Raw genomic sequence first — 57,076 nt, 5'->3', positions numbered from 1 at the left:
GCACGCTTGCCCAGTTGCGGCTTGCCTTTGCCAACCCGGCATTTGCCGTCCATGACCCGGTACCCGCTCCGTTTGGTGACGAGGGCGCCGCCAACCATATGCGCATGGCGAACGGGCATGCGTCGCCGGGGATTGAGGTTTTCGTTTATGGCACGGCAGGCGGTGGGTTCCCTGCTCGCCAGCGCCGCGAAGCCAGCGAAGCCGTCGCCCGCGCTCACCGCCTTGACCCGGCCCGAACCTTGTTCGTCGAACAATCCGAAACCGCGATTGCGGCCGGGGCATTCCACAATGATGTCGTTGCCGTCGCCAATGGTCCGGTATTGTTCGCGCATGAACTGGCCTTTGCCGATCGCGAACGATTCTACGCCGATCTCACCGATCGATTGCCCGAGGCGCAGATTATCGAAGTGCCGGCCGCCGCCGTCAGCCTGGCCGATGCAATCTCATCCTATTTGTTCAACGCCCAATTGGTAACCTTGCCGGACGGCGACATGGCGCTGATCCTGCCCGAAGAAGCACGCAGCAACGCCCGCGTCTGGGGCTGGTTGCAGCTGATGATTGCGGGCAATGGCCCAATCCGTCAGCTCAAGGTTGTCGATGTCCGCGAATCAATGGCCAATGGCGGGGGCCCCGCCTGCCTAAGGCTGCGGGTCGTGGCCGATCCGGCGACGGTCGACCCACGCTTTTTGGTCAATGATCAACGGCTCGATCAGCTTGCGGCTGTCATCGAGCGTCATTGGCCGGAAACGATAGACCCCAACGAGATCGGCAACCCCGCGCTGATCGCTGATATCGAAAATGCCCGGATCGCCCTGCTCGATGCCGTCGGCATTGTCGGGTTAATTGACAGTTTACCATCTTCGTAAAGCTGGAATCGCGCATTTCCCGGAATGGCCCGCTATTTGCTTAATCTAAGCCATGCTGCACAAGATCGCCCGCCTGTTTGTGATCAAGACCAAGTTCGAGGCATTTCTCGTCATTTATGGGCTTGGCACAGGGGCAATCGAACGGGGGCTCCATTATGTGCAGCAATATCCCGGCTATGGCGGCTGGCTGTTATTTTCCGTCTGCCCGATCGCCGTGTTCATGGCGGGCGCCCGCATTCTTGATTCAATCGAGCGGCAACAGGCGGATTGAAGCAACTTTTGCGGTGCCAACGATAACTTCGTGGCAGTTGTCCGACAGCAGGCTATCTCAGCGCCCATGAACGCCCCGCTTACCCATTTGCAACGGCTTGAGGCCGAAAGCATTCACATCATGCGCGAAGTCGTCGCTGAGGCGGACAAGCCAGTGATGCTCTATTCGGTCGGCAAGGATTCAGCTGTGATGCTGCACCTTGCCCGCAAAGCGTTTTTCCCCGCCCCGCCGCCCTTCCCTTTGCTGCATGTCGACACGACCTGGAAATTCCGCGCCATGTATGACCTGCGCGAAAAGGCCGCTGCGGACGCAGGGATGCACCTGATCGTCCACCAGAACCCGGAAGCGCTCACCCAGGGCATCAACCCGTTCGATCATGGCAGCCGCCACACTGATATGTGGAAAACCGAAGGGTTAAAGCAGGCGCTGGCGCTCCACGGTTTCGACGCGGCCTTTGGTGGTGCGCGGCGCGATGAGGAAAAGAGCCGTGCCAAGGAACGCATCTTCAGCTTCCGCTCTGCGCATCAGCGCTGGGACCCCAAAAGCCAGCGGCCCGAACTCTGGCAGCTCTATAATGCGCGCAAGAACAAGGGGGAGAGCATGCGCGTCTTCCCGATCTCCAACTGGACCGAACTCGACATCTGGCAATATATCCAGCTGGAAAACATCGAAATCGTCCCGCTCTATTTCAGCGCCCCCCGGCCGACCTATATTCATGATGGCCAGTTGTTCATGGCCGACGATGTCGACCGGATGGAGCGCGTCCTTGGTCGCAAGATCGATATTGAGGAACGCTGGGTACGCTTCCGCACATTGGGGTGCTTCCCCTTGAGCGGAGCGGTTGAAAGCCGCGCGACGACGCTGTCCGATGTGATCCAGGAAATGCTGCTGACCACCACCTCCGAACGCCAGGGCCGCGTGATCGATCACGATCAAGCCGCGAGCATGGAGAAGAAGAAGCAGGAGGGGTATTTCTGATGGCCCCCGCTCCCGCTTATGCCACCGAATTGCTGATCGCTGAGGATATCGACGCCTATCTGCGGCTGCACCAGCATAAATCGCTGCTGCGCTTCATCACTTGCGGTTCGGTCGATGACGGAAAGTCCACGTTGATCGGGCGTTTGCTGTACGATTCTAAGATGATCTTTGAGGATCAGCTTGCTGCGCTGGAAGCCGATAGCAAGCGGGTTGGCACCCAGGGGCAGGAGATTGATTTCGCCCTGCTCGTCGATGGCCTCGCCGCCGAGCGTGAACAGGGCATCACCATCGACGTTGCTTATCGCTTTTTCACAACCGAAAAGCGCAAATTCATCGTCGCCGATACACCGGGCCATGAACAATATACCCGCAACATGGTCACGGGCGCATCGACCGCTGACCTGGCAGTCATCCTGATCGATGCGCGAAAAGGCGTGCTGACTCAGACTCGGCGGCACAGCTACCTCGCCAAGCTGATCGGCATCCGCCACATCGTGCTGGCGGTGAACAAGATGGATCTGGTCGGCTATGATCAGGGCGTGTTTGATACGATCGTCGCAGAATATCGGGCATTCGCTGCGTCGATCGGGATAGAGGCCTTTACCGCCCTTCCGATTTCAGGATTTCGCGGCGACAACGTAGCGACGCGTTCAGAAGCCATGGACTGGTTCACCGGCCCCACGCTGATCGAGCACCTCGAAAGCGTCGATGTCGCCAGTGATGCGGCCCAGGCCGGGCCGTTTCGCATGCCGGTGCAATGGGTTAACCGCCCCAATCTCGATTTTCGGGGTTTTGCCGGGCAGATCGCTGCGGGCATTGTCCATCCAGGCGATCCAGTTCGCGTTCTTCCATCGGGTCGGGTCACGCATATCGACCGAATCGTGACGATGGACGGCGATCTTCAACAGGCGGTGGCCGGCCAGTCGGTCACGCTGACATTGAGCGATGAGGTCGATTGTTCGCGCGGCGATGTGATCGCCATTGCCGATTCGCCCCCCGAAGCCGCCGACCAGTTTTCCGCCACGATCGTTTGGATGGATGAAGCGCCGTTGCTGCCGGGTCGCGGCTATATCCTGAAGCTTGGCACGCAAACGGCTGGGGTGACGGTTCAGGCGCCCGACCATGTCGTTGATATCAACACCCTGGCCAAATTGTCAGCGCGCAGCCTTGGCCTCAACGATATTGGTGTCGCCGACATCCATACCGACCGCCCGATCGTTTTCGGGCCCTATGCCTCAGGCGCCGCGCTTGGGGGGTTTATCATCATCGATCGCGCGACCAACGCCACCGTCGCGACGGGCATGATCCGCCACGCGTTGCGGCGTTCAAAAAATGTCCATTGGCAAACAATCGAGATCGGTCGCGAGGCGCATGCCGCGCAAATGGGGCAGCAGCCGCGCGTGCTGTGGTTCACGGGGCTGTCGGGATCGGGCAAATCGACGATTGCCAATCTGGTCGAACAAAGGCTCCATGCGCTCGGCAAGCACACTTTCCTGCTTGATGGCGACAATGTCCGGCATGGACTCAACAAGGATTTGGGCTTTAGCGATGCCGACCGGATTGAAAATATCCGGCGCGTTGGCGAAGTGGCAAAGCTGATGACCGATGCCGGGCTGATTGTGCTGACCGCGTTTATCTCGCCTTTCCGCGCCGAACGCGACATGGTGCGCGGCATGCTGTCCTCCGACCAATTCGTCGAGATTTTCGTCGACACCCCGATCGAGCTCGCCGAAGCACGCGACGTCAAAGGCCTCTACAAGCGCGCCCGTGCTGGCGAAATCCCAAGCTTTACCGGCATTTCCAGTCCCTATGAACCGCCCGAATCCCCGGACATCTGGATCGACACCACCAACGAAAGTCCCGAAGCAGCAGCGCAGCGTATCGTCGAGCATGTCGTGGGAATCTGGAGTTACGACCTGTGAGCGACGCGGCCCTCGCCCGGTCAATTGCCGATGAAGCGGGCGCCTTGCTGCGCGACATTCGCGCCACGGCGACCTGTTCCGATCGCGAATTGGGGCAGCGCGGTGATCGGGAGGCGAACCTGTTGATCATCGATCGGCTGCGCGCCGCCCGACCGGACGACTTTATCCTTTCCGAAGAATCGCTTGATGATCGTGCACGCTGCGCGGCGCGGCGGGTGTGGATCATCGATCCGCTTGACGGAACGCGCGAATATTCGGAACGGTTGAATGACTGGGCCGTGCATATCGGCCTGGCGATAGATGGCGTACCAGCAAGCGGTGCCGTCGCCCTGCCCGCCTGTGGCCGCACTTTTGCCACCGACGATACCGCCCCACTGCCGGCGCTGCCACCAGGGCGTCCACGCATGGTCGTCAGCCGGACTCGGGCCCCCGTAATCGCCACTTTAGTCGCCGAAGCGATCGGTGCCAATCTGGTGCCAATGGGATCAGCCGGGGCAAAGGCAATGGCGGTGGTGGCCGGTGACGCCGAAATCTATCTTCACGATGGCGGCCAATATGAATGGGACAATTGCGCACCGGCGGCGGTGGCGATGGCCGCCGGATTCCATGCCTCGCGAATTGATGGTAGCCCGCTGGTTTATAACTGCATTGATCCGTTGCTGCCCGATCTACTGATCTGCCGGCCGGAATGGGCGGCCCCTGTGCTCGCTGCCATTGCCCGGCTCCGTCCCGCTCAGGGACCAGAGCAACCGCAACAAAGCTGATTGTTTCATGGTATAGACCGCATTATCGCCTTTGGTTGGCGCAAGGCGACGCCAGGGGCTCAGGAGACTTATTGTGCGGCTATCTCGCGGGCTTTTTATGGTGCTCGCCGCTCAGGCTTTGTTGGTCACAGCGATCCCGTCGGTCGCGCTGATCGTCGGCCTGAATTTCGTATTTGATCGCTTTCAGACGCTGTCGAGCAGCCTGGGCGCAGCGGTTGCCCGCACGGTGTTCCTGCGCGAACAGCTGATCGTGATTGGCGCGGTGCTCGGCGTGATGCTGCTGCTGATGCTGATTTTCAGCAGCATGATCGCCAATCGTATCGGTCGGCCTCAAAAAAACCTGCTTGATGCCAGCAACGCGGTTGCCGAGGGTAATTTCGCGGCCGAATTCGAAGAAATCGGCCCGCAGGAAACCGTTGTGACGATGCGCAATCTGCGCCGGATCGCCCGCTCGTTCGATCGCCTCGAAACCGCGCGCCGCACCTGGCTGGTCGCGATTGCAGAAGAATTGCGCAAACCCGTCGCCACGCTCGGCGATCAACTGCGCGCCGCGCGGGAAAGCGACAATGTTATCCAGGCTGAATCGTTCGAGAATATCGATGATAATGTTCAGCGGCTGATCGAAATTACCGAGGATCTTCAAGCCGTTGCCCTCGCCGATCTGGGGCGTCTGCCCGTCAATTTCGCACAGGTCGATCCCTGCGCGCTGATCCATAATGCGATCTGGACCAACAAGCGCCGTGCCGAGCGGGCCAAGGTAACGCTTGAGCCCGGCAAACTCCCAGCCACCACCGTGCTGGTAAAATGGGATGGGACGCGGATCGAACAGCTGTTCACCGCGCTGATCGAAAACAGCCTGCGCTATACGCCGCCGGGCGGGCGTATCCAGCTGGGCCTGGAGCAAAGCCGTGGCGCATGGCGACTGATTATTGATGACAGCGCGCCCGGGATTGACGTCGATCTTGCCCAGCGGCTGTTCGAACCCTTTTACCGCGCCACCGTCCTCCCTGGCGAATCAGTCACCAGCTCCGGGCTTGGTCTGGCAACGGCGCAGGCGATCGTCGAAGCGCATCATGGCCGCATCGATGCTGGCGCATCGCCGCTCGGCGGGGTGCGGGTGATGGTGATCCTACCAGCCACCACGCCAACCGCCTGATCGTTTAACTGCGGCGATCGGCACCCCAGACTTCCAGATTCCCGAGTCGCTCAACCGGACGGTGCGTCTGAAGTGTTGCCACCGCTTCAAGCCCGATGTTCGCCAGGATGTCAGTCAATGGCTCGCCCGCAGCAGCGATTGCTGTCTGCACGCGTTCGAGAAGGTAGAAGCGGTACGGCATCACCATTGTTTCGATCCGCATCCCGCGCCAATCGAAGCTCGCTCTGCCAATCATCCGCGTACCGGGATCGGGCAACCCGTTGGTGCCGGTCTGAAGATCAGGATGGCGATCGATCCAGTCATTGGCGAAATCGACATGCGCGGCGAGTTCCGGCAGATAGTCCTCCGCAATGAAGCGCAGCAGCGCGATCAGCGTTTCGGGGACGCCGTCATCCGCGATCAATGCTTCGGTGGGACAAAGCCCATCGAGCAAGGCTTGTTGCGCATTCATCCGCTCGGTCCAGCGCCAGACATGGAAAAAGCGCGTCTTCATGATCTGCGCCGGATAGGGATCACGCGCGAGATGGGCGTAGAGCGGGCCAATCAGGCCATAATCGCCAATCGTCGGCCGCCCGCCGAGCAGATAAGAATGGCCCGACAGATGCGCATCGAACAGCGCGAGAAACGCTTCATAGCTGGTTTCGATAACGGGGATGGTCTCGTCGGAGACACCAAAGCCCTGTTTCGCCTTGCGCATCCGGCCACTAGCGGCACCGAAAACGGCCTCGGCGACATCACCTGTTGCCCCGGGCATCAGTGCAGCCACGAAATCTGTCTTTAGAAAATCACGATTCTCGGCATCAAAATCCCAGCGATAATGCATCGCCGGGCGCAACAGCCCTTCGCCACCAAATAATTCAAACAGCAGCGATATCGCACGATGGACGGGCGTTTCGGGATAAGCACTGCGCCGCGCCAGTCCGGCCGCCTCAACATGGTCGATGATTGCCGCGCCGTCCTGAATAATCTCGCCGGTCGGGGTTTCCAGCACCGGGATGATCCAGCGACCAATCGCCTTGGTAATATCCGGCCAGGCCGCAGCGGCGGGGATATCTTCTTCGAAATCGATCCGCTGCTTGATCAGATAGGACCGTGCCTTGGCCGTATAAAGCGAACCGGGCATGCCATAGAGGCGGTAATCGGTCATCCAAACACCCTCTCAGCCGGGCGCAAGCCGCCCATGCCGGGCAACGCTTGGCCCAAAGCGGGTGATGATTTCAAATGATTTGCAGCAAGTGCACCGAAAAGGTGCCGATCACGGCCTTAAGCAGCCGCCTTGCGCTGCTTGGCTAGTTTTTTGAGCACCATTTCGCGCTTCAACCGCGACAGATGATCGATGAAGATGATCCCTTCCAGATGGTCCATCTCATGCTGGATGCAGGTGGCAAGCAGCCCTTCGAGCTGCTGGTCATGCGCGTTGCCGTCACGGTCGAGCCAGCGCACGCGGCAGCTGGCCGGGCGTTCCACTTCGGCATATTGATCGGGAACCGACAGGCAGCCCTCATTGTAGATGTTGAATGCGTCACCAGCGGCGACAATCTCGGGATTGATGAAGACCTGCGGATCGCGCACCGCTTTGCCGTCTTCGCCTTCCTCCTGAAGATCGATAACCAGCACGCGCTTCGGCACGCCGATCTGAATGGCGGCCAGGCCGATCCCGCGTGAGGCGTACATTGTATCGAACATATCGTCGATCAGCGCCCGCACCTGATCATCCACGACCTCAACAGGCGTGGAAATGGTCCGCAGGCGCGGGTCTGGAATCTCGACGATTTTGTGGACGGTCATGATGGTCAGCTAAGAAACGAGCAGGCAATCGTCAAGATGGCGTTATTGCTGAGCCGAGCGGGCTTAACCGAGCGGGCTTAGCCGACCGGCCGCCGCGCCCGCAGTGCCTGGGCCAACGTACCCTCATCGAGATAATCGAGCTCGCCACCCACCGGCAGCCCATGCGCGAGTTGCGTCACCCGCACCGGAAACTGTTCAATCCGCTCGGCAATGTAGTGCGCGGTGGTCTGTCCCTCCAGCGTCGCGTTCATCGCCAACACCACCTCATCTATCCCGCCCGCCGCAATCCGCCGCACCAGCTGGTCGATCGACAGATCCTCTGGCCGCACGCCATCAAGCGCGGAGAGCTTGCCGCCAAGAATATGGAAACGCCCCGGAAACAGCCGTGACCGATCGAGCGCCCAGAGGTCAGCGACTTCCTCAACAACACAAAGTAGTCGCTGGTCCCGGCGCGGGTCGGCACAGATACCACACGGATTGGTGGTATCGACATTGCCACAGGTGTCGCATGCCGTCAGCCGATCCCCCACCGCATCCAGCGCGGCGCGCAGCGGATCAAGCGCGGTTTCGCGTTTTTTGAGCAAGTGGAGCACCGCTCGGCGCGCCGATCGCGGACCGAGACCGGGCAGTCGGGCAAGCGCCTGGGTGAGCGCATCGATTTCAGGAGAAGCCATCCGCGACAGATAAGGGGTTGCAACCCGCAATGCCAAGCGGCGAAGGAGGGGGCATGCAGCCAAATCGCCTCCGCATAATTTTTATGGGCACCCCCGCCTTCTCGGTCCCGGTGCTCCAGGCGCTGGTCGATGCCGGTCATGACGTCGTCGCCAGCTATAGCCAGCCGCCACGGCCTGCCGGGCGTGGCAAGGCATTGATGCCCTCACCGGTACAGGCCAGGGCTGAACAATTGGGGATTGCCGTCAGGACACAGCTGAGCCTGCGGGTCAGCGACGCCCAGGCCGAGTTCGCCGCGTTTGGGGCTGATATCGCGGTGGTTGCTGCTTATGGGCTGATTTTGCCGCCGTCGGTACTTGCTGCCCCCCGGCTTGGCTGCCTCAACGTTCATGCCTCATTGCTGCCGCGCTGGCGTGGGGCAGCGCCGATCCAGCGCGCGATCCTGGCTGGTGATGCCGAAACAGGGGTGTGCATCATGCAGATGGAGGCCGGGCTCGATACCGGGCCGGTCCTGCACCGCGCGGCAACACCGATCGACGGCAAAACGGCTGGTGCGCTGACCGATGAACTCAGTGCCATGGGCGCCAGGCTGATGACGACAGTGCTCGCCGACATTGCCGCTTTTCCGCCCGCTCCCCAGCCCGATGACGGCATGACCTATGCCCCCAAGATCGACAAGGCCGAGGCACGGATCGACTGGACCCGCAGCGCCGATGAAATTGAACGGCTGATCCGCGCGTTCAATCCCGTCCCCGGCGCATTCTTTGAACATGGCGGCGAACGCTTCCGTATCCATGCGGCCATGATTGGCGCGGGCAGCGGATTGACTGGTCAGGTGATAGGCGACGCGCTGGAAATTGCCTGTGGCTCGGGCGTGGTGATCCCAACCCAGATTCAGCGCGCTGGTCGTGGCGTCATGCCGACATCCGAATTGCTGCGCGGTTTCCCGATTCCGGCCGGTACCCAGCTTTGACGCGCTTTGCCCTGACGATTGAATTTGACGGTCGCCCCTTCATGGGATGGCAGCGCCAGCCGCACGGTCCCAGCGTGCAGCAAGCGATTGAGGAAGCGATTGCCCGAATCGTGCCGGAACAACCCGCTGTCTATGCCGCCGGCCGCACCGATGCCGGGGTGCATGCCTATGGGATGCGCGCGCATGTCGATATCGCCCGCGCGATAACGCCGTTTCGGCTGATGGAGGCGCTCAACGCATTGCTCCGCCCCGCCCCCGTTGCCATCCTGTCTTGCGAAATCGCCCCAGATGACTGGCATGCGCGCTTTTCCTGCGTGGCGCGGCATTATGAATATCGCATCATCAACCGCCGCGCCCCGCTGACGGTCGAACGCGGCCTGGCATGGCGTGTCCCCGCGCTGCTCGATTCGCAGGCCATGGCAGCGGGCGCCGCCCGGCTGATCGGACGCCATGATTTCACGACTTTTCGTTCGGCCCATTGCCAGGCAGACAGCCCGCTCCGCACGCTCGACCGGCTAGAGGTAACGCGCGAAGGCGATGTGATCCGGATTGCGGCCTCAGCGCGCTCATTCCTGCATCATCAGGTCCGCTCGATGGTCGGCTGCCTGGCGCTGGTCGGCGAAGGGAAATGGCAGCCTGACGACATGGCGGCGGCGCTCGACGCGCGCGACCGCGCCGCGCTTGGCCTGAATGCGCCGCCCGACGGCTTGTTTTTCGTGCGCGCCGATTACCGATAGAGCGTGATGACGTTAGGTCGCTTCAACCTCATAGCCGTTCGGGCTGAGCGAAGTCGAAGCCCACGCGCTTCGCTTGCCCTTCGACTTCGCTCAGGGCGAACGGGGTTTGGGTTGGTCCAATCCAGAGTGCTAGGCTTTTACCCCCGGTGGCTGAATTTCGCCGCGAGTTCGATATGGGTCGACCAGCGAAATTGCCCGACAGGTTGGATCCAATCGAGCTGATACCCGCCATCACAGATTGTCTTTGCATCGCGCGCAAAAGTACTGGGATTACACGAAACATAGGCAAGCACCGGTGATTTGCTCGCCGCCAACCCGTCGGCCTGTTCCTTTGCTCCGGCCCGCGGCGGATCGATCACGATGGCGTCAAAGCGGTCTAGTTCGGCGGGGGGCAGCGGTCGCCGATAAAGGTCGCGGTGATCGGCGAAGACCGGCAATTGGGCGCGGGCGCCGGCAGCCTTCAGCGCGAACAGCGCATCACGCCCAGCCTCTGCGGCATAGACTTTAGCGGCAGGCGCCAGCGCGAAGGTAAAGGTACCTAGGCCGGCAAACAAATCCGCCACTGTCTTTGCCGCCCCGACCGCTTCCCGGACGGCGGCGACCAACGCCGCCTCACCCTCTGGCGTTGCCTGCAGAAATGCCGCTGTCGGGAAGGGCACTGGCACACCGCCAAGCGTGATGGTCGCGCCAAGCGGTTCCCAACGCGTCTCAGGACCAAGGCCATTGTCGATCGCAATCCGGGCAATGCCATGCGCGCCGCCAAAAGCGGAAATCGCCTCGGCTGCATCTAGCCCTTCGGCAGCAACCCCGGTGATCAGCATATCGACGCCCTGATCGACGATGGTCAGCTGAATTTCCACCCGGCGCTTTGCCGTCATCAATCGGGCGAGCAGCACCCGCATGGGTTTCAGCAACTCGAACAGCACCGGATCCAGGATCCAGCATGATTTCAGATCGACCAGATCATGGCTGCCCGCCTGGCTGAAACCCAAAATCACCTGGTTGCCTTTGCGCTCGGCATGAAAGCTCGCGCGGCGGCGGCTGTGCGACGGGGACAGCAAGGGCGCGCGGATCTGGGTCGTCAGCCCCTGAGAGGCGAGCGCCCCTGCGATCCGATCGACGATGAACTGCGCATAGCTCTCGTCGTCGAGATGCTGGAGCTGGCACCCGCCACAGCGCGGAAAATGCTGGCAGGGCGGTGGCTGGTGATGTGGGCCGGGTAGCACTTGGCCATCGCTGGTCAGCGTATCGCCCGGCGCTGCGAGTGCCACATGGCGGCCATCTGCCGTCACCCCCTCGCCCCGCCCGGCGACGCGCACGATGATGTTTTGATCTGTCATACCCCTCCCCTGACGGCGCTGAGCGCAAAAGCAAGGTCATCGGCAATGAAAGCACCCGCGCAGCGGCGGGCGGCGGCGGCATGCAGCCAGACCCCGGCAGCGGCGGCGTCGATCGGCGGCAGGCCCGACGCCAGCATCGCCGCAATCGCACCAGCGAGCACATCGCCGGTGCCTGCCGTCGACAGCCAGCTGCTGCCCGGTTCGGCGACGATCACTCGGCCCTTTGGATCGGCAATGACGGTATCTGCACCCTTGAACACCACCACCGCGCCGCTGCGCCGCGCCGCATCCCCGGTCCGGTCGATCTTGCTGCCAACCCCTGGGCCAAACAAAGCGGCGAATTCACCGGCATGTGGCGTCAGGACCATCGGCACGCGGCGTGTGGCAAGCTGATCAACGCTCACCAGATGCAGCGCATCGCCATCGATGAGCAATTTATGGGCAGTGGATAGCGCATCCGCCAGTTTTGCCCGGGCAACCTCGTCGCGCCCAAGCCCGGGCCCAATCACCAAAGCGCCGATCCTGGGTTCGGCCAGCGTTGTCGCGCTGAGCGGCCGATGGACCAGCGCGTGCGGCCCGCCGCCCTCTCCACCCAGCACAGTGACATAGCCCGCGCCGCTGCGCAGGGCGGCAATGGCGGCAAGCAGTCCCGCACCTGCCATCGCCCCGCTGATCACCGCGACCATCCCGCGCGAAAATTTGTGCGCCGCAGGTGGCGGTGGGCCGAGCACCGGCGGTGCCAGGACCGTCGTCGTTCCCGGCAGGTCCAGGCCTAGATCAACCACATCAATCATCCCGCACAAGCTGGCCGATGGCTGGAGCAGATGGCTCAGCTTCACAGCGCCAAGTGCGACGGTGCGATCAAAGGCTGGCACCGCGCCCAGCAGCATGCCGTCATCGCTGGCAACACCACTGGGCAAATCGACCGCAATCGAGATTTCTGCTGCGGCGACGAGCCGGACCAGCGCCGCCGCAATCGCAGGATCAATTGCCCGCGTCAGTCCCGTCCCAAACAGACAATCGACCAACACCGGCGCGGGCGCAGCGTCAGCCAACGCCTCAACCGGGCCATGCCAGGCGGCACGCGCGCGGATCGCCGCATCGGTACGCGGCGCTGCAATGGCGGCAACCCGCACCGACAGCCCAGCCTCGGCCAACCGACACGCAGCGACATAACCATCGCCGCCGTTGTTGCCGGGACCACAAATGACCAAAACGCGCCGACCGTTCGCCTGCTGGGCGACGATATCCGCGACCCCAGCCCCGGCCTGCGCCATCAGATCATCAACGCTGCGGCCTGCCGCGATTGCCTGATCCTCGACGGCGCGCATTTCGGTCGCCGTGACGATCGGCAAACCGGCAATCAGCGTCATGGTGCGGGTGGCGTTGGTCGGCCAATCGTCGCAGGCAAACGATAACGATCGCCGCCCAGGGCCACTTCAATCTGGTCTTTGCCCAACACCGTCACGTGCGCCGCCTCCGCGCCGTCGGCGGCGATCACGCCGCGCCCGTCCGTCGTCACGCGGAAACGATGAAAACCGCCATCGGGATGCCGAATCGTCAATAACAGTCCCTGATCATCCGTCTCCCGCTCAACCGTGCAGGTCGCGGCAAAAACATCGCTCCCCCGCCGCGCGCAGACGATATGCGCGGGATTGTGATCAACGATCGCTTTGGGCGCGGTCGTACTGGTTGTCACCGGCGCAGAAATTGGTGTCGTCCCGTCGCAGCTGGCAAGCATCGGGACGGTCAGGCCGAACAAGAACTGGTAACGGCGGATCATCGCTCGACGCTAGGCGGACTGAATCGCTTGAGCAATGCCCGACAGAACCGGCGCAATCACGCCAGCCCAGTGGTCGACGCCGGACGGGTGATCAATCAACTCATTGCGCAGTTCAATCGCAAAGCTGGCAATGCCATTCCCCTCGCCGTGGCGATTGAGCGTCATATTCAGATCGCGACCGGAATAAGGCTGATTATCGCCCGTCACCACGCCAACACGCTGGAACGCAGCAATTGCTCGATGGGCGGCGCGGGTGTCGCGATTGTACAAAATGCCAATCTCCCACGGGCGCGGCGCACTGCCACTCTCCAGTGCGGGCGTGAAGCTGTGGATCGAGACGAGCAGGCGGGGCCGATAGCTGCCGATCATCTCGCCAAGCGCGCGATGATAGGGCGCGTGGTAGCGTGCAATCCGATCAAACCGATCCGCGCCGACATTGCCGGGAATAGAGTGGCCATCGCTGATTTCAGGCACCAAACCGGCATGATCCGGCGGCCGGTGGAAATCGATCACCAGCCGCGACACCGTCGCCAGGATTGCTGGTGCGCCGAGCTGCGCCGCCAGCGCGCGCGTTATTGACGCAGCGCCAATGTCGATGGCGATATGTTTGTCGAGTAAGGCAGCGGCAATCCCCAGGTCGATGCCGGGCGGCACGCTGTTGGACGCGTGGTCGCAAATCAGCAAAATCGGGCCATGGCCGGCGATGATTTCTGGCGTCATGGCACCGCGATCAGCAAGGAGGGAGTCTGGCGAAGGGTGGCGATGCGATCGCCACCCTTCGGCCCTGATAATGCCCGGGGAAACGGGGACCATCCACGGACGCGGCGCTCAAGGCGACGGACCCGCTCACCCCTCAACGCAGCAAGGATCGGGCCAAACCCGGATTGCCGTTGATTGGGGCCAACACCGTCGCGCATAGTCCCAAAACGACACACAAAACTGTCACGCCAGTGCCGATTCGAGACACCACCAACCCGGCTGGGCCAGGGCAATAGTTGCGGCGGCGGCCTGCCGCGCTGCCACCGTTTCGAACAGGGCAAAACAGGTCGCCCCCGATCCCGACATTCGAGCGAGCATCACCCCTGGCTGCGCCTGCAACAGCGCCACGACGTCGCCAATCACTGGCGCCAGCGCGCGGGCCGGTGGCTCCAGATCATTTCGGCCAGCCATCGCGCGGGCAAGCAGATCGCCGGGGCCAATGCCGCCGCGATCCACACCGTCCCAGGCCCGAAATACCGGCCCCGTCGAAACGGCAACGCCGGGGTTCACCAGCAGCACGGGTGTGTCGACCAGCCCCGCCACCGGGTCCAGTTGTTCGCCCTTGCCAGTGCCAACCGCGCTCCGCCCGAGCAGGCAGGCCGGCACGTCGGCGCCCAGCGCTTCGGCAATCGTAAACAGCGCGGGGTCGTCAGCTGCCATGCCGGTCAATCTGGCAAGCGCCCGCAAGGTCGCCGCTGCGTCTGCTGATCCGCCGCCAATGCCCGAAGCAACCGGCAAATGCTTGTCGAGCAAAATATCCAACGGCCCCGGATCGCCAAATCGCGCCGAAAACAGCGATGCCGCGCGCAGGACCAGATTATCGCCCTCACCCGCCAAGGCAGCAGCAAAAGGCCCTGTCACGCTAAACCGGGTCTCATCGGCACGGTTCAGGGTAATTGTGTCGCCATGCTGCAGAAAGGCAAACAGCGTCTCAAGTTCGTGATAGCCATCCGGGCGCTTGCAGCGGACATGCAGGGCGAGGTTAATCTTGGCCGGAGCGCATTCGACAATCATGATGGGATCTCAGCGGGCGACAAGGCCGTTGGCAATTTTGGCGACGATCCGATCGGCATCGGCGTCTTTGGCGAGCAGCGCTGCTGCCTGCCAAGCGTAACGGGCTTCATAGCGCCGCCCGGCCTTCCAATAGACGTCGCCAAGATGCTCATTAATGGCGCTGTTGGCAGGCTCCCCTTTTGCTGCCGTTTCCAGCAAGGGAAGGGCGCGCATCGTTTCGCCCTGGAGGAAATAGGCCCAGGCGAGCGAATCAAGGATCGACAAATCCTGTGGCCGCAGCATGCTGGCGCGCTCCAGCAGCTTCCCCGCCACGCTCAGGTCGCCGCCATGTTCTAACAAGCCATAGCCAAGATAGTTAAGCGCAACCGCTTCGTCAGGGGCAAGCGCCACGGCCTTTTCAAGCATCGTTTTGGCCAGCGGCCATTTCCCGGCACGGTCCAGCGCGCTGCCCAACTGCAGGTACAGCACCCAATCCGCAGCTGCCCGGTCGCGATCGATGGCCCGTTGATAGGCACCAACAGCGGCCTCTGCACGCCCTGCTTCGATCAACAAATCAGCATAACGGCGGAAATCGCTGATCGTGGCGCTGGGTGCCTCCGCAAGCGCGGCGGCAGCGGCAAGCGCGGCACTGGCATCACCGGATTTGTGCAGCAGCTCAACCCGTTCGGCTTCCGCGACCTGGTAAAACGCATTACCCGGCGCGATCGCGGTAAGGACGGTGAGTGCATGGTCCGGCGCATTGTCACGCGCCAAAGCGCTGGCGAGCAGCAAGCGCACCCGATCATTGCCTGGGTCTATCCGCAGCGCCGCCCGCGCGATCACAATCAACAAGCGCGACGCTTCGCCATCGTTAAGGTCGCTCGCCAGGCGGGTGAGGAGATAGGAAATGCCCAGCGCCGTGCTGGCCGCACGCCCTGCCCCCAAATTGTTCCGCACCGCCACGACGGAGGGATCATTGCCAACAAGCAGTAATCGTGCGGCGTCAGGCTGGCCAGCTTTGGCAAATAACTGGGCGGCGGTAATGCGCAAATCGACTTGATTGCCATCGGCACGCAGCAGCACGGCGAGCAGATCATTGGCCTCCGCCGTCTTGCCAGCAGCAATCAGCATCAGCGCCCGGCTTTCCTGCGCATAACGCCGGGCAATTGCGTTCGTCCCAGCGGCATCAAGCGCTGCCATTGCTGCCTTGGGATTATCAAACGCCGCCCAAGCGCGGAACGACGGCACAAGAAAGCTCAGCGCACCCGTCTTCACCCGCTCAATCGCGGACTGTGTCGCGGTTGCATCCCCGGCAAGGCCAGCTTCAGCGAGCGCGAGAATCGCCGCGTCGCCCGGGGCCATGTCAGCCCGTTCCAGCACGGAACGCGCGCGGTTGAGCAAGGTGAAGTCACCCGCCGAAACCGCGACACGATAGGCGCGTATCGCAATCACCGCATCATCAGGCGCTGCCATCAAGGCGAGAGCATAGCCATCTGCCGCCATGCCCACCTTGCCATCGGAATCAGCAGCACGCGCGCGGAGATACGCGGACAGGACCTGTGGATTGCTCTCCGCCAGTGCTGGCATTGGCGCACCGAACATCAGCACACCAATGGCTAGAAGCTTACATGTTCGGATAGGTAGGCCCTCCGCCGCCTTCAGGGACAACCCAATTGATATTCTGGGTTGGGTCCTTGATGTCGCAGGTTTTGCAATGAACGCAATTCTGCGCGTTGATCACGAACTTTGGATCACCCGTTTCCTCACCCACCACTTCATAGACACCGGCCGGGCAATAACGCTGGGCGGGCTCGTCATACATGGGCAGATTATAGGCGATCGGAACCGACGGGTCCTTAAGCTGAAGATGGACCGGCTGGTCCTCCTCATGATTGGTGTTCGACAAGAACACCGAGGAAAGCCGATCGAAGCTGAAGATACCATCGGGCTTCGGGTAATCGATCTTGGGCACCAGGTCTTTGCGCCATATCTCTTCGTGATTGGCGTGATGGCCAAGCGTGAAGGGCATTTTCACGCCCCAGCTTTCCAGCCACATCGTTGCCGTCGCCAAAGCGGCGCCCGCCAACATCCCGAACTTCTCGATCAGCGGCAGCGCATTGCGGACCACCGACAATTCCTTGTGAACCCAGCTTTTTTCAAAAGCGGCCGGATAGGCAGTCAGCTGATCACTGGTGCGGCCTTCGGCAATGGCAGCAAAGGCGGCTTCAGCGGCCATCATGCCCGATTTCATCGCCGTATGGCTGCCCTTGATGCGCGGCACGTTCAGGAAGCCTGCCGAGCAGCCGATCAGCGCGCCGCCGGGAAAGATCAGCTTGGGTATGGCCTGCAAGCCGCCATCGCTGATCGCCCGCGCGCCATAAGATACGCGCTTGCCGCCCTTCAGAATTGCTGCAATCGACGGGTGAGTCTTCCAGCGTTGCATCTCCTGAAACGGCGAAAGATGCGGATTGCTATAGCTCAGCCACGTGACCAGCCCCAAGGCAACCTGGCCATTGGCCTGATGATAAAGGAATGCGCCGCCATTGGCGTTGTCATTCAGCGGCCATCCTTGCGTGTGGAGCACCCGACCGGGGACATGATTTTCGGGCGCGATGTCCCACAGTTCCTTGATGCCGATGCCGTAGACCTGCGGCTCACTGTCCTTGGCAAGATCAAACTGGCGGATCAGCTGTTTGGACAGGTGCCCGCGCACGCCTTCAGCGAAGAAGGTGTATTTGGCGTGCAGCTCAAGACCCGGCTGATAGTCGCCCTTGTGCGTGCCGTCACGGGCGATCCCCATATCGCCGGTCGCAACGCCCTTTACCGACCCATCGTCGTTGAAAAGAACTTCGGCCGCCGCAAAGCCAGGGAAAATTTCAACGCCTAGCCCCTCTGCCTGTTCGGCGAGCCAGCGGCATAAATTGCCAAGGCTGCCGGTATAGGTGCCGTGATTGTTGAGGAAAGCGGGGAGCAGCCAGTGCGGCACCTCGCGGTGACCCTTTTCGGTAAGGATCCAGTGGTGGTTTTCGGTGACCGGTGTCTCTGCCATCGGGCAGCCCGTTTCGCGCCAATCGGGCAGCAATTCATCAAGCGCAATTGGATCGACCACTGCGCCAGACAAGATATGCGCGCCGATCTCCGCCCCTTTTTCCAGAACGCAGACTGAAATCTCGCTGTCTTGCGCGCTGGCCAGCTGTTTCAATCGGATCGCTGCTGCCAGGCCGGCCGGCCCGCCACCAACAATCACAACATCATACGGCATTGACTCGCGTTCACTCATGATCGTCTCCATCAGGGACGCCACCGGGGCCTGTCGTCGCGTTCCGGCAACGTCCTGTCCATTCACGCGTGCCCGCGAATTGACCGCGCCGTCAACCGCGACTTTATGGAATTATCATGGGGGCAGAACAAAAATTCGATTGGGCGACAAGCGCGGCAAGCACACTGGACTGGTGGCGCGAGGCCGGCGTCGACACCATGATCGCCGAAGAGCCCCGTAACTGGCTTGCCCCCGCGCCTGTCCCATTGGCTGTCGCTGCTGCTGTCCGCGCGCCAGCTTTAGCGGCCGGAGACTCATCTGCCGTTCGCCAACCCGTCCAAGCCAATGGCGCCGCCGCGCCCATTATGCCCGCGCGCGCCTTGCCCCCGATGCCGACAACACTCGCCGCCTTCGATGCCTGGCGACGGGGGCCTGATGCGCCCGATGCCGATTGGCCGGGCCGCCATATTTTTGCCCAAGGATCATCGCAGCCGAAGCTGGCGGTCATTGTCGAAATGCCCGAGCGTGAAGATGGCGAGGCCGACATGTTGCTCAGCGGCGTGGTCGGCAAGCTGTTCGACCGGATGCTCGCCGCCATTGGTCACGACCGAACCACTATCCTGCTCCTCCCCATGTGTACCGCGCGGCCCAGCACCGGCAGAATCCCGGCTGAGTCGCTGGCCGCGCTTGAGGCAACGCTGCGGCATCATGTGATGCTGGCCGCGCCAGAACGGGTTTTGTTGTTCGGCAATGCGGTCAGCCGTGCGCTGATCGGGGCAGACATTGCCGAAAGTCGCGGGACTTTACGGACAGTTAACCAGGAAGATAGACAACAGGCATCGTCGATTCAGGCCGTTGCGAGCTATCATCCGCGATTCTTGCTCGAACGCCCGGCCGCCAAGGCTGAGGCCTGGAAAGATTTACTGTTGCTGATCCAGGGGATCGATGCGTGAAAAAGTTACTCCTGCCGGCCCTTTCATTGTTCGCGCTGCCGGTAACGTTGGCGACGACGCCTGCCATGGCCGGCGAAGTGCCCAACCTGGCAACCAGTGGCAATGGCATTCCGGCGCAGCTCGATGACGGCCAGCGCTCCGGCTATCGTGCGGTTTTCCAGGCGATCCGCGACGGCAAATGGATCGACGCCCGATTGCAGCTCGCGACGATGAAGCCTGGACCGCTCCATTCGATTGCCCTCGCCGAACTATTTACCGTCAAGGGGTCGCCCCGCACGACCGCCGACGATCTCAGCAAGCTGCTCGCCGATGCCCCTGAATTGCCGCAGGCGGAACAGCTGGCCCGTATGGCCAAAGCGCGCGGCATGACCGAACTCCCGAGCCTGCCCTACACGCAGGCGCTCAGCTGGACTGGCGGCGCCCCCGTGCGGGCGCGCGCGAAAAGTCTGAAAAGCGACCAGATCGCTGCCGATCTCGCCATCAAGATGCAACCGCTGATCAAGGAAGATCGCGGCGTCGAGGCCCAGGCCTTGTTAGAGGCGACCTCAGGCCTGTCCCCTGACGGGCTGACCGAATGGCAACAAAAGGTCGCCTGGGTCTATTTTGTTGCCGGTGATGACGCCAACGCCCGAGTGATGGGCCAAAAGGCCAGCCAGGGCAGCGGCGACTGGGCAATTCAGGGCCAATGGGTGGAAGCGCTGGCCGCATGGCGTGAACGAGATTGCGCTGGCGCGGCCGACTCCTTCAGTCGCGTGGCGAGCCGATCAACCGATATCGAACTGCGCGCGGCCGGGCTGTTCTGGGCATCGCGCGCGGATATGGCCTGTGGCCGCCCCGATCGGATCGAAGCCCGGTTAAAAGGCGCAGCGCAATATGATGAAACATTTTACGGCCTGCTTGCCCGCCAAACATTGGGCATCCGCACCCCCGTCAGCCGCCCGAACGAAGCCCGGATCGCCGCCGATTGGCAGCTGCTTGGCCGTCGGCCCAATCTCCGCGTTGCCGCCGCTTTAGTCGAAATTGACGAAGATGTTCTGGCCGATGATGTGATGAAGCGGCAGGCTCGGATCGGCGATGCAAACGAATTTGCCGGGCTGCTCCGGTTGGCGGGCGCCTTTAATCTGCCGTCTACGCAAATCTGGCTGGCGCATAATGCGCCTGCCGGCACGACACCGTCGGTGGAGGCGCGTTACCCAGCGCCCAATTGGACGCCCGATGGCGGCTGGCGGGTCGATAAGGCGCTGGTTTATGCGCATACGCTGCAGGAATCGGCGTTCCGCACCAATGTTGTCAGTGCCGCTGGTGCCTATGGCCTGATGCAGGTCCGCCCCGGTGCGGCGTCCGACATGGCCCGCCAGCGCGGATCACGCGCGGATCGCGCCGCCCTCACCCGCCCGTCTACCAATATCGAGATTGGCCAATCCTATCTTGAATGGCTGCGCGACCAGCCGGCAACGCGTGGCCTGCTGCCCAAAGTGATCGCGGCTTACAATGCCGGTGCTGTCCCGGTCGAGGCATGGAACACAATTGTCAAGGATGGCGGCGATCCGCTGCTGTACATCGAATCCATCCCCTATTGGGAAACGCGCGGCTATGTGGTGACGGTGCTGCGCAATTACTGGGTATATGAACGCGAAGGCGGCAAGGTGGCATCGCCCAGCCGCGCCGCGCTCGCTCAGGGTCTTTGGCCGCGTTTTCCTGGCCTGCCTGGTGCCCCGTCGGTCCGGATCACGGCAAAAATCACGCCAACGATGACGGCCAGTGCCAATTGACGAAACGGCAGCTTTCCTGCCGGTCCAGATCGCCGTCCTGACGGTTTCCGATACCAGAAGCCTGGCTGATGACCGATCGGGCGACATGCTAGTCGCGCGTCTGCTTGCAGCAGGGCATGAGCTCGCCGATCGCCAGATCGTGAAGGATGATGTGCCGACAATCGTCGCAACGCTTACCCAGTGGATCGACGATCCTTCCGTGGACTGCATCATCACCACCGGTGGCACGGGCGTCACTGGACGCGACGTGACCCCGGAGGCAATCGAACAGGTGCAGGACAAGCCCATTCCGGGCTTTGGCGAGCTATTTCGATGGCTGAGCTATCAGACGATCGGCACATCAACGGTGCAATCGCGGGCATGCGCCTGCGTCACCCGCGGCACCTATATCTTTGCGCTGCCCGGATCGACCGGCGCGGTAAAAGACGGTTGGGACGGCATTCTGGCAAGCCAGCTCGACAGCCGCCACAAGCCCTGCAATTTTGTCGAATTGATGCCGCGCCTGCTGGAGCGGTGAAGGTGAACCAGCCGATCCCGCGCGCTGGCCGACCCTGGATTATCGGCTTTCTGATCGTCGTGGGTGCCGCAGTTATTTTCTATGCAGGCATTTTTCTGGGCCGCCAACAGACTGTTTCTGAACAGCCTAGAACACGCGCGCTCGGCATCGCCCGCGCATCGCCGAAACCACTCGTCCGCAACGTCTACTCGCCGTCGATCATCTCGGATCCGTATTTCCTCGACGAGCAGCGAAAACTGGTCGAAGCGCTCGAGCGCTCGTGCCAATTCCAACGTCAGAATTGCGAGACCGCCCGAAAGGCCCGCGCCGCTCTCAATGCGCTGAAATAGCCGTCGCGCTCAACCATCAGCCTGCATCGCCGCGAGTTCATGCCCGGCAGAATCACGAAAATGGAAGCGCCGTCCGCCGGGGAAGGCGAAGATGGGTACGGTGATCTCACCTCCCGCCGCACGGACCTTGGCCTCGCACGCTTCCAAATCATCGACTTCGATCACGGGTAATGCAGCCGCCGTCTTTTCCGCAGGATCGGCATCCAGGCCGATGTCTGTGTCCCCGCTCGTGGTCGCGGCATAGCTCGGGCCAAAATCCGTAAAATCCCAACCGAACGCAGCGGCATAAAATGCCTTTGCTGACGCAAGATCGCTGACCGGCAATTCGAGATAGGTGAGACGAGCCATCATATCCTCCACTTAGTTCTTGATATGTTCTACAGATATCTCCACCAAGGGCAATGGCCAATCATGCACGCCCCGCGCGCGGCGCAACCCATAATGAGGTCAGCCAACGCTTCAATCTGCCCCAATCGGCGGCGGATGGCGACTGGCTCGATGCCCGCGAAGCAATCGATGGCGCGCCGCCGAAGCTGCGCACGACGGTGACGGTCGAGGTGCCACGGACGATCATCTCCAGAAACAGCTCGCCCGACATCCCGTTTGATCGCTCGATCAATCCCTATCGAGGCTGCGAGCATGGCTGCATTTACTGCTTCGCCAGGCCAAGCCATGCCTTTCTCGATCTGTCGCCAGGGCTTGATTTTGAAACGCGGCTGTTTGCCAAGCCAAATGCGCCCGCCTTGCTCACGGCCGAAATCGGCAAGCGCGGCTATAGCGTCGCGCCAATTGCGTTTGGTACCAATACCGATGCCTATCAGCCGATCGAACGCGAATGGCGGATCATGCGCGGTTGCCTGGAAGTGTTGGCGGTGACCAACCATCCATTGACGATCACCACCAAATCAGATCGCGTCGTTCGCGATATCGATCTCTTGGCGCCCATGGCAGCAAAGCAACTGGTCGCGGTTGCCATCTCGATCACCTCGCTCAATCCGAAACTAGCGATGACAATCGAACCGCGCGCGCCCAGCCCCGCCAAGCGGATCGCAGCCATAAAGGCGCTCGCGGCGGCCGGCATCCCAGTCTATGTCTCAGTCTCCCCGGTCATCCCGGCGATCACCGATCACGAGATCGAACATATTCTGGCGCGCGCTGCCGACGCCGGCGCGCAAGGGGCCTTTTTCCTGCCAGTGCGGCTGCCCTGGGAAGTCGCGCCGCTGTTCAAGGCGTGGCTGGAGGCGCATTTCCCCGATCGGGCCGCCAAGGTAATGGCGACCATCCGCGACATCCGGGGCGGGCGCGATAACGACCCCAATTTCCACACGCGCTTTCGCGGGCAAGGGCCTTGGGGACAGTTATTGCGCACCCGTTTCCAGATTGCCTGCCGCAAACACCAGCTTGATCGGGGACAGGTCGCGCTGCGCACCGATCTGTTCCGGCCACCGGCAGGCGCGCAAGGTCAGCTTTTCGACTAGGCGGCGCAATTCCTAGGCAACGCTCGCCAACCGATGGTCCTTATACTGCGCCCGCAGCGCCGTTTTGAGCAGCTTGCCGGTAGCGGTGTGCGGCAGGTCGTCGACGAACAGGATTTCATCGGGCAGCCACCATTTGGCGACATGGGCCGCCAGATGGGCGTTGATTTCGGCTGGCGACACATCGCTGCCCGCCTTGCGCACCACCAGCAGCAGCGGGCGCTCATCCCATTTGGGATGATAGATGCCGATTGCCGCCGCTTCAGCGACGCCCGGACAGCCAACTGCCGCATTTTCCAGATCGACCGAGCTGATCCATTCGCCGCCCGATTTGATCACGTCCTTGGCGCGATCGGTAATCTGCATGGTGCCATCGGGATGGATGACCGCGACATCGCCGGTATCAAACCAGTTTTCCGCGTCGACGCAGTCAGCCTCGGCCTTGAAATAGCGTTTGATGACCCAGGGCCCGCGAATCTGCAGCCGACCCGAGCTCGCGCCATCGCGGGGTTGCTCCACGTCATCATCATCGACCACGCGTAGCTCGACCCCAAAGGGAATCTGCCCTTGCTTGCAGACCATGTCGAGCTGTTCGCCCAGGCTCAACTCATCCCAATGCGGCGGCGGGGCCCCGGCCGTGCCAATCGGTGACGTCTCGGTCATGCCCCACAGATGCGCGACCCGCGCGCCCATCCCCATGATCCGCTCAATCATTGCGCGGGGGGCAGCCGATCCGCCGATCGTCACTTGTTTCAGATAGCGCGGCGCTTCGCCCGTGGCATCAATATGCTGGAACATCGACAGCCACACTGTCGGCACGCCGGCTGAATGCGTGACCTTTTCCTGGTTCATCAACCGGCACAGCACGGCGGCATCATTGACACAGGCATAGACGAATTTCGCGCCAGATAGCGCCCCGGCAAAGGGCAGCCCCCAGGCGGCGGCGTGGAACATCGGCACCACCGGTAAGATCACGGCTTGCGACGATATGTTCAACAGCCAGGGGGACACCCCGGCCATGGCATGGATCATCGTTGATCGATGCTCATACAACACGCCCTTGGGGTTACCCGTCGTGCCGCTGGTATAGCAAAGCATGCAGGGATCGCGCTCTGGCCCCTCATGCCATTGATAATGGCCGTCCTCCAGCGCGATGATGCCTTCAAAGCTGGTCGGCCCTTCACCATCGAAGCAGATATACTGCTCGATGCTGGTCCATTGCGATTTCAGCCGATCGACCAGCGGCTGAAACTGCTTGTCATAGAGCAGCACGCGGTCTTCGGCATGATTGGCGATATACACCAGCTGTTCGTCGAACAGCCGGGGATTAAGGGTGTGGATCACCCCGCCCATGCCGATCGCGCCATACCAGGCGGCAAGGTGGCGGCTATGGTTCATGGCCAGGGTCGCAATCCGGTCGCCGGGATTCATGCCCATTTTTACAAGCGCTTGTGCTAGTTTCTTGGCATCCCGTGCGATGCCCGCCCAGCTCGTCCGCGTCTCATGACCATCGGCCCAATAGGTGACGATCTCGCGCCCGCCATGTTCACGTGCCGCATGGTCCAGCAAGCGCGGTACCCGCAGCTCAAAATCCTGCATTCCACCTAACATGTGGGGTCTCTCCCTTTTACCCGACCAGTGCGAGCCGCTTTGTCTCAGCGGTCTTCAGCGCCACCTCAGCAATACCCTGCATTGTCTCGATCCGGGTCGCAAGCTCACCATCGAGCAAAAAGTCACGGCCGAGCAGCAGCAATGCTTCGCCACCGTCGGGCAAGGCGGCCTTGAGATAAACCTCGCCCCGCGCGCCCCGCGCCTCGGCCAGCAACGCGCCTAGCTCGCCAATCGCGCGCGGATCATCGACAGCAATCTCCATCACCATTCGGGCGGTGTTCGCCAAATCCTCAAACGCCTGCAAGCGCTTGACGGTGACGCGCGGGGTCTCTTCGCCCGGCCGGCGATCCAATTCGACCGTGGCGATGCCGCAGCCGCCGCTGCGGGCTGCCTCTTCGAGGTCCGCCGCGACAGTGTCGTCAAAGCAGGTCGCCGCAAACTGGCCAGAAGCATCGGACAGCATGGCCATCAAATAGCGCCGCCCCTTGGCCGATGTCCGCCATTTCGTATCTTCGACCAGCACCGCCATCGTCGCGCCGGCGCGCGTGCCGTCATCGGGAATATCGAGCTCTCCCAGCCCGACATAGCTGCGCGCGCCATGCATCTTGGCAAGATGACGATGACGATCGACCGGATGCGCGGAAAAATAAAAGCCGAACGCCTCTTTCTCCTGATCCATCCGCTGCGCCAGCGTCCAGCGTGCAGAGAGAGGGAGCTGGATCGAGGCGCCCGATGACGGCTCGCTCTCACCGAACAGCCCGCCCTGTCCGCTGATCCGCTGATCGTGCAGCCGTGCAGCGACGGCCAGGATCGTCTCTGCGCTGGCATAAATGCCCGCCCGATTGGGATCGATACTGTCAAAAGCACCCGCCGCCGCCAGCGTTTCCAGCTGGCGCTTGTTCATCAGGCGGGGATCAACGCGGGTAGCGAGATCGTCAAGCGACGCGAAAGGCCCATTTTCAAGACGTTCGACGACAAGGCGTTCCATCGCCCCTTCCCCGACCGATTTCAGCGCGGCAAGGGCATAGCGGACTCCAAGTCCCGCGCCTGCATCGGCCGGGATCTCCTCAACCGTGAACTCAGCGTCGCTGGCGTTGATGCACGGCGGCAATATCTTCACGCCCATGCGCCGCATATCATCGGTGAACACGCCAAGCTTGTCGGTCAGCGTCATGTCAAAACACATCGAGGCCGCGAAGAAATCTTCCGGGTAATGCGCTTTCAGCCAAGCGGTCTGATAGGCCAGCAACGCATAGGCCGCAGCGTGTGATTTATTGAAACCATAGCCCGCGAATTTGTCGATCAAATCGAACAGCTCATTCGCCTTGGCGGCCGGAATGTTGTTCACCCGCGCGCAGCCCTCGACAAAGGTCGCGCGCTGCGCGTCCATCTCGGCCTGGTTCTTCTTGCCCATCGCGCGCCGCAGCAAATCGGCGCCGCCCAGCGAATAGCCGGCCAGCACCTGCGCGGCCTGCATCACCTGTTCCTGATAGACGAAAATGCCATAGGTTTCCGCCAGGATCGTCTCGAGCAGCGGGTGCGGATAATCGATCGCCTCGGTGCCATTCTTGCGGCGGCCAAAGCTGGGGATATTGTCCATTGGGCCTGGGCGGTAGAGCGAGACGAGCGCGATGATGTCGCCAAAATTGGAAGGGCGGACGGCACTCAGCGTGCGGCGCATGCCTTCGGATTCGAGCTGGAACACACCGACCGTGTCGCCCTTTTGCAGCAGTTTGTAGACGCCCTCGTCATCCCATTCGAGCGTGTCGAGATCGATGACAATGTTGCGCTTGGCGAGCATCTGGATCGCCTTTTGCAGCACCGACAGTGTCTTGAGCCCGAGAAAGTCGAACTTTACCAACCCCGCCGCCTCGACATATTTCATGTCGAACTGGGTGACCGGCATGTCGGAGCGTGGATCGCGATACAGCGGCACCAAGGCTGCGAGGGGACGATCACCGATCACCACACCGGCGGCATGGGTCGAGGAGTGGCGCGGCAACCCTTCCAGCTTCATCGCCAGATCAAGCAAATGCCTGACGCCGCTGTCGGTGCGATATTCCGCCGCGAGCTCCGATACACCATTCAGCGCCCGGTCGAGCGTCCATGGATCGGTCGGGTGATTGGGGACGAGCTTGGCGAGGCGATCGACCTGACCATAGCTCATCTGCAGCACGCGGCCCGTGTCCTTCAGCACCGCGCGCGCCTTTAGCCGTCCAAAGGTGATGATCTGCGCGACATGGTCCGAGCCATATTTAGCCTGGACATAGCGGATCACTTCCTCACGCCGGGTTTCGCAGAAATCGATGTCGAAATCGGGCATCGACACGCGTTCGGGGTTGAGAAAACGTTCGAACAGCAGCCCGAGCTTCATCGGATCGAGATCGGTGATCGTCAGCGACCAGGCAACCACTGAACCCGCGCCCGAACCACGGCCAGGACCGACCGGGATATCGTTTTCCTTGGCCCATTTGATGAAATCGGCGACGATCAGGAAATAGCCAGGAAAGCCCATCTTAATGATGACGTCGAGCTCGAACTCCAGCCGGTCACGATAGGCTTGCTGCCAGTTCTCGCCCTCTCCCTTGATCCGCTCCAGCCGCTTTTCGAGCCCGGCGCGGGCGTCGACGCGCAGCGCTTCCTCCTCGGCATCGCGATCACCGGCAAGGCTGGGCAGGATCGGCTTGCGCTTGGGGGCGGCAATCGCGCAGCGCTGCGCCACCACCAGCGTGTTGGCGATCGCCTCGGGCAGATCGTCGAACAGCTGGCGCATGTCCTTGGCTGGCTTCATCCACGCATCAGGCGAGCTTTTCGGCCGATCATCGCTGGCGATATAGGTGGAATTGGCAATGCACAGCATCGCGTCATGCGCCTCGCCGAAACTTTGCTCGGCAAAGCAGCAGGGGTTGGTCGCGACGATCGGCAGATTTCGATCATAAGCGAGATCGAGCAAGGATGCCTCGGCCCGCCCTTCGATCTCGTCGAGTCGACGGGTCAACTCGATATAGAGCCGGTCCGGGAACAGCGCCTGGAGACGATCGGCATAGGCCAGCGCATGATCCGGCTGGTCCTCAGCGAATAACCGAGTGAGCCCGCCTTCCCGGCCGGCGGTAAGCGCGATCAGACCGTCACTATGGCCCTGAAGCGCTGCAAAATCGACATGCGGGGCCAGTTCGAGCGGTCGCGCCAGATGGGCCTGCGAAACCAGCGCGCATAGATTTTGGTAACCGACCTCATCCTGCGCATAGAGCGCCAGCCAGTCGAGCGGAGTCGCCACGCCTTCGGGCAAATCGGGCCGTGCAACGCCGATCATCGCACCGATGATTGGTTGCACCCCCGCATCCCGCGCCGCATCGGCAAAGGCCATGGCGGCGTAAAGGCCATTCCGATCGGTGAGCGCTGCTGCAGGAAAGCCTAGCTCCCGCGCGCGCTTGGCGATCGCCTTGGGTTCGATCGCGCCGTCGAGCATCGTGAACGAGGAAAAGATGCGGAGCGGGACGAAACCAGAATGGGTCATGCGGGCAACTATGCGGGCTTATGACGATTCGCGAAACTGTCATGAAGCAAGCGGCTGTGGATAAACTCGATCAACCAGCGAGCAGCGCTTCAATGTCTTTTTCGATCTCTTCAGGCGTGGTTTGTGGGCCATAGCGCGTCACCTTCGCACCGCTGCGATCGACCAGGAATTTGGTGAAATTCCATTTGATCCCGCGCGATCCCATCAGGCCGGGCGCAGCGTCTTTCAATCGATCGAACAGCGGATCAGCACCGGAGCCGTTGACGTCAATCTTGGCGAACACCGGGAAGGTCACGTCATAATTGACGGTGCAGAATTCAGCGATTTCAGCAGCATCGCCCGGCTCCTGCGACCCAAACTGATTGCACGGGAAGCCAAGCACCTCAAAACCCTGCGCCGCATATTTCCGGTGCAGCGCTTCCAGACCCTTATACTGCGGGGTGAAACCGCATTTCGATGCGGTGTTGACGATCAGCAGCACCTTGCCGGCATAGGACGAGAGATCGACCGGCTTACCATCGGCGCCTTTGACCTGAAAATCGGTGATGGCGGTCATGCTACCCTCTCATGTCGCTTGAGCAAATATTGGAGATTCATCTTCACGCCCGACCATTCGCTGGCAATGATCGAATAGACGACCAGGTCGCGAATGCGTCCGTCAGTGGTTTGATGGTTGCGCAGCAGGCCATCGCGCTTTGCCCCCAGCCGCTCGATTGCCAGCTGGGACCGCTTGTTGAACCAGTCGGTGCGGATCTGGACGACATTGCAGTCCATCGTTTCAAACGCATGGGTCAGCAGCAGTAGTTTCGCCTCGGTGTTGACACCGGTGCGCTGCACCGATTGCGCATAGAAAGTGCCGCCGATTTCCAGCCGGCGATGCACCGCGTTCATCCGCATAAAGCGCGTCATGCCCACAACCCGGCCTGCCGCTTCCACTGCAAACGGCATTGCCCGGCCAAAATCGCGTTCCGCAAATACTGCCGCCATGTAGGCGTCCGGATCGCGCAGACTGGAAACATTAGTGAAGAACAATTCGGTAATCGCCCCGTCAGCGGCCGCTGCAACGACAGCGTCCCGGTCATCCATCACCAAAGGACGGAGCGTTACGTGGTTGCCGACCAAATGCGGCGCGGCTCTCCAAGCGTCGGCTGCGGCCATTTAGCCCAACCTTCCCTCATGCAGCCGGACCACCCGGTCCATCCGCATTGCCAACCGCTCATTATGGGTGGCGATCAGCGCTGAAGAGCCCTCTTCGCGCACCAGTCGCAGCAACTCGGCCATCACGATATCGGCAGTGGCTTCGTCCAGATTGCCGGTCGGTTCATCGGCCAGCACCAGCGCCGGCTTATTGGCCAGCGCGCGGGCGACCGCCACCCGCTGCTGTTCGCCGCCGGATAGCTGGCTGGGGCGGTGCGTCAGCCGATGACCGAGCCCAAGCGCGGTGAGCAGCGTGGTCGCGCGCAATTCTGCCTGGGGACGCGTTTCCCCATGGATCAGCAATGGCAGCACGACATTTTCGGTCGCGTTGAAATCGGGCAGCAGATGGTGGAACTGATAGACAAAGCCCAGAAAATCACGCCGCACCAGCGTGCGGCCATGACTATCAAGCCGCGCTGCTTCAGTGCCCGCAATCCGTATCGATCCGCCAAAGCCGCCTTCAAGCAGGCCGACCGCCTGGAGCAGCGTCGATTTGCCTGATCCCGATGGGCCCAACAGCCCAACGATCTCGCCCTTGGCGACCGTAATGTCGATCCCACGCAGAACATGGATCGTCTCGTCGCCCTGAACAAAGCTGCGCGTCAGGCCCGCGGTTTGCAGCACGGGATCACTCATAACGCAGCACCTGGACTGGATCGGTATTGGCCGCCTTGAAGGCGGGATAAAGCGTGGCGAGAAAGCTCAGCACCAGCGCCATGGCGGCAATCACGACAATCTCGACAGGATTGGGCTTTGATGGCAGCTCCGTCAGGAACCGGATCGACGGGTCCCAGAGATTTTGCCCCGTTACCTTCTGGATGAACCAGACGACATCCTGCCGGAAAAACAGGAAGACAAAACCGAGCACCAAGCCGGCGACCATCCCCAGCGCGCCGATTGTGGTGCCAACCACCATGAAAATCTTGATCAACCCGCCCCGCGTCGCCCCCATCGTCCGCAAAATCGCAATGTCACGCGTCTTGGCGCGGACCAGCATGATCAGGGAGGACAAAATGTTGAACACCGCGACGAGGATGATGATCGACAGCACCGTGAACATCGCGATCCGTTCAACCTCCAGCGCTTCGAACAATTGCGCATTGAGCTGACGCCAATCCGCCACCAATCCGCGGCTGCCGACCCGGGCGGCAAAGGGGGCAATGATCGTTCCGACCTGATCGGCGTTGACGGTATCAAGTTCAACCACGCCAACCGCGTCGCCCATCAACAGCAAGGATTGTGCGTCACCCAGCGGCATGATCACATAGGCCTTGTCATAATCATACACGCCAATCTCGAAAATGGCGCCGATCGTATAGGAGACGATCCGCGGCACCGTCCCAAAGGGCGTTGTCTGGCCTTGCGGGCTCAATAGCGAAATCTGGCTGCCAACCTGCGCGCCTAGCGCCTCCGCCAGCCGCGATCCGATGCCAATCCGGCCGCTGCCCGGTGTCAGACTGGCAAGCGAACCGCTCAATTCCTTGCCCTTTAACGTGGCATTCGAGCGGATATCTGGAACGCGCATCCCGCGCACCAAAATTGCCTCCACCCGGCCATTATAGGTGGCCATCAATGGCTGCTCGATCAGCGGGGTCGCCTGGGTAATCCCCGGGGTCTCGCGCGCCTGGGCGACGATCTCCCGCCAGTCGGGCAAGCGCCCGCCATAGCCCTGCACCACCGCATGGCCATTCAGCCCGACGATCTTGTCGAACAGCTCTGCGCGAAAGCCGTTCATCACGCTCATCACGATGACCAAGGCGGCAACGCCAAGCATCACCGCGGCCAGGCTGATCCCGGCAACAAGAAAGATAAACCCTTCCCCCTTGCCGGGTAAAAGATAGCGGCGCGCGATCATCCGTTCATAGCGCGAAAGGAGCATAGTGTGCGGTCCCAAGCCCCCGCCCGGAATTGGGCAATCGCCCATCTAGGGTGCCGCCATGGCGCTGGCAACCGGGTCTCCCCCTGTTGCGAATTCGCCACAGGCCGCGCCAATAGTGCACAAGACCGCCGATTCACCGATGACAATCCCCCCTGTCCGACCTAGCGTTTCTCCACTGACACACAGGCAATGGCCGTGGTTCGGGGATGCCTGATGCCTTTGAGCGCGAACAGGGGCGCACGCTTGGGCTAGGGTTAAAAAAGGGGGCTGACGAGCGATCGTCACGCAGGCGCCCGGGCTGGAAACGGTCCGGGCGTTTGCTGTTTTACCCTCAGAAACTTTTCGACACGGTGAAACCAAAAGTACGCGGATCGCCGGGCTGGCCGACGACCAGGCCGGTGTTGCCCGCTTGCAACGCGAGCAGATCGAAATAATTCTGGTCAAAGGCGTTGCGAACCCACGCAAACGCATTCCACTTATCGCGTGCCTTCACACCAATACGGAAGTTGCTGATCGCATAGCCAGCGACATCGGTGTAGATTGACCGCGACGGATTTGACGAGAAATTTGATCGGTAACTGCCATCATAGCCGATATAAAATTGGCTATCGGCGCCCATGATCCGCACCGGAACTGAATATTCAGCGCCATAGGAAAAGGCCCATTCGGAAACGCCGGGGAGTCGCTGGCCAGAGATGTTGCAGTTCGGCGGGCTGAATCCCCCAGCGGTTGCCGCGGGGCTGGCCGGGTTGGTCGCAGTGGCCGTCGCGCCACCGGCCAATTCAGGCGGGCACGGTGCATCGGTGAAGCGCACGTAACGTGCATCGGTATAAGCGCCATTGGCGTAAAGGCTTAGCCGCGATGTGGGGCGGAAGGCTGAATCGATTTCGATTCCGCGCGTCCGCACCTCGCCCGCATTGGCCAGGTAACCGCGCAAGACGCCAAGCTGCCCATTGGTGACGGTTGCCTGATAATCCTCAATGTCGGTCCAGAACGCCGAAAAGTTCACCGTCGCGCGGCGATCCAGAAACTGGGTCTTCAGGCCAAGCTCGAAATGATTGACCCGCGCAGGCTTGACCGTCGCCGACGCGAGGATGGGGTTATTGGCGCCATCGAGCGGCAGGCCGGACAGATTAATCCCCCCCGATTTGTTGCTGCGCGCATAGGTGGCATAGCCCAGGATATCGGCGGTGAACTGGTACGACGCGGTAATATCGCCCGACACGTTCCAGTCGTCGAATCTGGGCTGATAGCGTTGCGGGGCCAAAACGCCGCGCTGATCGGCATTCAGGATCGTGCTGCCCGTTCCGGTTGTAACGAGCGAGACGAAAGACCCGCTTTTCTCGTCATAATTCACGCGGATGCCGGGCGCGATCGCCAGCTTGTCTGTGACGTGCCAAGTCAGCTTGCCGAACACGGCGGCGCTGGTGTTGGTAAAGCCAATCGTGTTGCGCGCCGTCAGAGTATTGAGCACCGCCGGATTGTTGGCGTTGGCGGTGGTGGGGTTCAGCAGGAAACGGCTGGCGGCAGTTCCCTGCACCTGCAACCCCTGGGTGTCGATCTTCTGATAGAAATAGAAGGCGCCGACCACATAATCGAGCGTGTTGGTGCCGTTCGATGCGAGACGAACCTCCTGCGTGAACTGGCTTTGTTGCGACGGATTGGCTGACACTGTCGTGATCGGCAGACCTATAAAATCGCGGTCGTTGGACGGCGTCCAGTGCCAGAATCGATAGGCACTGACCGAAGTCAGCGTCGACCCGCCAAGATTCCAGTTTGCGAGCAATGAACCGCCGCCAAGCTCCTGAAGCGCGCGCAATGGCGAATCGACGTCAGTTACCCGGTCAAACGGATTGGTTGAGGGCACCGTGTAATTGAACGCTGCCGCCAGGGCCGCATATTGGCGGCTAAGCGGGCGCTGGGTAGTGCCGACGCGCGCATAATATTGGACGCAGCAGATCGGGTCCTGGCGGCTATAATCACCGTACAGCGTCAGATCGAGATTGTCGGTCGCACGCAGCAGCAACTGGCCGCGGACGCTGACGTTATCCTGGCTGTTCTGAAACTCGTTCTGGCGCTCGTTGAAGATCGTACCCCGCCGCGAGGTGATTGACGTTGACAGCCGCAGCGCCAGCTTGTCGCTGATCAACGGGCCAGAGATCGACGCCTTACCCTGAAAGAAATCATAATTGCCGCCGGTCAGCTCAACCCGTGCTTCAGGCGAGAAGCTTGGCGCGCGCGTGATGACGTTGATCGCACCGGCAGTAGTGTTCTTGCCATAAAGCGTTCCCTGCGGCCCACGGAGCACCTCAATCCGTTCAGTATCGGTGAAATCGAACGTCGCCGAAGCGATCCGGCTGTAATAAACCTGATCGACATAGATCCCAACGCCCTGTTCGATCCCGTCATTGGTCAGGCCGAATGGTGCGCCCAGGCCCCGGATGTTAGCGGCGGAATTGCGGGGGTTGGTCGAATAGAATTGCAGCGATGGCTGCAGCTGGGTCAACCGGCCGACATTATAGGTACCGGTGTCGGCCAGCGCTTGGCCGCCGATCACCGAAATCGCGATCGGCACGCGCTGTCCCGTCTCATTGCGGCGGCGGGCGCTGACGACGATGTCGCCGCTCCCTTGCTGCGCGGTGCCGAGCTTGCCGGTGTCGTCTCCGGGGGTTTCCTGGACCGCGACCTAATCGGCATCGGGCGGTGCGACAGGAGGTTCGCCCGCATTGGCGGTCGCCTGGGCAAGTAACATGATGGAAAGAGTAGCGAACATGATGACCCCTCTTGCTTTCCCTGGCCCCTCGATCCCGATCGAGCGCCCTAATCTGCCAAATATCTATTGATTTGATGGGAATTCGATCACTGGCTGATCTTGAGCGCGGGAATGAGAAAATTTCTTGCCGCGAAAATCTGTGCAATCGCCTCTTGAACCAGCGACCAACCGCCCCAAATTCGCGGTCGTACGGTGCCTATAGGGCCGTACCGACAACGGTGTCGCGCATTGGCGGGCACCGGAATCGACGTTCAACTTGCTCAAAAAAAAGAGGATTTGAAAATGCGTCAGTTTGATTTGACCCCCTACCGCCGCTCGGCGATTGGCTTTGACCGGCTTTTCGACATGCTCGAAACCAATGCGCGCCAGACGACGTCTGAGAATTATCCGCCCTTCAATCTCGAACGGCTCGCTGATGATCGATATCGGATCACGCTTGCTGTCGCAGGGTTTGCCCGTGACGATATCGAGATTGTCGCCCAGCAGAATCTGCTGGTGATCAAGGGCAAGAAGGAAGACGTGACCGAGGATCGCGCCTTTCTGCATCTCGGCATTGCCAATCGCAGCTTCGAACGCCGCTTTGAACTCGCCGATTTCGTGCGGGTCGATGATGCGCGGCTCAACGACGGGCTGCTGACGATCGATCTGCTGCGCGAAGTGCCTGAGGCGATGAAGCCGAAGACCATCGCGATCAAGTCAGGCGCACCGCTACAGGTGATCAAGGAAGACAGCGTGGCCGCCTGATTGCGGCGACGGGTTGATTGCGGTGATGATGCTGTGCGGCCTGCCCTGCGCTGTGTCGCGGTGACCCAGCACTAGCCTGTCGTAAACACGTAAAGTGGGTGCTCGGACATCACAGTTCGGGCACCTTTTTGGCCCAAGAGCGGCCCAATTTACCTAAGCATGCGAGCGAACGACTGCGTCCTGTCTGGCGCCGATTCAGCGACATCGCCCCCGCCGTTCCAGAGTCGGCACCTTGCAATATCTTCTCGGCTGACGTCATTTGTCGCCAATGCTGCGGAGAACTTTGGTCGCGCGCAGCGGCGGGGCGAGGCGAACGATCATCATGGGCGATTCCGGCAAGTCATCACGATCCGTCGCAGCGGGGCCATTGCGGCGCGTGAACCGCGGGATCATGTCGGTATGGATGGGCTGGGGCACACGCGTGCTGCCCTTTGCCGATGTCGCGACCGAGGATCTGCCGCTGTCCCGACTGCTGCGGTTGTCGCTAATCCAGGTGTCAGTCGGGGTATCGCTGGTGTTGCTGGCGGGGACGCTCAACCGGGTGATGATCGTCGAACTGGGCGTGCCGGCCACGCTGGTTGGCGTGATGCTGGCGCTGCCACTGCTCTTCGCGCCGTTCCGCGCCCTCATTGGGTTTCGATCGGATCGGCACCAGTCTGCACTGGGCTGGCGGCGCGTGCCCTTTATCTTTCGCGGCACGATGCTGCAATTTGGCGGGCTGGCGATGATGCCCTTTGCCTTGCTGGTGCTGGCGGGCGCGGGGCAATCAAGCACAGCCCCTGCCTGGATCGGTCAGGCGGCTGCCGGCATTGCTTTCCTGCTCGTCGGTGCTGGCGTGCATATCACGCAAACCGTCGGGCTCGCGCTCGCGACCGATCAAGCCCCTGAATCGGCGCATCCCAACATTGTCGGGCTGATGTATTCAATGCTGCTGATCGGCATGATCTTGGCGGCCCTGCTCTTTGGCGCGGCGCTGGCGGATTTCTCGCACGGTCGGCTGATCCAGGTGATCCAGGGGACGGCGGTGATCACCTTCGTCCTCAATGTCTCGGCCCTTTGGAAGCAAGAGGCGCGCAATACCAGCCGACCGGAAGAGGTCGAGCGGACCTTTCAGCAATCCTGGGCGCTTTATGCCGCCGAAGCGCATGCAGTACGGCGGCTGGTTGCCGTAGCCCTTGGCACGCTGGCGTTCAGCATGGAGGATATCCTGCTTGAACCGTATGGCGGGCAGATGCTTGGGCTGGGTGTGGGCGATACGACCAAGCTGACGGCAACCTTTGCTGGTGGCGGGCTGCTTGGCTTTGCGCTTGCCTCGCGCATCCTCAGCCGCGGCTTCGATCCGTTTCGCATGGCGACAATCGGCGCGCTGATCGGCATCCCAGCCTTTGTGATGGTGATCGCATCGGCACCCCTTCAACAGGTGCCAATGTTTGTCGCTGGCGTCGCGCTGATCGGCTTTGGCGGCGGGCTGTTCGGCCATGGCACGCTGACTGCGACAATGAACTATGCGCCCAAGGATCAGATTGGGCTCGCGCTGGGCAGCTGGGGCGCGGCACAGGCGACGGCCGCAGGCGTTGGCGCGGCGCTGGGCGGATTCTTGCGCGATGTCGTCAATCCCGCCGGCCTCGCGCTGCCATGGCAACCGGCAGCGACCGGTTACATCCTTGTTTATAGCCTGGAGATCATGTTGCTCATCGCCACGCTGGCCACGATGCTGCCCCTTCTCCACTCGGGACGCCGGGCACCCGCATAGAGAAAGGGGCAGGGATGCTGGATCCCTGCCCCTTTTTCATTTTAGCCTTATACGCTGCCCGAGCAGCGCCGATGACTATTTCGCTGCTTCGTTCGTTGCCATGGCATCGGCGGCCGGTGCCATTTCTGCTGCTGGTTCAGCAGCAGCTGGTGCAGCAGCAGCCGGAGCTTCTACTTTCGATGCACCCTGCCAGAATGTATCGACCCATGTCGTATGCGTCATGATCGACGCATGAACGAGCAGTGATGCCGTCACAAAGGCAATGAAGAACAGCGGTAGACCGACATTAGGGCTGACATACAGCCAGATACGTCCTTCTTTCATCGTCAGTCCTCCCGATCAATGCATCCAAGGGGAATAGATAAATGCCAGAACATGCGCGGCGATCGCGATGCCAGCATAAATCCGGGTCCCCCACATCAGGCCTTCTTGAATTTCTTCGGCCTGTTTTGGCGTGAGCCCGGTCGGATAGACCATGTCACTATCGTCTGCCATTTTTTACCACCCTCTCTCGGGACATCAGACGGTCATTGTGCAGAAAGTGTCCCATCATCCAGCACGACCGAAAGGCGACCCGAAGGCCGTCATCCACAGATGCGATCGACGCCACGATATCGCCCGGCCAGCCCCGAAACGACCCGTACAAATCCGCACAAGTGTCTAGTTATCTTAACAATGGAAAGTGTCAATTCTTCGTGACGTTTTGGTGGCAGTCCAGCTGCCCCAATCATCAGACGAGGCGGCTCTGCCGGACAGCTGCGGCGATGAAGCTCGCGAACAGCGGGTGGGGATCGAATGGCTTGCTCTTCAGCTCAGGGTGGAACTGCACGCCGACGAACCAGGGATGATCGGGGCGTTCGACGATCTCGGGGAGCATGCCATCGGGTGACATCCCCGAAAACACCAGCCCGCCCTTTTCAAGCATGTCCCGGTAGCCCGTGTTGACTTCATAGCGGTGGCGGTGGCGTTCGCTGATTTCCGCCGCACCATAGATTGACGAGACAACGCTGTTGCCGTCGAGCCTGGCGGGATAGGCCCCCAACCGCATCGTCCCGCCGAGATCGCCGCCCTCCTCCCGCTCCTGCAGGCCGTCCGCGCTCATCCATTCGGTGATCATGCCGACAACGGGTTCAGCCGTCGGGCCGAATTCAGTCGAGCTCGCATCGGCAACGCCGCCGAGATCGCGCGCGCCTTCGATACAGGCCATCTGCATGCCGAAGCAGATGCCGAAATAGGGAATTTCACGTTCGCGCGCGAACCGCACGCTGGCAATCTTGCCTTCCGCCCCACGCTCGCCGAACGCACCCGGGACAAGGATCGCATGTAGGGGCTCAAGCCGCGCGGCTACGTCGCTATCCGGTTGCTCGAACAGCTCTGCATCGATCCATTCGATGTTGACCTTCACCCGATTGGCGATGCCGCCATGGACCAGCGCCTCGTTCAGCGACTTATACGCATCCTGCAGGCCAACATATTTGCCAACCACCCCAACCGTCACTTCACCTTCGGGATTGGTTAGCCGGTCGACAATATTGGTCCAGCGCGACAAATCTGGCGCGCTACCGGGGACGATATCAAAAGCGCGCAGAACCTCTGAATCTAGCCCCTCCGCGTGATATTGCATCGGCACCGCATAGATGCTCGCGGCGTCGAGCGCGGGGATGACCGCTTCCTTGCGGACGTTGCAGAACAGCGCGATCTTCGCGCGATCGCTCTCCGGCAGGGGATGCTCGCAACGACAGACGAGCACATCGGGCTGGACGCCCAGCGCGGCGAGTTCACGCACCGAATGCTGGGTCGGCTTGGTCTTCAGCTCCCCCGCTGCGGCGATATACGGCACCAACGTCACATGGATGCTGACCGATTGGCCGCGGCCCAGATCATTCCGCAATTGGCGGATCGCCTCAATAAACGGCAGCGACTCGATGTCCCCCACGGTCCCGCCGATTTCGCACAGCACAAAATCGACATCATCGGTCTGCGCCTGGGCAAAGGCCTTGATGGCGTCGGTCACGTGCGGAATGACTTGAACGGTCGCGCCCAGATAATCACCGCGCCGTTCGCGCTGAATGATCGTCTGATAGATTCGGCCAGAGGTGATATTGTCCGACTGGCGGCTCGGCACCCCGGTGAACCGTTCATAATGGCCAAGATCGAGATCGGTCTCGGCACCGTCATCGGTCACATAGACTTCGCCGTGCTGATAGGGCGACATCGTGCCGGGATCGACGTTAAGATACGGATCGAACTTGCGAATCCGAACGGAATAGCCCCGCGCCTGCAGCAAAGCAGCAAGGCTTGCCGCCATGAGACCCTTGCCAAGCGAGGAGACCACGCCGCCGGTGATGAAAATGAACCGCGCCATGGGAGAAAACGCCTAGCGTTGAAATGCCGTCGCCGACAAGCACCCGACTCATGCCGGGTACCCAAAAAATCGAAAGAACCGGGAATTATTGCTCCAGCGGAATAACGCTGTTGCTTGCGGGCGCGGCCGCATTGCCGGAACCCGCTGCTTCGGATGCGGCGGCTACGGCGGCAGCAGAAGGAGCCTCACCCAGGGTCGGCGCCGGTGCCCCAGGCGCTGTAATTGGTGCGCTTGTGGGCCGCGCCAATGTCGTATCAACTGACTGTGCGTGCCGCGAGGCCGCCAAAAAGGCGAGCACAATGCTCAATGATACAAACAGCGTCGCCAGGATCGATGTCGCCCGCGTCAGAAAATCGGCGGCACCGCGCGCCGACATCAGGCCAGCCGGGCTACCGCCCATCCCCAGCCCGCCACCTTCCGATCGCTGCATCAGGATAACGCCAACAAGGGCTGCGGCCACCAGGGCGTGAACGACGAGGAGAAAGGTGAAAAACATAAGCGGGCTGAATTTTCCAGAAAGAAGCTCAAGCCGGGCACATAGGCGCGCACCGCGATGTGATCAACCGGGTGATCAACTGAGTGGTCAACCGGCATGATCGTTAGCATTCGCGCAAATCGTCGCTGAAGTGAAACTACCCGCAGGATTACGCGTTGAGCCGATATGCCCATTCTTCAGAAATTGGTAACAACGCCATGCAGCTAACCACCATCCCGCCCCGCGCCATGCAGCCGGAAGTGGCTGGCCTTCACCACTGGATGACGGCACTGATTGATTATGTCCGATCAGGCGAACCCGATCTTACAAATCGCCAGATGGCTCTTTTGATGGTCGTATATCTTCAAGTCGGGCCGCATACAGTACGCGGCTTGGCGCGCGGCCTGAATGTTTCTAAACCAGTAGTGACACGCGCCTTGAATAGGCTTGGGAGCCTCGGCTATCTGCGCCGGCAACGCGATGAAAGCGATAAGCGTAACATCTATATTGCGCGCACGATTGAAGGGGCCAATTTTCTTGAAGAGTTCGAGCATTTCCTCGGGGCAGAATCAGGGCTCTCCCCCCAATCGGGCACCGCATAAGAGCTTCGCGCTGGGTGGGCCCACCACCAAACTCGATCCACGAACAACGGCTGTCCGCGCCGATCTGGCTGATGTCCGACTCGCAGACCATGTTTTTGCGCCGCACTATGCCGCGCCCATGGCAATGACCGTGAAACGGCCCGGTTTTCTGCGCGCAACATCCGACAAAAATGGCGAAACGCTGGCCGAAATTATGCCCGGCGCAGTTTTCGAAGCGCTCGACTTTGCTGGCGATTCAGCCTGGGGCATCGCTGTCGATCTTGGTCTCGTCGGCTATGTCGATCGAAACATGATCGATTTTGTCGTCGCTGACGCTTAAGGCCGATGCCATGACCATTTCGGTTTTCATCGACGGTGCTGCCGGTACCACTGGCTTGGAAATTGGCGACCGTTTGGCGGCGCGCCGCGATCTTGCGCTGATCAGCCTGGATGACACGCAGCGCAAAGACACCGAAGCACGGCGCCAAGCGCTGAATGATGCCGATTTCGTGATTCTCTGCCTGCCCGACGATGCCGCCCGCGAGGCGGTTGCGCTGATCGACAATGACCGGACTCGGGTGATCGACGCCTCAACGGCTTTTCGGACGGCCGATGGCTGGACCTATGGCTTTCCAGAGCTGGAGCCGGGCCAGGCCAATGCCATTGCGACTGCCGCCCGCGTTAGCAACCCGGGCTGTTATCCCACGGGCTTTCTGGCGCTGGTCCGGCCATTGATCCGCGCCGGGTTGATCCCCGCAGATTGGGTGCTGAGCGTGAACGCGGTGTCAGGCTATTCGGGTGGCGGCAAATCAATGATTGCTGAATTCGAAGGCGGCGGCGAGACAACGGCCTTCCGCGCTTACGCCATGGCGCTTGCCCACAAACATGTGCCCGAAATGCAAAAACATGCTCGGCTCGCGCACCCGCCGCTCTTCCTGCCCGCGGTCGCCAATCGCTATCGTGGGATGGTTGTAGAGGTTGCCCTGCCCCTCCACGCTTTTCTCCGCCGCCCCAGCCTCGCCGCCTGTGAAGCGATGCTCCGCGACGTCTATCGCGACAGTCCGATCATCCGCCTGGCCGAAGGCGACGCCGCGCTGGTGCGGATCGAGGATGATGCGGAGACAGATCGCCTCACGATCAGGATCAGTGGCAATAGCGATCTTGGTCAGGCACGCCTCACCGCCACGCTTGACAATCTTGGCAAGGGTGCGGCCGGCGCGGCGGTCCAAAGCCTGAATATCATGGCGGGAATCGAGCCGACGACCGGGCTCAATTTGTGAAGGACAGCGCCACATGACTCGCCAGCCCGTGGCCAAGTTGCTGCTTTTTGGCGCAACGGGCGATCTTGCCCAGCGAATGCTGCTCCCATCGCTATTTGGGTTGCACGCTGATGGCCTGCTGCCCGATGGCTTGACGATTACCGGCACCGCACGATCAGACCATGACGACGATAGCTACCGGGCTTTCGCCGCCACCGCGCTCGCCACCTATCTGCCTGCCGATCGCAAGGATGAAGCGGTGATCGCCAGCTTTATCGAGCGAATAGGGTATCAGGCGCTCGATGCATCAACGATCGAAGGGTTTGCCGAACTGGCCGCCAAGATCGGCGATATCTCAGGCGGCCTGGCAATTTTCCTGTCGACCGCCCCCTCCCTGTTCCGCGCCACGATCAAGGGACTTGAATCAGCCGGTCTCGCAGGCGCCAATGTCCGCATCGGGCTCGAAAAGCCGCTCGGCCATGATCTCGCCTCAAGCTGCGAGATCAATGATGCCGTCGCGGAGGTGTTCAATGAGGAACAGACCTTCCGGATCGACCATTATCTCGGCAAGGAAACGGTGCAGAATATTCTGGCGCTGCGGTTCGGCAATACGCTGTTCGAGCCGATCTGGAATGCGCGGGGCATCGACAATGTCCAGATCACGATCGCCGAAACGGTCGGGCTGGAAGGGCGCGCCGGCTATTATGACGGTTCGGGCGCAATGCGCGACATGGTCCAAAACCATATGCTCCAATTGCTCGCGTTGATTGCGATGGAGCCCCCGGCGCGGTTTGACGGCACGTCGATCCGCGATGAAAAGGTGAAAGTGCTGCGGTCGCTTCGCCCGATCAGCGTGGCCGACGCCCCGGCGCTGACAGTGACCGGCCAATATACTGGCGGCGCTGTCAACGGGGAGATCGTGCGCGGCTATGCCGATGAACTGGAGCGCCCCTCAACGACCGAGACATTTGTCGCGATCAAGGCCAATGTCGATAACTGGCGCTGGCAGGGCACGCCCTTTTACCTGCGCACCGGCAAACGACTGCCAGCGCGCCAATCAGAAATTGCTATCCAGTTCAAACCCGTCCCGCATTCGATGTTCGCGGCGCGCGGCGGCAAGCTTCAACCGAACACCTTGGTCATCCGGCTGCAACCAGACGAATATGTCCGCCTGTTGGTGATGGCTAAGGAACCGGGGCTCGACCGCGAAGGCGTCCGGCTGCGCGAAGTGCCACTCGACCTTAGCCTGGACACGCAATTCGCCGGATCGCGGCGCCGGATCGCCTATGAACGGCTGTTGCTCGATCTGATCGAGGGGGATCCGACCCTTTTCGTTCGCCGCGATGAGGTGGAAGCGCAGTGGCAATGGATTGATGGCATCCGTGCCGGCTGGGTCGCCAATGATGTGAAGCCAAAATCCTATGCCGCTGGCAGCTGGGGCCCGTCCGCCGCGGTTGCCTTGACCGAGCGTGATGGCGCGAGCTGGCATGATGATTGACGCACGCGCATAAAAATTCATCGTCTGCCGGGACTTGATCCGGGGTATTGTGCCACAAGCCGAGCGTTGATGGCACGACATGCCGGGGGGACTCGGCCCGACGCTTTCAAAACCAACGGAGCGACTATGACCGAGATTGAATGGTGGGACTATGAAGACGCCGATGAAATGGCCGATGCAGTGTCGGGCGATGCGGCGTTCATCATCGAAAGCGCCATCGATGCGCGCGGTGCGGCCGTCATCGCGCTGCCCGGTGGCAAGACCCCGCTGGCCATTTATGAAAAGCTTGCCAAGGCCAAGCTCGACTGGAAGCGCGTAACGATCCTGCCGACCGACGATCGGCTGGTGCCAATGGGCGACGCGCTGTCGAACATCACCGCCATCGCCAAGGTATTCCTGCCCAAAGGGGTCCGCGTCTTGCCGATTACCAGTGAGGCTGCGGCTGACTACAAGGCCGCTGGTCGCGCGGCAGATGCGCGCTTGCAGGATGTCCATTGGCCGCTCGATCTATGCGTGCTCGGCGTAGGCGCCGACGGGCATACCGCGTCGATCTTCCCAGGTCCTGATTTCGATGAAGCGGTGAATGGTCCCAAGGAGCGCCGTGCCGTTGGTGTGATGCCAGGCGATCTGCCCGCCGAAGCGCCAGTTGCGCGCGTCACCCTGACCCGCGAGGCGATTATTGCGTCGCGCGCGTTGATGATCGCGGTGACCGGGCAAGCGAAGCGCGATATCATTGAGCGCGCGATCAAGGACGGGCCGATGTCGCCCTATCCGATTGGTCGCATTCTGGCCGATGTCGAATTGCCCGTGGATATTCACTGGAGCGCATAAAATGGCCCTGCATCCTGAGATCGCTGCCGTTACCGACCGGATTATCGAGCGATCGCGCCCGACGCGTGAGGCCTATCTCGCGCTGATCCGGGCCGAACGCGAAGGCGGTGTCGACCGGCCGATCCTGGGGTGCGCGAACTTGGCGCATGGCTTTGCCGGGACCGAGGAGGATCGCGAGACGCTGAAGGCGGGGCGCGCCATGAACATTGGCATTGTCACCGCGTATAACGACATGCTCTCAGCGCATGCGACCTATTATCGTTACCCCGAACAGATGAAGATCTGGGCGCGCGAGGCGGGCGCGACAGCGCAGGTCGCGGGCGGCGTGCCGGCCATGTGCGACGGCGTGACGCAGGGTTTTCCGGGCATGGAGCTGTCGCTGTTCAGCCGCGACACGATCGCGCTGTCGACCGCGATTGCGCTTAGCCATGGCATGTTTGAAGGCGCCGCCTTACTCGGCATTTGCGACAAGATCGTCCCCGGCCTGTTGATGGGCGCGCTTCGGTTCGGGCATCTGCCGATGATCTTCATCCCCGGCGGGCCGATGCGCAGCGGCATTTCGAACAAGGAAAAGGCGCATACCCGCGAGCTATACGCCGAAGGCAAGGCGAGCCGCGAGGAGCTGCTTGAATCGGAAATCGCCGCTTATCATTCCAAGGGCACCTGCACCTTTTACGGGACGGCCAACTCCAACCAGATGATGATGGAGATGATGGGCCTGCACATGCCCGGCGCCGCCTTCGTCAACCCAGGCACCAAATTGCGTCAGGAATTGACCCGCGCCGCCGTCCACCGCCTTGCGGAGATTGGCTGGGCGGGCGCCGATTACCGGCCACTGGGCGAATGCGTTGATGAAAAGGCGATCGTCAACGCGGCGATCGGCTTGCTGGCGACCGGCGGGTCAACCAACCATTTGATCCATTTGCCCGCCATTGCAGCGGCAGCCGGGATCGTCATCGATTGGGAGGATTTTGATCGCCTGTCGCGCACCATTCCGCTCATCACCCGCGTCTATCCCAATGGGTCGGCCGACGTGAACGGGTTCGAGGATGCTGGCGGGATGCCTTTTGTCATCCGCGAATTGCTGGGTGCTGGCTTGCTCCACGGCGACATCGTCACCGTCGCTGGCGATGATCTGTCCGCTTATGGCCTGAAACCGGTGATTGAAGACGACAGGCTTGCCTGGATCGATCCCGGCCCAAGCAAGGATGAAACGATCGTCCGTCCGGCCAACAACCCCTTTTCGGCCGAAGGCGGCTTCCGCATTCTCACCGGCAATCTTGGCCGTGCCTGCATCAAAGTGTCGGCCGTCGAGCGCGCCCGCTGGACGATTGAGGCCCCTGCCCGTGTGTTCGAAGACCAGGCATCGGTGCAGGCGGCCTTCAAGGCAGGCGAACTCGACCGGGACGTCGTGGTGGTGGTGCGCTTCCAGGGCCCACGCGCCAATGGCATGCCCGAACTGCACAAGCTGACCCCCCCACTGGGCGTTTTGCAGAATCGCGGGTTCAGGGTGGCGCTGGTCACCGATGGCCGCATGTCGGGCGCCAGCGGCAAAGTGCCGTGCGCGATCCATGCCAGCCCGGAGGCACTCGGCGATGGACCGCTCGCCAAAGTCCGCGACGGCGACATCATCCGGGTCTGCGCCGAAACCGGCCAGCTCGACGCATTGGTCGACCCCGCCGAATGGGCATCGCGCGACCATGTTGCCGCCCCTGCCTGGGCCAGTGGAACGGGCCGTGAGCTGTTCGCGATGTTTCGCCATGGCGCGAATGAAGCGGAAAAGGGCGCGAGTGCGATGCTGGCGGCGATGGGCGCATGACCCAGGTTGTCTCGGTCGATATTGGCGGCACGCATGCCCGCTTCGCCATTGCCGAAGTGGCGGGTGGCCGTGTGGTCTCGCTTGGCGAACCCGTGACGCAAAAGACCGCCGAGCATGCCAGCCTGCAAACCGCCTGGCAGGCCTTTGGCGCACAGCACGGCGCGCCCCTGCCCCGCGCTGCCGCGATCGCCGTCGCCTCGCCGATCGGTGGCGATATCATCAAGCTCACCAACAATCCGTGGATCATCCGGCCAGCGCTGGTGAAGGAACGGCTCGACGTCGATGACTTCATTTTGATCAACGATTTCGGCGCGATTGGCCACGCCGTCGCGCAGGTCGGGCCCGAGGATTTTCTCCACCTCTGTGGCCCCGACGCGCCCTTGCCCGATCATGGATCGATCACCGTCTGCGGTCCCGGCACCGGGCTGGGCGTCGCGCAAGTGTTGCAAGTGCCCGGCGGCTATCATGTCATTGAGACAGAGGGCGGGCATATGGACTTCGCCCCGCTTGACGGGCTGGAGGACTCCATCCTGAAGCGGTTGCGCAAGACCTTCACTCGTGTGTCGGTGGAGCGGATATGTTCGGGGCCTGGCATCGTGGCCATCTATGAGACGCTCGCTGAGATTGAAGGGCGCGCGGTGCAGCGGCTTGATGACAAGACGATCTGGACGATGGCGCTCGATGGCAGCGACAGTCTGGCGCTGGCGGCGCTCGACCGCTTCTGCCTGGCGCTGGGCGCGGTGGCGGGCGATCTGGCGCTGGCGCATGGCCCGCACGGCGTTGTGATTGCCGGTGGGCTGGGCCTTCGCCTTAAGGATAAGCTCGTCAAATCGGGCTTCGAACAGCGCTTCACCGCCAAAGGGCGCTTCCAGAACTTGATGCGGTCCATCCCCGTCAAGCTCATCACTCACCCGCAACCGGGCCTGTTCGGCGCGGCGGCGGCCTTTGCGCAAAGGCATGCCCAATGACCGACCCAATGAGCCAAAGTGCGACGATCGACCAAATCATGCGCACCAGCGCCGTCATCCCGGTGCTGGTGATTGACGATGCCGCCACCGCCCGCCCGCTAGCGGCAGCCTTGGTGGCAGGTGGCCTGCGCGTGCTGGAGGTAACATTGCGCACCCCCGCCGCGCTGGAGGCGATCCGTGAAATGAAGCAGGTGCCCGGCGCGATCGTCGGGGCCGGCACGGTGGTGAATGCCGATCAATTCGCTAGCGCAATGGCGGCAGGCGCCGAGTTCATCGTCTCCCCCGGCCTGACCGAGCGGCTCGCTCGTCCCATCATCGACAGCGGCGTCCCCTTTCTGCCCGGTGTCGCCAATGCTGGCGATATCATGGTGGGCCTCGACCTTGGCCTCACCCATTTCAAATTCTTCCCCGCTGAAGCGAATGGCGGCCTGAAGGCGCTAAAGGCCCTCGCCGGGCCGTTCTACCAGTGCAAATTCTGCCCGACCGGGGGAATTAGCGAATCCACTGCCCCAGAATGGCTGGCGTTCGAGCCGGTGCTGTGCGTCGGCGGCAGCTGGGTTACCCCCAAAGGGGCGGACATGGCCGCTGTGACAACGCTTGCAAACGCTGCCAGCGGGCTGCGCGGATAATCGGGCAGCCCGCTGGCCGTCACTCTTCGACCGGTGCTGATCTCAGGCACCAATAGCCGACGATTGGTCAGGACATCGACGGCCGGCCCCAGCCTGTTAGCCAGAAATCATCGCCCGACCCTGGGGCCTCAATAATGGCGGCAGAATTCGGGTTTGTCGTTGCTGAGCCCGCAACCGCGATCCGTTTGCGCGCGGATGCTGGCACAGTTGTTGTGCACGCTACATTGTGAGCTGAGCCCGGGCGTTACCGCATCGCACCGATGCCCAAGCCGCTGGGCAGAGGCAAAGCCGATCTCACTGACGCAACTGCGTGAGTGCGGAATGTCAGGCGCGTAGCGATCATGACCAGGATGATCGCGGCGATCATGCTTCTTCACGATAACCTTCACGGGACGGTGCCATTGCTTGGCATGCGGGTGCCACGGACGATCGGAACGTTGCCACGGCGTGGCTGGCTTCTGATAGCCATCGAGGTAACGATTATAGGCAGCGGCGACGCAGCCCGCATCCTCACAGGCATTGCGTTCGCTCACAAAGGCATTTTGCTGGGCAGCAAGAACGCTCAGCCGCTCTGGCGAGGCGCTACGGTTCGCCGCTTCCCATTGCAGCGCGAGCCGACGGTGCAGCAGTCCGAGTTGATCATGTTCGCAGACCAGCCATTGCGCGCGCCGCAGCGATCCCGAGCAGGCAAAATCCAGCGATAGCCAGGCGTCAGGCGGCGGGACATTCTCGTCATAGCGAAACCGCGATTGCCGCTTCAATTCGGCAATCCGCGCGCGCTCCCGGTCTTCCCGCTGGCGCGCCAGCCGGTCTTCATAGGCACGCCGTTCATAGCTGCGCTGGTTAGCGTCACGGGAATAATCCGCGTTTCTATACCAATCACAGCTATTTAGGCCGATCAGCATTAGCAACAGCATGAGCTTTTTCATCGGGAGACCTTCCGAATCGCCGAGCTGGCGTCATGACGTCACTTTTTCATGAAACCGGCCTGTACGAAAGCTGAATTACTGACCCAGGCGGAATGTTCCTCGCCGTCGGGAATCGCAGATGCAAGCGCACCCCACCTGCCATCATTCGATCCGGTTCGTTGCGCCAGCTGCGCCTGGGTAATACCCAAAGGCACGCAAATGATCGAGGTAAAAGCGATAGCGCGGGCGGCGACGGCGTTGCGTGAGGTACGGGCGGCGGATGGCGACGCACGCCCTAAAATGGAGCGGGAAACTTATACAGCAGCGTCACACGCTGGATGTTGCGATCGTTTTCCAGCACCACCTCTATCTCCCAATACCACTTGCCAAGCCCTTCGGGGAAGTAAGTCAGGCGAATTGGCTGCCAGAGACGATTGTCGGTTGGGACACGCGTGAAACTCCAGACTTTCTGGAACGGCAGGTCCAGAAATGCCTTTCGGGGCGATATCTTTGTCGCGGCGTTTGACGCCATTGATCCCGCCAACAGGTCGAATGGCACAAACGCATTGGCCGTCATCCGACGTTGCGCGTCTTCCAATCTTCTAACTAGGGTAGCCGCCTCCTCTTCAGTTAATCCTTGGAGGTGCGGCTTGGTTGGAGCTGCTGAAGCGGTCGCCAGCTGAGCTGACTGCGCGAGGGCAACCGAGGGGTGCAGGAATAGGCCGACAACAACAACAACAACTTGCCAAATAGTCATCATCGCCTCCTCAGTGAGCGCTCTCGCCTTGGCCAAGCAGCGATCCGCCCTATCGTTCGCCGCGTGCCCGGCGAATAGCATACCATTTCTGCACATTGGCGTTGTGCTGGTCGAGCGTGTCCGCAAACACATGCCCGCCCGTGCCGTCTGCCACAAAATATAGCGCAGTCGATGGCGCCGGGTCGAGCACCGCGTCGATGCTGGCGCGCCCCGGGTTGCAGATCGGCCCGGCGGGAAGGCCCGTCATCGCATAGGTATTATAAGCGTTCACCGCCTGCACCTCTGAACGCAGGATCCGCCGCCCCAGCGGCTTGCCCTTGGTGATCGGATAAATGATCGTCGGATCGGCCTGCAGCATCATCCCGCGCTTCAGCCGGTTCGAATACACCGCCGCGACCGTGCGACGTTCAGATGCCTTGCCGGTTTCCTTCTCGACGATGGAAGCAAGGATCAACGCCTCACGCGGCGTCGTCACCGCGATGCCGGGCTTGCGATTGTCCCAGGCTCTGGCGAGATATTTCAGCATCGCGCGCTGCATCCGATCAAGCACGCCCTGGCGGGTATCACCGCGTTGGAAGCTGTAACTGTCGGGCAGCACGGTTCCCTCGATCGGCACGGCGACGTCACCCACCAGGCCGCTTGCCGCCATCAGCCGCTCCTGGACTACCACTGAGGGCAAGCCTTCTGGAATCGTCACAAAGCGTTGGAGCGTCTTCCCGCCTTGCAGCAGCTTCAGAATATCAGCCTGGCTGAGATGTGCGGGCACGCGATATTCACCCGCCTTGATCGGCGCGCCCGACCCAAACACTTTGGCAAACAGCTTGAACCGGGCGGCCGAGGGAATCATGCCCGCCGCTTCCAGCCGATCAGCGGTGCCAGACAGCGTTGCGCCTTCAGCCACCTGGAACGTCGCGTTTCTGGGCGTCGGTCCCGGGCCACCCCAATCCTGCACCAGCAGGAACAGCGCACCGATTGCAACAAGGACCACGATCAGGCCGAAACAGCCGAGTTTGCGCATGCTAGCCCTTTTTTCGTTTCAGCCGATCGACCGGATCAGATTGCCTTCATCACCAGGCTGGCATTGGTACCACCAAAACCAAAGCTGTTGTTGAGCACTGCTTTTACCTGCCGCTCCTTGGCGACATGCGGCACCAGATCGACGCCTTCGCAGCCATCGCTTGGGTCATCCAGGTTCAGCGTCGGCGGCACTATCTGGTCGCGCATCGCCAGAATGCAGAAAATGCTCTCCACAGCGCCCGCGCCACCGAGCAAATGCCCGATCGCGGATTTGGTCGAACTCATCGACAAGGTGCCGATCGCATTGCCGAACAGGCGGCGAACCGCGCCCAGTTCCAGCTCATCGCCCAGCGGGGTCGAGGTGCCATGCGCATTGATATAGTCGATATCGCCAAGCGACAGGCCTGAGCGCTTCATCGCCATCTGCATCGACCGGAACGCCCCTGCGCCCTCCGGATGCGGTGCGGTGACGTGATAGGCATCGCCCGACATGCCGTAACCGACGATCTCGGCATAGATCTTCGCGCCGCGCGCTTTGGCGTGTTCATATTCCTCAAGGCAAACGATACCAGCGCCTTCGCCCATCACAAAGCCGTCGCGGCCCTTGTCATAGGGGCGGCTGCCCCGTTCCGGTGCGTCGTTAAACCCGGTCGACAGCGCGCGGGCCTGCGAAAAGCCAGCGATACCAATCGGGCAGATCGCGCCTTCGGCCCCGCCGGCGAGCATCACATCGGCATCGTCAAGCATGATCATCCGCGCGGCATCGCCAATCGAATGCGCGCCCGTCGAACAGGCGGTGACCACCGCGTGGTTGGGCCCCATCAGGCCGTATTTTATTTGCACCTGGCCCGAGATCAGATTGATCAGCCGACCATGCACGAAATGCGGGGAAACGCGGCGCGGCCCCTTTTCATGAAGCACGATCGATTCGCTGGCGATGCCCGGCAAACCGCCGATTCCCGAACCGATCGAGCAACCGGCGCGCAGCCGTTGTTCTTCGGTCATATCGGTCAGACCGGCATCTTCCAGCGCCTGGCCAGCGGCGTCGATGCCAAAAATAATGAACGGATCGACCTGGCGCTGCACCTTGTGGTCAACGCGCTTGCCGGGATCAAAGCCATACGCATGGTCGGCCGGCTTCACCTCACAGGCATAGCGGCAGACATAATCGGTCGCGTCAAAGCGCGTGATCATTCCCGCGCCAGACTTTGCGGCCAGAATGTTGGCCCAGGCTGTTTCGACATCCGCCCCTAGCGGGGTGACAAGTCCAAGCCCGGTGACGACAACACGGCGCATGGCAATCTCCGTTCTTGCTTCAAATACCAAAGCGGCCCCCCAACCCCGGAAAACCCTGGGACGAGGAGCCGCTCAGTCGTTTCGGCCCCACAGGGCCAGGGGGCTGTCCGGGCGTATCGCTCGCGCGATGCTGCCCTGAATGCTCAGCCCTTATGCTCGTCAATATAGGTGATCGCATCCTTGACGGTGCCGATCTTCTCAGCCGCATCGTCAGGGATCTCGACCCCGAATTCTTCCTCAAACGCCATCACCAGCTCGACGATATCAAGGCTGTCGGCGCCCAGATCATCGATGAAACTTGCATCTTCGGTGACCTTTTCGGTCTCGACGCCGAGATGCTCGACGACGATCTTCTTCACGCGATCGGCAGTCTCGCTCATGCTATCTTCCCTCTTGTAGCGTTGGGTGTTTGTAATCCTGATCGCACGTAGAACGCGTTGCCGGACCTTGCAAGGGGGGAGCCGTCACCGCACCGCAGCGATATGATATTAGCCCCCCGATAATGGCGCATTACAGCATCGCCATGCCGCCATTCACATGCAGCGTCTGGCCAGTGACATAGCCTGCCTCGCGGCTCGACAGATAGACGACGGCGGCACCAATATCAGGGCCTTCGCCCATATGCCCCGCCGGGATGCGGGCATTGAGCGCTTCTTTCTGGGCATCGGGCAGCCCATCCGTCATCGCGGTCCGGATAAAGCCGGGCGCAACGCAATTGACGGTGATTCCGCGGCTAGCCAGCTCCTGGGCAAGCGCCTTGGACATCGCCGTCAGCCCGCCTTTGGAGGCCGCATAATTGGCCTGACCGGGGTTACCCGTCGCCCCCACAACCGACGTTATCGAGATGATCCGGCCAAACCGCGCCTTCATCATCGGTCGTGCCGCGGCGCGCGCGAGCCGAAAGGCCGCTTCCAGATTGACGCGGATCACCTGATCCCATTCGTCATCCTTCATCCGCATCACCAGATTGTCGCGCGTCAGCCCGGCATTATTGACGAGAATATCCAGCTTGCCGCCAAGCGCCTCAACCGCTTGACCGACCAGCGCGTCGACCGCGCTGCCATCTGACAGGTCGCACGGCACGGCAACATGATCACCGCACAAACTTGCCCGAAATGCCTCCAGCTTGTCGACATTCGATCCCGACACAGCCAGCCGAGCGCCCTGCCCCGCCAATGCCTGCGCGATCGCCGAACCAATCCCCCCCGAAGCACCAGTCACCAACGCCGTCATACCAGTTAGGTCGAACATTTTACTCTCCGAAGTGAAAATTTAGTTCGCGCAGAGACGCGGAGACGCAGAGGGATAGTGATTGTTGACAAGTCGCCGCACCCCTTCTTTTAGGGTCGCCCCGCCAAAGTTTACCAACAACCCAACGGGCTGTTTCGTTAGCCTGAGATATGTAAGCAATTGCTTGGCATGCGCAGCATTTATGCGTTCGACAGATTTGATTTCGACGATTAGTCGTTGGTCGATCAGCAAATCGATCCGGAACGCTGCGGGAAATTGCAAACCCTCAAATTCGATATCGGTCGGCACCTGCCGTAAGACATCATAGCCCATTGCCTCAAGCTTTGCAGCAAGCACGATTTCATAAACGCTTTCGAGCAAACCCGGCCCTAATTCGCGATGAATCCGCATTGAAACATCGATGACGTCTCCGGTGATGAGATCGATATCCTTCAAAGCCACCTCTCTGCGTCTCCGCGTCTCTGCGCGAACAAACAAATTTCAATTCTGCCTAAATCGTCTTCGCCAGCGCCTCGATATCGGCCATCGTCACCACCCCAATTGCCTCGGCGTCTTCAACAGTGCGCTTCACCATCGGCGCCAGCACTTTTCCGCCAAATTCGACAAAACTATCGACCCCCGCCGCATGCATCGCCAGCATCGTTTCCCGCCAGCGCACCACGCCGGTTACCTGATCGACCAGCCGCGCACGGATCTCGTCAGGTACCGTGATCGGGGCGGCCAACACATTGGCGAACACCGCAACCAAGGGCGTGTCGATCCGCGCCGCCTTCAGCGCATGCAGCATCAGATCAGCGGCGGGTTGCATCAGACTGCAATGAAAAGGCGCGGATACGCTCAGCATCATGCCGCGCTTGGCCCCCATATCCTTGGCCATGGCCACTGCCCGCTCGATCGCGCCGATATGGCCGGACAGAACGACCTGGCCGGCGGCGTTATCATTGGCGACGGCGCACACTTCACCCTGCGCCGCTGCATCGGCGATCGCCTGAGCTTGTTCCAGCGTCGCCCCCAGCAGCGCCGCCATCCCGCCAAGACCGACCGGCACTGCATTCTGCATGGCCCGACCGCGAATCTTGAGCAACCGCGCCGTCAGCGACAAACTCATCGCGTCCGCCGCGCACAAAGCGGTATATTCGCCCAGCGAATGCCCGGCCACGAACTGTGCTTTTTCGGAAATGCGGATGCCGCCTTCGCGCTCCAGCACCCGCAACGTCGCAATCGCATTCGCCATGATCGCCGGCTGCGCGTTCTCCGTCAGCGTGAGCTCGTCTTCGGGCCCTTCGGTCATCAGCTTGAACAGGTTCTGGCCGATCGACTCATCGACCTCCTGAAAGACTTCGCGGGCGATTGGGCTGGCATCGGCCAGCGCCCGGCCCATGCCGACTGCCTGGCTACCTTGCCCGGGAAAGAGAAAAGCGCGGATGGTCCTAGCTCCTGATTGCCGCTCGAAGCGGCCCCGTTAGGAGCGTGGCGCCAGACTGGCAAGCATTGCAGCGTCAGCGCGGCGTGCGCACCAGCAGCATCGTTTGATTTGGCGCGAACATCCGCCGCTGCAACGGCGACGGGACAAATGCGCGGCCGCCCACTGAATCAATCAGCCCGCCAAGCGGCGTTGGCGGGGAAGGATACCGCGCCAGCACAACTCCAGCTGGCGCGATCGATTGCGGTGCCAGGACCAGCCCGCCCGGCAATGCCGGCACCGGGCGAAGATTTGCCCGGCCCGCAAAGCGCATCGGCAGCGCTGCCCGGCGCACCATGACGGGGTCGCCGCTGATCATTTCTGCCGGATGGGCTTTGCTGGCGGCGAGCAGCGCCTCCATTTCCCAGCGCGGATGGGCATTGCCCACGCTCAGCATCAGCAGGTTGATCGCGATCATGCCCCCGAGCAGCGGCCATCGCCACCACCCGCCTGACCGCCCCATCCACAGTGCGACGAGGATGATCGCCAAAATGGCAGGCAGCATGAAATAGCGGGGATTGAGCACCAGTTTTTCGGTCAACACCGCAACCAGCAGAAAATCCGCCGCCGCCATCGCCGCCAGCACGATCATCGGCCCGGCGCGTCCAGCCGGCAGCAGATTTTGTCGGTTGATCAGGACCGCCAGGCTCGCAACCCAGAACAGTAGGCCGAAGTCATCATTGATGAACAACACCAGCACCGGATCAATCGCGGGGTGCAGCAGGAAATTGCCCTCATGATTGGCGGCACGATCAATGTGAGAATCATGATGAAAGGCGATGTCGTAACGGCGCAGGGGGTCGCCGGTGAGCAGCCATTGGAACAGCGCCTCGCCTCCCAATATCAGCACTAACCCCAGGCCAGCGGCGATCAAACTCCCGCGCGAAACGGGTCTGCCGATCAGGAACAGCGGCCCCATCGCCACCAGCGACAGCAACGATGTTTCACGACAAAGGATCGCGGTGCCGAATAGGACACCAGCGGCCAATCCGCGCAGCATCGCCGCCCGCCCCACGCCGCCTTCGCCGAGCAGCCACGCTCCCCCCAGCAATAGCATCGTTTCGAGCAGGTCGACCCCCACGGTCGTCGCGTTGCTGACCACGACCGGCAAGGTCGCTGCGAGCAGTGCCGCGATCCAGCCGGTGCGCGCCCCTCCAATCCGGGCAGCGAACAAGCCAACCATCGCGATCAATGCGGCATACCAGAGCAACGCCGTCGCTGCGAAGGCTGTAAAATTCCGCCCGAACAGCATCAGCATCCCGGCAAAGCTCCACAGCAGCGGAAACCGTGTCGCCCAGTGGTTATCGCCGGCAAAGGGAGGATCGGTCAGCCACTGTTCGGCGCCGACAAAATACAGCGAATCATCCGACGCGATAAACCCGGTCCAGCCGATCGTCAGCGCCGCCACCATCGCCAGCGCCAGCAGCACGATCGCCCCGGCATGGTCCTGCCGCCGCCATGATTTCCCCTGATCCATCCTGTCAGGCGTAGCGAAAAAGGGTGGATCCTTGCTTAATTTCCGAACGATACCGGCAACCAAGGCAAAACTGCTGACGTCATGCAGTCATTTGCTCGCCATTCGAAATCCGTGCTGTTATGCTCGCGTCGCAACGAGAGGAAATCGGCCATGTTCCGGATGGGCTTGCGTGCGACATTACTGCTTTTCGCCTTATCGCTCCAGCCGGGCACGGCGGTTGCGCAGCAGCAGCCCTATAAATCCGCACCGGGCCCGGAAATCCTGCCCGATAATTTTCACGGCAAGGTCAGCTATTTCGGCAATCACAGCGGTGAAGTCATCGTCGAACGCACCGGCGAATCGCGCAAGACCAAGAGCGATTGCACCCGCCCCGATCAGCGCTGCCCCAAACGAATCGGGGGCAGCCTTCAGGTCGATCTGGAATTTGACGGCCTGGTAGTGCGCGGCAGCTTTCGCGGATCAGGCGGATTGCACGACAGCGGCCTGATCGGTCGCCGCCAGGGCGCGCAATGTCGCTTGTTCGATTTGACCGACGGATCGGTCTGGGCCGGCCATTGTGATCGCGATGGCTTTGTCGGCACCGTCAAAAGCGTACCTGGCGCAGCCACGCAAATGTCGCTGAATTTCGAAGTCGTCGGCACCAAGGTCAATGATTATGCCGAGCGGGATCGTCGTCGGCGTGAGGCTTTGGCCGCCCAGCGTCGCAGCGAATTTCTGCGCGCGGTGATTGGCAGCAATGCGCCAGTTGATGAGCGGTTTATCGCGGCCATTGAGCTTGATGCCTATAGCTGGCGCTATGACCGGTTGCGGGTAGAGACATTGCGGATCGTTCGGCGCAGCAAGGAGCGCGGCGGGCGATATCAAATCGAAGCAGAATTCGAATTGTCCAGCGGCGGTCGCGGATGGGCGCGCGCGCAGGTCGATCGCGAATCGGTGGTTTGTGTCGAATTTTGGGATGTTCAGGGCAAATGCCGCGCCATTAATCTGTCCCCGCAGCTTCCCGATCCAGAGCCCTATGACGATGATAAGCCCCTATCATCCTTTGTGATGCCAAAGGCGCTGCCGATTCCGCGTGAGGCCTATGGCGTCTGACCGCGCGGCTATCGCTACCTAAAGGGCGGCGATGACGCGGTGATGCTGGGGCCCCCGCATGGTGCGGTGCGGTCAGCAATCGGCCAAGATGAAGGACAAGACATGGCTCTTTATGAGCACGTGTTCCTTGCGCGCCAGGATCTGGCACAAGCGCAGGTGGACGCGCTGGCGGAAACCGCCACCAAGATCATCGAAGACAATAAGGGCAAGGTCACCAAGACCGAATCCTGGGGTCTCCGTTCGATCGCCTATCGCATCGCGAAGAACCGCAAGGCGCATTATGTGATGCTCGAAATCGACGCCCCCGCCGGTGTCGTCGCCGAACTCGAGCGCCAGACGCAGATTAACGAAGACATCATCCGCTACATGACCGTGAAGGTCGAAGCGTTGGAAGCCGGCCCGTCGGCAATGATGCGCAAGGGCGATCGTGACCGTGACAGCCGCCGTGGCGGTGAGCGCGGCGACCGTCCGGATCGTGGTGATCGCGGCGACCGTGGCGATCGCAGCGACCGCCCCCGTCGTGACTTTGACGGCGAATAAGGAGCATATAGACAATGGCACGCCCATTTTTCCGCCGCCGCAAGAGCTGCCCCTTCTCCGCGAAGGACGC

56 protein-coding genes (1 of these 56 cut by a window edge) are annotated in these 57,076 nt (G+C 61.5%); 25 read left to right on the top strand and 31 right to left on the bottom strand.

Annotation, left to right across the window (positions count from 1 at the left end):
• From B7Y43_RS05155 to B7Y43_RS05130, 6 genes are all read left to right on the top strand, one after another.
• A protein-coding gene (locus tag B7Y43_RS05155) for an N-succinylarginine dihydrolase (RefSeq protein ID WP_374130551.1) crosses the window boundary here: on the top strand, positions 1-866 show its 3' portion. The gene continues 400 nt to the left of window position 1, outside the view; the window shows 866 of its 1,266 coding nt (coding positions 401-1,266); its start codon lies beyond the left edge, outside the window; its stop codon occupies positions 864-866.
• 52 nt (positions 867-918) lie between these two features.
• Positions 919-1,137 (top strand): hypothetical protein, encoded by a 219-nt coding sequence (locus B7Y43_RS05150; RefSeq protein WP_374130550.1) that lies wholly within the window; start codon positions 919-921, stop codon positions 1,135-1,137.
• Positions 1,138-1,191: 54 nt separating this feature from the next.
• The gene (cysD, locus tag B7Y43_RS05145) at positions 1,192-2,115 is read left to right on the top strand and encodes a sulfate adenylyltransferase subunit CysD (RefSeq protein ID WP_374130636.1); all 924 of its coding nucleotides are present in this window, start codon (positions 1,192-1,194) and stop codon (positions 2,113-2,115) included.
• Positions 2,115-4,037: a bifunctional sulfate adenylyltransferase subunit 1/adenylyl-sulfate kinase gene (cysN, locus tag B7Y43_RS05140; RefSeq protein ID WP_374130549.1), complete on the top strand. Its 1,923-nt coding sequence runs from the start codon at positions 2,115-2,117 to the stop codon at positions 4,035-4,037. Before cysD ends, cysN begins: the two co-directional genes overlap by 1 nt.
• Positions 4,034-4,801, top strand: a complete 768-nt coding sequence (locus B7Y43_RS05135; protein WP_374130548.1) for a 3'(2'),5'-bisphosphate nucleotidase CysQ — start codon at positions 4,034-4,036, stop codon at positions 4,799-4,801. The genes cysN and B7Y43_RS05135 overlap by 4 nt, the downstream gene beginning before the upstream one ends.
• Before the next feature lie 73 nt (positions 4,802-4,874).
• Positions 4,875-5,957, top strand: coding sequence for an ATP-binding protein (locus B7Y43_RS05130; protein WP_374130547.1), 1,083 nt, complete (start codon positions 4,875-4,877; stop codon positions 5,955-5,957).
• A gap of 4 nt (positions 5,958-5,961) precedes the next feature.
• Here B7Y43_RS05130 and B7Y43_RS05125 read toward each other — a convergent pair whose 3' ends face one another.
• From B7Y43_RS05125 to recR, 3 genes are all read right to left on the bottom strand, one after another.
• Positions 5,962-7,104 carry a glutathione S-transferase N-terminal domain-containing protein gene (locus tag B7Y43_RS05125; RefSeq protein WP_374130546.1) on the bottom strand — a complete coding sequence of 381 codons (1,143 nt, stop codon included), beginning with the start codon at positions 7,102-7,104 and terminating at the stop codon, positions 5,962-5,964.
• A 116-nt stretch (positions 7,105-7,220) separates the two neighbouring features.
• Positions 7,221-7,745: a peptide deformylase gene (def, locus tag B7Y43_RS05120; RefSeq protein WP_374130545.1), complete on the bottom strand. Its 525-nt coding sequence runs from the start codon at positions 7,743-7,745 to the stop codon at positions 7,221-7,223.
• 77 nt (positions 7,746-7,822) lie between these two features.
• Positions 7,823-8,419 (bottom strand): recombination mediator RecR, encoded by a 597-nt coding sequence (gene recR / locus B7Y43_RS05115; RefSeq protein WP_374130544.1) that lies wholly within the window; start codon positions 8,417-8,419, stop codon positions 7,823-7,825.
• A 53-nt stretch (positions 8,420-8,472) separates the two neighbouring features.
• Between recR and fmt the strand changes: the two genes are divergently transcribed.
• Both fmt and truA read left to right on the top strand, forming a co-directional pair.
• On the top strand, positions 8,473-9,390 hold the full coding sequence (gene fmt, locus B7Y43_RS05110; RefSeq protein WP_374130543.1) for a methionyl-tRNA formyltransferase: 918 nt from the start codon (positions 8,473-8,475) through the stop codon (positions 9,388-9,390).
• Positions 9,387-10,127, top strand: coding sequence for a tRNA pseudouridine(38-40) synthase TruA (truA, locus tag B7Y43_RS05105; RefSeq protein ID WP_374130542.1), 741 nt, complete (start codon positions 9,387-9,389; stop codon positions 10,125-10,127). Before fmt ends, truA begins: the two co-directional genes overlap by 4 nt.
• A gap of 137 nt (positions 10,128-10,264) precedes the next feature.
• Here truA and B7Y43_RS05100 read toward each other — a convergent pair whose 3' ends face one another.
• The 7 genes from B7Y43_RS05100 to B7Y43_RS05070 form a co-directional block, all read right to left on the bottom strand.
• Positions 10,265-11,467 carry a class I SAM-dependent RNA methyltransferase gene (locus tag B7Y43_RS05100; protein ID WP_374130541.1) on the bottom strand — a complete coding sequence of 401 codons (1,203 nt, stop codon included), beginning with the start codon at positions 11,465-11,467 and terminating at the stop codon, positions 10,265-10,267.
• Positions 11,464-12,840 carry an NAD(P)H-hydrate dehydratase gene (locus B7Y43_RS05095; protein ID WP_374130540.1) on the bottom strand — a complete coding sequence of 459 codons (1,377 nt, stop codon included), beginning with the start codon at positions 12,838-12,840 and terminating at the stop codon, positions 11,464-11,466. Before B7Y43_RS05095 ends, B7Y43_RS05100 begins: the two co-directional genes overlap by 4 nt.
• Positions 12,837-13,250 (bottom strand): hypothetical protein, encoded by a 414-nt coding sequence (locus B7Y43_RS05090; RefSeq protein ID WP_374130539.1) that lies wholly within the window; start codon positions 13,248-13,250, stop codon positions 12,837-12,839. The genes B7Y43_RS05095 and B7Y43_RS05090 overlap by 4 nt, the downstream gene beginning before the upstream one ends.
• 9 nt (positions 13,251-13,259) lie before the next feature.
• Positions 13,260-13,970, bottom strand: a complete 711-nt coding sequence (locus tag B7Y43_RS05085; RefSeq protein ID WP_374130538.1) for an N-formylglutamate amidohydrolase — start codon at positions 13,968-13,970, stop codon at positions 13,260-13,262.
• Positions 13,971-14,192: 222 nt separating this feature from the next.
• The gene (locus B7Y43_RS05080) at positions 14,193-15,023 is read right to left on the bottom strand and encodes a 4-(cytidine 5'-diphospho)-2-C-methyl-D-erythritol kinase (protein ID WP_374130537.1); all 831 of its coding nucleotides are present in this window, start codon (positions 15,021-15,023) and stop codon (positions 14,193-14,195) included.
• A 9-nt stretch (positions 15,024-15,032) separates the two neighbouring features.
• Positions 15,033-16,604, bottom strand: coding sequence for a hypothetical protein (locus B7Y43_RS05075; protein WP_374130536.1), 1,572 nt, complete (start codon positions 16,602-16,604; stop codon positions 15,033-15,035).
• 22 nt (positions 16,605-16,626) lie between these two features.
• Positions 16,627-18,282, bottom strand: coding sequence for an electron transfer flavoprotein-ubiquinone oxidoreductase (locus B7Y43_RS05070; RefSeq protein WP_374130535.1), 1,656 nt, complete (start codon positions 18,280-18,282; stop codon positions 16,627-16,629).
• Between the two features lie 116 nt (positions 18,283-18,398).
• Between B7Y43_RS05070 and B7Y43_RS05065 the strand changes: the two genes are divergently transcribed.
• The 4 genes from B7Y43_RS05065 (at position 18,399) to B7Y43_RS05050 (ending at position 21,832) form a co-directional block, all read left to right on the top strand.
• Positions 18,399-19,214 (top strand): uracil-DNA glycosylase family protein, encoded by an 816-nt coding sequence (locus B7Y43_RS05065; RefSeq protein WP_374130534.1) that lies wholly within the window; start codon positions 18,399-18,401, stop codon positions 19,212-19,214.
• A 65-nt stretch (positions 19,215-19,279) separates the two neighbouring features.
• Positions 19,280-20,986, top strand: coding sequence for a lytic transglycosylase domain-containing protein (locus B7Y43_RS05060; RefSeq protein WP_374130635.1), 1,707 nt, complete (start codon positions 19,280-19,282; stop codon positions 20,984-20,986).
• On the top strand, positions 20,976-21,503 hold the full coding sequence (gene moaB / locus B7Y43_RS05055) for a molybdenum cofactor biosynthesis protein B (RefSeq protein ID WP_374130533.1): 528 nt from the start codon (positions 20,976-20,978) through the stop codon (positions 21,501-21,503). The genes B7Y43_RS05060 and moaB overlap by 11 nt, the downstream gene beginning before the upstream one ends.
• Before the next feature lie 2 nt (positions 21,504-21,505).
• Positions 21,506-21,832, top strand: a complete 327-nt coding sequence (locus B7Y43_RS05050; RefSeq protein ID WP_374130532.1) for a hypothetical protein — start codon at positions 21,506-21,508, stop codon at positions 21,830-21,832.
• 9 nt (positions 21,833-21,841) lie between these two features.
• On the opposite strand, the gene B7Y43_RS05045 is transcribed toward B7Y43_RS05050, so the two are convergent.
• A complete protein-coding gene (locus tag B7Y43_RS05045; RefSeq protein ID WP_374130634.1) occupies positions 21,842-22,180 on the bottom strand; it encodes a VOC family protein in 339 nt (112 codons plus the stop codon).
• 53 nt (positions 22,181-22,233) lie between these two features.
• Here B7Y43_RS05045 and B7Y43_RS05040 point away from each other — a divergent pair, with 53 nt between their 5' ends.
• The gene (locus B7Y43_RS05040) at positions 22,234-23,310 is read left to right on the top strand and encodes a PA0069 family radical SAM protein (RefSeq protein WP_374130531.1); all 1,077 of its coding nucleotides are present in this window, start codon (positions 22,234-22,236) and stop codon (positions 23,308-23,310) included.
• A gap of 12 nt (positions 23,311-23,322) precedes the next feature.
• Here the strand turns inward: B7Y43_RS05040 and B7Y43_RS05035 are convergent, their stop codons facing one another.
• The 7 genes from B7Y43_RS05035 to B7Y43_RS05005 all read right to left on the bottom strand — a co-directional run bounded on the left by B7Y43_RS05035 (position 23,323) and on the right by B7Y43_RS05005 (position 34,128).
• On the bottom strand, positions 23,323-24,918 hold the full coding sequence (locus B7Y43_RS05035; protein WP_374130530.1) for a long-chain fatty acid--CoA ligase: 1,596 nt from the start codon (positions 24,916-24,918) through the stop codon (positions 23,323-23,325).
• A gap of 16 nt (positions 24,919-24,934) precedes the next feature.
• Positions 24,935-28,435 (bottom strand): DNA polymerase III subunit alpha, encoded by a 3,501-nt coding sequence (gene dnaE, locus B7Y43_RS05030; protein ID WP_374130529.1) that lies wholly within the window; start codon positions 28,433-28,435, stop codon positions 24,935-24,937.
• Positions 28,436-28,505: 70 nt separating this feature from the next.
• Entirely contained in the window at positions 28,506-28,991 is a 486-nt protein-coding gene (locus B7Y43_RS05025) for a glutathione peroxidase (protein WP_374130528.1), read from the bottom strand.
• A complete protein-coding gene (locus B7Y43_RS05020; RefSeq protein WP_374130527.1) occupies positions 28,988-29,593 on the bottom strand; it encodes a GNAT family N-acetyltransferase in 606 nt (201 codons plus the stop codon). Before B7Y43_RS05020 ends, B7Y43_RS05025 begins: the two co-directional genes overlap by 4 nt.
• On the bottom strand, positions 29,594-30,268 hold the full coding sequence (locus B7Y43_RS05015; RefSeq protein WP_374130526.1) for an ABC transporter ATP-binding protein: 675 nt from the start codon (positions 30,266-30,268) through the stop codon (positions 29,594-29,596).
• Positions 30,261-31,511: a lipoprotein-releasing ABC transporter permease subunit gene (locus B7Y43_RS05010; RefSeq protein ID WP_374130525.1), complete on the bottom strand. Its 1,251-nt coding sequence runs from the start codon at positions 31,509-31,511 to the stop codon at positions 30,261-30,263. The genes B7Y43_RS05015 and B7Y43_RS05010 overlap by 8 nt, the downstream gene beginning before the upstream one ends.
• A gap of 331 nt (positions 31,512-31,842) precedes the next feature.
• On the bottom strand, positions 31,843-34,128 hold the full coding sequence (locus tag B7Y43_RS05005) for a TonB-dependent receptor (RefSeq protein ID WP_374130633.1): 2,286 nt from the start codon (positions 34,126-34,128) through the stop codon (positions 31,843-31,845).
• Between the two features lie 438 nt (positions 34,129-34,566).
• Here B7Y43_RS05005 and B7Y43_RS05000 point away from each other — a divergent pair, with 438 nt between their 5' ends.
• On the top strand, positions 34,567-35,028 hold the full coding sequence (locus B7Y43_RS05000; protein WP_374130524.1) for an Hsp20 family protein: 462 nt from the start codon (positions 34,567-34,569) through the stop codon (positions 35,026-35,028).
• 322 nt (positions 35,029-35,350) lie between these two features.
• Positions 35,351-36,781, top strand: a complete 1,431-nt coding sequence (locus B7Y43_RS04995; protein WP_374130523.1) for a PucC family protein — start codon at positions 35,351-35,353, stop codon at positions 36,779-36,781.
• Between the two features lie 75 nt (positions 36,782-36,856).
• On the opposite strand, the gene B7Y43_RS04990 is transcribed toward B7Y43_RS04995, so the two are convergent.
• The 4 genes from B7Y43_RS04990 to secG form a co-directional block, all read right to left on the bottom strand.
• Complete coding sequence (locus tag B7Y43_RS04990; RefSeq protein WP_374130522.1) at positions 36,857-37,105, bottom strand: light-harvesting protein; 249 nt, start codon at positions 37,103-37,105, stop codon at positions 36,857-36,859.
• 15 nt (positions 37,106-37,120) lie between these two features.
• A complete protein-coding gene (locus B7Y43_RS04985; RefSeq protein ID WP_374130521.1) occupies positions 37,121-37,276 on the bottom strand; it encodes a light-harvesting protein in 156 nt (51 codons plus the stop codon).
• Positions 37,277-37,511: 235 nt separating this feature from the next.
• Positions 37,512-39,146: a CTP synthase gene (locus B7Y43_RS04980; protein WP_374130520.1), complete on the bottom strand. Its 1,635-nt coding sequence runs from the start codon at positions 39,144-39,146 to the stop codon at positions 37,512-37,514.
• A gap of 85 nt (positions 39,147-39,231) precedes the next feature.
• Positions 39,232-39,642: a preprotein translocase subunit SecG gene (secG, locus tag B7Y43_RS04975; RefSeq protein ID WP_374130519.1), complete on the bottom strand. Its 411-nt coding sequence runs from the start codon at positions 39,640-39,642 to the stop codon at positions 39,232-39,234.
• 260 nt (positions 39,643-39,902) lie between these two features.
• On the opposite strand from secG, the gene B7Y43_RS04970 reads away from it, so the two are divergent.
• From B7Y43_RS04970 to eda, 8 genes are all read left to right on the top strand, one after another.
• Positions 39,903-40,223, top strand: coding sequence for a MarR family transcriptional regulator (locus tag B7Y43_RS04970; protein WP_374130632.1), 321 nt, complete (start codon positions 39,903-39,905; stop codon positions 40,221-40,223).
• Entirely contained in the window at positions 40,159-40,542 is a 384-nt protein-coding gene (locus B7Y43_RS04965) for an SH3 domain-containing protein (RefSeq protein ID WP_374130518.1), read from the top strand. The genes B7Y43_RS04970 and B7Y43_RS04965 overlap by 65 nt, the downstream gene beginning before the upstream one ends.
• A gap of 10 nt (positions 40,543-40,552) precedes the next feature.
• On the top strand, positions 40,553-41,482 hold the full coding sequence (argC, locus tag B7Y43_RS04960) for an N-acetyl-gamma-glutamyl-phosphate reductase (protein ID WP_374130517.1): 930 nt from the start codon (positions 40,553-40,555) through the stop codon (positions 41,480-41,482).
• A 13-nt stretch (positions 41,483-41,495) separates the two neighbouring features.
• Entirely contained in the window at positions 41,496-42,959 is a 1,464-nt protein-coding gene (gene zwf / locus B7Y43_RS04955; protein ID WP_374130516.1) for a glucose-6-phosphate dehydrogenase (NADP(+)), read from the top strand.
• Positions 42,960-43,085: 126 nt separating this feature from the next.
• On the top strand, positions 43,086-43,790 hold the full coding sequence (gene pgl / locus B7Y43_RS04950) for a 6-phosphogluconolactonase (protein WP_374130515.1): 705 nt from the start codon (positions 43,086-43,088) through the stop codon (positions 43,788-43,790).
• Between the two features lies 1 nt (position 43,791).
• Positions 43,792-45,609, top strand: a complete 1,818-nt coding sequence (gene edd, locus B7Y43_RS04945; protein ID WP_374130514.1) for a phosphogluconate dehydratase — start codon at positions 43,792-43,794, stop codon at positions 45,607-45,609.
• Entirely contained in the window at positions 45,606-46,577 is a 972-nt protein-coding gene (gene glk / locus B7Y43_RS04940; protein WP_374130513.1) for a glucokinase, read from the top strand. The genes edd and glk overlap by 4 nt, the downstream gene beginning before the upstream one ends.
• The gene (eda, locus tag B7Y43_RS04935; protein WP_374130512.1) at positions 46,574-47,206 is read left to right on the top strand and encodes a bifunctional 4-hydroxy-2-oxoglutarate aldolase/2-dehydro-3-deoxy-phosphogluconate aldolase; all 633 of its coding nucleotides are present in this window, start codon (positions 46,574-46,576) and stop codon (positions 47,204-47,206) included. Before glk ends, eda begins: the two co-directional genes overlap by 4 nt.
• A 128-nt stretch (positions 47,207-47,334) precedes the next feature.
• On the opposite strand, the gene B7Y43_RS04930 is transcribed toward eda, so the two are convergent.
• The 9 genes from B7Y43_RS04930 to B7Y43_RS04890 form a co-directional block, all read right to left on the bottom strand.
• On the bottom strand, positions 47,335-48,135 hold the full coding sequence (locus B7Y43_RS04930) for a hypothetical protein (protein ID WP_374130511.1): 801 nt from the start codon (positions 48,133-48,135) through the stop codon (positions 47,335-47,337).
• 274 nt (positions 48,136-48,409) lie between these two features.
• Entirely contained in the window at positions 48,410-48,874 is a 465-nt protein-coding gene (locus B7Y43_RS04925) for a hypothetical protein (RefSeq protein ID WP_374130510.1), read from the bottom strand.
• 46 nt (positions 48,875-48,920) lie between these two features.
• On the bottom strand, positions 48,921-49,889 hold the full coding sequence (mltG, locus tag B7Y43_RS04920) for an endolytic transglycosylase MltG (protein ID WP_374130509.1): 969 nt from the start codon (positions 49,887-49,889) through the stop codon (positions 48,921-48,923).
• Between the two features lie 35 nt (positions 49,890-49,924).
• Entirely contained in the window at positions 49,925-51,184 is a 1,260-nt protein-coding gene (fabF, locus tag B7Y43_RS04915) for a beta-ketoacyl-ACP synthase II (RefSeq protein WP_374130508.1), read from the bottom strand.
• A gap of 143 nt (positions 51,185-51,327) precedes the next feature.
• Positions 51,328-51,564 carry an acyl carrier protein gene (locus tag B7Y43_RS04910; protein WP_374130507.1) on the bottom strand — a complete coding sequence of 79 codons (237 nt, stop codon included), beginning with the start codon at positions 51,562-51,564 and terminating at the stop codon, positions 51,328-51,330.
• A gap of 130 nt (positions 51,565-51,694) precedes the next feature.
• The gene (gene fabG, locus B7Y43_RS04905; RefSeq protein WP_374130506.1) at positions 51,695-52,435 is read right to left on the bottom strand and encodes a 3-oxoacyl-[acyl-carrier-protein] reductase; all 741 of its coding nucleotides are present in this window, start codon (positions 52,433-52,435) and stop codon (positions 51,695-51,697) included.
• Positions 52,436-52,456: 21 nt separating this feature from the next.
• Positions 52,457-52,870, bottom strand: coding sequence for a GxxExxY protein (locus B7Y43_RS04900; protein WP_374130505.1), 414 nt, complete (start codon positions 52,868-52,870; stop codon positions 52,457-52,459).
• A gap of 55 nt (positions 52,871-52,925) precedes the next feature.
• Entirely contained in the window at positions 52,926-53,861 is a 936-nt protein-coding gene (gene fabD, locus B7Y43_RS04895) for an ACP S-malonyltransferase (RefSeq protein WP_374130631.1), read from the bottom strand.
• Positions 53,862-53,934: 73 nt separating this feature from the next.
• Complete coding sequence (locus B7Y43_RS04890) at positions 53,935-55,374, bottom strand: glycosyltransferase family 39 protein (protein ID WP_374130504.1); 1,440 nt, start codon at positions 55,372-55,374, stop codon at positions 53,935-53,937.
• A gap of 150 nt (positions 55,375-55,524) precedes the next feature.
• Between B7Y43_RS04890 and B7Y43_RS04885 the strand changes: the two genes are divergently transcribed.
• The gene (locus B7Y43_RS04885; protein ID WP_374130503.1) at positions 55,525-56,466 is read left to right on the top strand and encodes a hypothetical protein; all 942 of its coding nucleotides are present in this window, start codon (positions 55,525-55,527) and stop codon (positions 56,464-56,466) included.
• Positions 56,467-56,568: 102 nt separating this feature from the next.
• A complete protein-coding gene (gene rpsF, locus B7Y43_RS04880; RefSeq protein WP_374130502.1) occupies positions 56,569-57,006 on the top strand; it encodes a 30S ribosomal protein S6 in 438 nt (145 codons plus the stop codon).
• The last annotated feature ends 70 nt before the right edge of the window (positions 57,007-57,076 follow it).

The organism is Sphingomonas sp. 28-62-20 (genome assembly GCF_002281505.1).
Note: the sequence above shows the minus strand (reverse complement) of the source record. Positions and strands in the feature narration are given on the sequence as shown.

Coding starts and splice junctions, on each gene's coding strand:
- B7Y43_RS05150 (WP_374130550.1), top strand. CDS start 919: ATGCTGCACAAGATCGCCCGCCTGTTTGTGATCAAGACCAAGTTCGAG.
- cysN (WP_374130549.1), top strand. CDS start 2,115: ATGGCCCCCGCTCCCGCTTATGCCACCGAATTGCTGATCGCTGAGGAT.
- B7Y43_RS05125 (WP_374130546.1), bottom strand. CDS start 7,104: ATGACCGATTACCGCCTCTATGGCATGCCCGGTTCGCTTTATACGGCC.
- def (WP_374130545.1), bottom strand. CDS start 7,745: ATGACCGTCCACAAAATCGTCGAGATTCCAGACCCGCGCCTGCGGACC.
- recR (WP_374130544.1), bottom strand. CDS start 8,419: ATGGCTTCTCCTGAAATCGATGCGCTCACCCAGGCGCTTGCCCGACTG.
- fmt (WP_374130543.1), top strand. CDS start 8,473: ATGCAGCCAAATCGCCTCCGCATAATTTTTATGGGCACCCCCGCCTTC.
- B7Y43_RS05100 (WP_374130541.1), bottom strand. CDS start 11,467: ATGACAGATCAAAACATCATCGTGCGCGTCGCCGGGCGGGGCGAGGGG.
- B7Y43_RS05095 (WP_374130540.1), bottom strand. CDS start 12,840: ATGACGCTGATTGCCGGTTTGCCGATCGTCACGGCGACCGAAATGCGC.
- B7Y43_RS05090 (WP_374130539.1), bottom strand. CDS start 13,250: ATGATCCGCCGTTACCAGTTCTTGTTCGGCCTGACCGTCCCGATGCTT.
- B7Y43_RS05085 (WP_374130538.1), bottom strand. CDS start 13,970: ATGACGCCAGAAATCATCGCCGGCCATGGCCCGATTTTGCTGATTTGC.
- B7Y43_RS05080 (WP_374130537.1), bottom strand. CDS start 15,023: ATGATTGTCGAATGCGCTCCGGCCAAGATTAACCTCGCCCTGCATGTC.
- B7Y43_RS05075 (WP_374130536.1), bottom strand. CDS start 16,604: ATGTTCGGTGCGCCAATGCCAGCACTGGCGGAGAGCAATCCACAGGTC.
- B7Y43_RS05070 (WP_374130535.1), bottom strand. CDS start 18,282: ATGAGTGAACGCGAGTCAATGCCGTATGATGTTGTGATTGTTGGTGGC.
- B7Y43_RS05065 (WP_374130534.1), top strand. CDS start 18,399: ATGGGGGCAGAACAAAAATTCGATTGGGCGACAAGCGCGGCAAGCACA.
- B7Y43_RS05060 (WP_374130635.1), top strand. CDS start 19,280: ATGGCCGGCGAAGTGCCCAACCTGGCAACCAGTGGCAATGGCATTCCG.
- B7Y43_RS05045 (WP_374130634.1), bottom strand. CDS start 22,180: ATGGCTCGTCTCACCTATCTCGAATTGCCGGTCAGCGATCTTGCGTCA.
- B7Y43_RS05040 (WP_374130531.1), top strand. CDS start 22,234: ATGGCCAATCATGCACGCCCCGCGCGCGGCGCAACCCATAATGAGGTC.
- B7Y43_RS05035 (WP_374130530.1), bottom strand. CDS start 24,918: ATGTTAGGTGGAATGCAGGATTTTGAGCTGCGGGTACCGCGCTTGCTG.
- dnaE (WP_374130529.1), bottom strand. CDS start 28,435: ATGACCCATTCTGGTTTCGTCCCGCTCCGCATCTTTTCCTCGTTCACG.
- B7Y43_RS05025 (WP_374130528.1), bottom strand. CDS start 28,991: ATGACCGCCATCACCGATTTTCAGGTCAAAGGCGCCGATGGTAAGCCG.
- B7Y43_RS05020 (WP_374130527.1), bottom strand. CDS start 29,593: ATGGCCGCAGCCGACGCTTGGAGAGCCGCGCCGCATTTGGTCGGCAAC.
- B7Y43_RS05015 (WP_374130526.1), bottom strand. CDS start 30,268: ATGAGTGATCCCGTGCTGCAAACCGCGGGCCTGACGCGCAGCTTTGTT.
- B7Y43_RS05010 (WP_374130525.1), bottom strand. CDS start 31,511: ATGCTCCTTTCGCGCTATGAACGGATGATCGCGCGCCGCTATCTTTTA.
- B7Y43_RS05000 (WP_374130524.1), top strand. CDS start 34,567: ATGCGTCAGTTTGATTTGACCCCCTACCGCCGCTCGGCGATTGGCTTT.
- B7Y43_RS04995 (WP_374130523.1), top strand. CDS start 35,351: ATGGGCGATTCCGGCAAGTCATCACGATCCGTCGCAGCGGGGCCATTG.
- B7Y43_RS04990 (WP_374130522.1), bottom strand. CDS start 37,105: ATGAAAGAAGGACGTATCTGGCTGTATGTCAGCCCTAATGTCGGTCTA.
- B7Y43_RS04985 (WP_374130521.1), bottom strand. CDS start 37,276: ATGGCAGACGATAGTGACATGGTCTATCCGACCGGGCTCACGCCAAAA.
- B7Y43_RS04980 (WP_374130520.1), bottom strand. CDS start 39,146: ATGGCGCGGTTCATTTTCATCACCGGCGGCGTGGTCTCCTCGCTTGGC.
- secG (WP_374130519.1), bottom strand. CDS start 39,642: ATGTTTTTCACCTTTCTCCTCGTCGTTCACGCCCTGGTGGCCGCAGCC.
- B7Y43_RS04970 (WP_374130632.1), top strand. CDS start 39,903: ATGACGGCACTGATTGATTATGTCCGATCAGGCGAACCCGATCTTACA.
- argC (WP_374130517.1), top strand. CDS start 40,553: ATGACCATTTCGGTTTTCATCGACGGTGCTGCCGGTACCACTGGCTTG.
- zwf (WP_374130516.1), top strand. CDS start 41,496: ATGACTCGCCAGCCCGTGGCCAAGTTGCTGCTTTTTGGCGCAACGGGC.
- pgl (WP_374130515.1), top strand. CDS start 43,086: ATGACCGAGATTGAATGGTGGGACTATGAAGACGCCGATGAAATGGCC.
- edd (WP_374130514.1), top strand. CDS start 43,792: ATGGCCCTGCATCCTGAGATCGCTGCCGTTACCGACCGGATTATCGAG.
- glk (WP_374130513.1), top strand. CDS start 45,606: ATGACCCAGGTTGTCTCGGTCGATATTGGCGGCACGCATGCCCGCTTC.
- eda (WP_374130512.1), top strand. CDS start 46,574: ATGACCGACCCAATGAGCCAAAGTGCGACGATCGACCAAATCATGCGC.
- B7Y43_RS04930 (WP_374130511.1), bottom strand. CDS start 48,135: ATGAAAAAGCTCATGCTGTTGCTAATGCTGATCGGCCTAAATAGCTGT.
- B7Y43_RS04925 (WP_374130510.1), bottom strand. CDS start 48,874: ATGATGACTATTTGGCAAGTTGTTGTTGTTGTTGTCGGCCTATTCCTG.
- mltG (WP_374130509.1), bottom strand. CDS start 49,889: ATGCGCAAACTCGGCTGTTTCGGCCTGATCGTGGTCCTTGTTGCAATC.
- fabF (WP_374130508.1), bottom strand. CDS start 51,184: ATGCGCCGTGTTGTCGTCACCGGGCTTGGACTTGTCACCCCGCTAGGG.
- B7Y43_RS04910 (WP_374130507.1), bottom strand. CDS start 51,564: ATGAGCGAGACTGCCGATCGCGTGAAGAAGATCGTCGTCGAGCATCTC.
- fabG (WP_374130506.1), bottom strand. CDS start 52,435: ATGTTCGACCTAACTGGTATGACGGCGTTGGTGACTGGTGCTTCGGGG.
- B7Y43_RS04890 (WP_374130504.1), bottom strand. CDS start 55,374: ATGGATCAGGGGAAATCATGGCGGCGGCAGGACCATGCCGGGGCGATC.
- B7Y43_RS04885 (WP_374130503.1), top strand. CDS start 55,525: ATGTTCCGGATGGGCTTGCGTGCGACATTACTGCTTTTCGCCTTATCG.
- rpsF (WP_374130502.1), top strand. CDS start 56,569: ATGGCTCTTTATGAGCACGTGTTCCTTGCGCGCCAGGATCTGGCACAA.